The organism is Pantoea sp. ARC270 (assembly GCF_003236725.1).
In the GTDB taxonomy this organism is placed as follows: domain Bacteria; phylum Pseudomonadota; class Gammaproteobacteria; order Enterobacterales; family Enterobacteriaceae; genus Pantoea; species Pantoea anthophila.
Window position 1 is genome coordinate 56146 of record NZ_PUGA01000007.1, and the last position, 44725, is coordinate 100870.

Below are 44725 nucleotides of genomic sequence, written 5' to 3' on the forward strand. Positions count from 1 at the left end.
CGTTTCGTTGCGCTCGACCAGCGCCAGCGCCGCCCGCACGTTGTTAGCCGGGGCTAATACCGGCGCGACCTGCGGCCAGGCCCCCAGGTTCTGCAGCGCCTCTTTGGCGTAGAGTCCCGCCGGCACATGATCCGGGTCGCCGACCGCCAGACGTTCACCGTGCAGCAGGCTTTTCCAGTCCGTCTGCTTGTCCAGCGTAACCGCTTTTGCCGCGGCGCTGCGCGGGGCGATTAACACCAGATCGTTGCCCAGCAGCGTATAACGGCTGCTCTTCATCATGCTGTTTTTAGCGACCGCATCGTCCATCCACTGCTGATCGGCAGAGATAAAGAGATCGGCAGGGGCCCCCTGTTCAATCTGGCGCGCCAGCGTGGAAGAGGAGGCAAACGAAGCGACGACGTTCACGCCCTTCTCCTGCTGATAACGGCTGGCAATATCCTGCAGGGCATTGGTCAGTGAGGCCGCCGCAAACACGGTAATATTATCGGCGGCAACCGCCTGACCGGCCAGTGAAAAAGTGACCAGCGCCGCGACGCCCCAGCGAGTGTAATGGTGTGACATGATCTTCTCCGGCTATTCGTTGTGTAGCGGATAATATAACGCATTATCACGGCATCCCGATAAATTATCGGCAGCAGAGAGAGAAGGATGAAGGGGGGCGGGATAAAAATGACCGCGCCCGCGCAGAGAGGCGGGCGGGACAGAAATCAGTTGTGCGAACGGGCGGAGGATTTTTCGCGATGACCAAATTTTGAGATGACGTTAAACACTTCACCCAGGCCATAAATGATACCCAGCATCAGCGCCATCACCACAGGCACCATCAGGACGGCTACGGCGAGGCTTTTCAGTAATTCCAGCATCGGGAGTCTCACTCTGAGAATAAAAAAGTGATTGTAACGGGTCAGGAAAATTTTGCGCAGCCCTTTTCGTGCTTTTACTTTGGTCACGAAACGCCGCTATCATCGGCCTCCACACGCGTTAACCCTTTGCCGGAGCTGTCATGGAAGCCGAACTGTCCCTTCACATCCGTTTACAACAGAAACTGTTTGCCGATCCCCGTCGTATCGAGCTGCTGAAACGGGTCCGGGAAACCGGCTCAATCAGTCAGGGGGCAAAACTGGCGGGCATCAGTTATAAAAGCGCCTGGGATGCGATTAACGAGATGAACCAGCTGGCGGATGAGACGCTGGTGGCGCGGGCCACCGGTGGCAAAGGCGGCGGCGGCGCGACGCTGACCCGCTACGGTGAACGCCTGATCCAGCTGTTTCAGCTGATGGAGCAGATCCAGCAGAAGGCCTTTGATGCCCTGCAGCAGGATGCCCTGCCACTCGACAGCATGCTGGCGGCGATCGCCCGCTTCTCCCTGCAGACCAGCGCCCGAAACCAGCTGTTTGGCACCGTGATGAGCAATGACGCGCAGCAGGTGGTGCAGCATCTGCTGATTCAGCTGGCCGATGGAGTCACGCAGCTTAACGTGGCGCTGACGCAGCGCAGCGCCGACCGTCTTCAGCTGGCGGCGGGTAAAGAGGTGCTGGTGCTGATCAAAGCCCCCTGGATTCATATCAGCCGGGATGCCACCGGGGATGACAACCAGCTGGCGGCCACCGTCAGCGCCATTGAGCCGGGCGACGGGAAAAGTGAAGTTCTGCTGCAGATCGCCAGCGGCGAAACCCTGTGCGCCACTCTGACCCGCGAGCGGCTGCAGCAGCTGAAGCTGCAGCCGGGCGACGCAGTGACCGCCAGCTTTAATGCGGAGAACGCCATCGTCGCCACCCTGCTGTAGCGGGGAATTTGACATCACTACCGGCAGAGGTTACAACGCAGTAACACGATGCAAAAAACGGAACAGATTATGGCTTCATTGCATATTTCGCAAGGCACGTTTCGTCTTAGCGATACCCGGTTACTGCGCCTGAATCAGGTGGAACTGCAACGCGGCGAGAGCTGGGCGTTTGTCGGCGCCAACGGCAGCGGCAAATCCTCTCTGGCGCGCGCGCTCTCCGGGGAGCTGCCGCCGCTCTCCGGTTCGGTCAGCAGCACGTTCAGACGACCGGTCAGGCTGTCGCTGGAGCAGTTGCAGTCTCTGGTGGCACAGGAGTGGGAACGCAACAACACCGATATGCTCAGCGAAGGCGAAGAGGATACCGGGCTCACGGTGGCCGATGTCATCCAGATGGAGGGGCAGCACCCCGGACGGTGCGAACAGCTTGCCCGCCAGTTTGGCATTGAATCCCTACTCTCACGTCGCTTTAAATATCTTTCTACCGGTGAAACCCGCAAGACGCTGCTCTGCCAGGCGCTGATGAGCCAGCCTGACCTGCTGATTCTGGATGAGCCGTTTGACGGGCTGGATGTGGCGTCGCGCGCCAGCCTGACCGACACCCTGCGCAGCCTGCAGCAGCCCGACTTCACCCTGGTGCTGGTGCTCAATCGCTTTGATGATATTCCCGATTTTATCGGGCAGGTAGGCGTGCTGGCGGAGTGTAACCTGACCCACAGCGGCGCGCGCCAGACGATTCTGACGGAAGCGCTGGTGGCGCAGCTGGCGCACAGCGAACAGCTGCTGGGTATGGCGCTGCCGGAGGCGGATGTGCCGGATGCCCTGCCCGCCCTGGCCGATGATGCGCCGCGCGTCATCCTGCGCAACGGCACCGTCTCTTACCACGATCGGCCCATTATCAGCGGGCTGAACTGGCAGGTCAACCCAGGCGAACACTGGCAGATCACCGGCCCGAACGGTGCCGGTAAATCGACCCTGCTCAGTATGGTGACCGGCGATCATCCTCAGGGCTACAGCAATGACCTGACCCTGTTTGGCCGTCGCCGTGGCAGTGGTGAAACCCTCTGGGACATCCGGCAGCATATCGGCTATGTCAGCAGCAGCCTGCACCTGGATTATCGCGTCAGCACCAATGTGCGCACGGTGATCCTGTCGGGTTTCTTCGACTCTATTGGTCTCTATCAGGCGGCGTCTGACCGGCAGAAAGCGCTGGCCCAGCAGTGGCTGGCTCTGCTCGGCATGGACAACCGTCTGGCTGATGCCCCCTTCCACTCCCTGTCGTGGGGACAGCAGCGGCTGGTGCTGATCGCACGCGCACTGGTTAAACACCCGACGCTGCTGATTCTGGATGAGCCTCTGCAGGGACTCGATCCGATTAACCGTCAGCTGGTGCGGCGCTTTGTCGATGTCCTGATTGGCGAAGGACGTACCCAGCTGCTGTTTGTTTCGCATCACGCCGAAGATGCGCCGGCCTGCATCACGCATCGCCTGAGTTTTGTTCCTCAGGACGATGGCTACCGCTATCAGCAGGAGACGCTGCGCTAACGTTCTCTCCTCAGCCCTGACGCCGCGACAGCGGCGTTTTACAGCCCTACTGTGTAAGCGTTACCATTCCTTCTCACCTTTCACCCTCCTGCACCGCACGCAATGCCACCAAATAAGAATTTTCAGCTTGTGTAAACGATACCATTTATCCAGACTTGATCACGCTTTCGGGCGCGCTGATGTGCTAATTTTTACCGATGCCTCTTTGGCTTTTGACGCTTACCAGGACCTCACATGGACAAATTCAACCCGGTCGATCATCCGCATCGCCGTTACAATCCACTGATTGATCAATGGATTTTAGTCTCTCCTCATCGGGCCAAACGGCCGTGGCAGGGCGCGCAGGAGACCCCGGCGGTTAACACGCTGCCGTCCCATGATCCGGACTGCTTCCTCTGTGCCGGAAACACCCGCATCACCGGCGACAAAAACCCGGACTATACCGGCACTTACGTCTTTACCAATGACTTTGCCGCGCTGATGACCGACACCCCCGACGCGCCTGAGAGTGACGATCTGCTGATGCGCTGTGAGAGCGCACGCGGCACCAGCCGGGTTATCTGCTTTTCGCCCGATCACAGCAAAACCCTGCCGGAGATGTCGCTGAGCGCGCTGGAAGAGGTGGTGCGCACCTGGCAGGAGCAGACCGCTGAGCTGGGTCAGCACTATCCCTGGGTGCAGGTGTTTGAGAACAAGGGCGCGGCGATGGGCTGCTCCAACCCGCATCCGCATGGTCAGGTCTGGGCCAACAGCTTCCTGCCGAATGAAGCGCAGCGTGAAGATGACCACCAGCGCGACTACTTCGCGAAAAAAGGTTCACCGATGCTGGTCGATTACCTGGCGCGTGAACAGCAGGATGGCAGCCGCACCGTCGTGGAAACTGAACACTGGCTGGCCGTGGTGCCGTGGTGGGCCGCCTGGCCATTTGAGACCCTGCTGCTGCCGAAGGCGCACGTCAGACGTCTGACCGATCTCAGCGCAGCACAGCGCACCGATCTGGCGCTGGCGCTGAAACAGCTCACCAGCCGCTACGATAACCTGTTCCAGTGCTCCTTCCCCTACTCTATGGGCTGGCATGGCGCACCGTTTAACGGCGAAGCCAACGATCACTGGCAGCTGCATGCCCACTTCTATCCGCCGCTGCTGCGTTCAGCAACGGTACGCAAATTTATGGTCGGCTATGAAATGCTGGCCGAAACCCAACGCGATTTAACGGCGGAACAGGCGGCGGAACGTCTGCGTTCTGTCAGCGACGTTCACTTCCGTGAGGCAAAACAATGAGCTTAAAAACCATCACGCAGCAGCTTTTCTCAGACACCTTCGGTTACGCCGCCACCCATACCATTCAGGCACCGGGTCGCGTCAACCTGATTGGTGAGCACACCGACTATAACGACGGCTTTGTGCTGCCCTGCGCCATTGACTACCAGACGGTGATCGCCTGCGCCCGTCGTGACGATCGCCAGATTCGTGTGGTCGCGGCGGATTATGAGAATGCCCAGGACACCTTTTCGCTCGATGAAGAGATCGTCAGCGTGCAGGAGCCGATGTGGGCGAACTATGTGCGCGGCGTAGTGAAACATCTGCAACGGCGTCATGCCGATTTCGGTGGCATCGACATGGTGATCAGCGGCAACGTTCCGCAGGGCGCGGGCCTCAGCTCCTCTGCCTCGCTGGAAGTGGCGGTCGGCACCGTGGTGCAGCAGCTCTATAACCTGCCGCTGGATGGCGCGGCAATTGCGGTTAACGGTCAGGAAGCAGAAAACCAGTTCGTTGGCTGCAACTGCGGCATCATGGACCAGCTGATCTCCGCGCTGGGCCAGAAAGATCACGCCATGCTGCTCGACTGCCGCACGCTGGGCACCCGTCCGGTGTCGATGCCGGCAGATATCGCCGTGGTGATCATCAACTCCAACTTCCGCCGCACTCTGGTCGGCAGCGAATACAATACCCGTCGCGAGCAGTGTGAAGCGGGCGCGCGCTTCTTCAACAAAAAAGCGCTGCGTGATGTTGAGCTGGCGGAGTTTGAAGCGGCAGAGGCGAAGCTGGACCCGCAGGTGGCTAAGCGGGTGCGTCACGTTCTGACCGAGAATGCCCGCACGCTCGAAGCCGCCGATGCGCTGAGCCGGGGCGACCTCTCCCGTATGGGTCAGCTGATGGCCGAGTCGCACGCCTCCATGCGTGACGATTTTGAGATCACCGTGCCGCCGATCGACACGCTGGTGGAGATCGTAAAAGCGCAAATCGGTGAGCACGGGGGTGTTCGCATGACCGGCGGCGGCTTCGGCGGCTGTATCGTCGCGCTGATGCCGCTGGATCGGGTGGATCAGGTGAAAGCCGCCGTTGCGGAGCAGTATGAAGCGCAGACCGGCATCAAAGAGACCTTCTACGTCTGCAAAGCCTCTGAAGGAGCCGGTCAATGCTGAATGACGTCAACTCTCACGCGCCCGACGGTCAGCCGTGGCGCATCACGGTGCTACGCAATGCCAACGGCATGCTGGCGACCTTTATGGACTGGGGCGCAACCTGGCTCTCCGCCCGCGTGCCGATGCAGGATGGCACGGTGCGTGAAGCGCTGCTTGGCTGCGCCACCCCCTCTGACTATCTGCACCAGGAGGCTTATCTCGGTGCCACGGTGGGCCGTTACGCTAACCGCATCGCCGGTGCAAAACTGACCACACTCAACCGTCAGCTGGTGCCGAACCAGGGCGCGCATCAGCTGCATGGCGGCCCGGAAGGGTTTGATAAACGTCGCTGGCAGATTGTCAGCCAGTCAGACAGCGACGTGCACTACCGCCTGGATTCGCCGGATGGCGATCAGGGCTATCCCGGTAACCTGATTGCCGACCTGCACTATCATCTGGACGATCAGAACTGCCTGAGCATCCGCTATGAAGCACGCTGCGACCAGCCCTGTCCGGTCAACCTGACCAACCACGCTTACTTTAACCTTGATGCGCATCATGGCGACGCCCGCCAGCATCGCTTACAACTGCACGCAGATCACTATCTGCCGGTCGACAGCGAAGGGATTCCCAATGCGCCGCTGAAAGCCGTGGCCGGCACCAGCTTTGATTTCCGGCAGGCGAAAACGGTCGCGCAGGATTTCCTGACAGAGGACGACCAGCGGGCGGTGAAGGGGTATGACCACGCGTTTCTGCTCAACAGCGCAGGCGATGACAGCCAGACTGCCGCAGAACTCTGGTCAGAAGATGGCAGACTGCAGCTCAGCGTCACCACCTCCGCTCCGGCCCTGCAGTTCTACTCTGCCAACTATCTGGCCGGTACCCGTGCCCGCGAGCAGGAGAGCTATACTGCATTTCAGGGCATTGCGCTGGAGAGTGAATTTTTACCGGATTCGCCCAATCATGCTGAGTGGCCTCAGCCCGATTGCTGGCTGCAACCGGGAGATCGCTGGGAATCGGTGACGCGCTATCGCTTCACGCCACGCTGATCTTCTGGCTGAAAAACGCGCAGTGCGTCACACACAGGCTTACGCGCTGCCCGCTTTTCCGCTATGGTATGGCGCAATCCGCTCGCGTGTCAGGCGGGCAGCAGCAGGTTTCCAATCTCACAGAAACATCACAGTATTAAGGAGTTAAGCTATGGCTGTAACTAAGCTGGTTCTGGTGCGACACGGCGAAAGCCAGTGGAACAACGAAAACCGCTTTACCGGTTGGTATGATGTTGACCTTTCTGAGAAAGGTCGTGGCGAAGCCAAATCAGCGGGTCAGCTGCTGAAAAAAGAGGGCTTTGTTTTCGATTTCGCTTACACCTCTGTACTGAAGCGCGCGATTCACACGCTGTGGAATGTGCTGGATGAGCTGGATCAGGCCTGGCTGCCGGTCGAGAAAACCTGGCGTCTGAACGAGCGTCACTACGGTGCGCTGCAGGGCCTGGATAAAGCGGAAACTGCGGCCAAATATGGCGATGAGCAGGTTAAGCAGTGGCGTCGCGGTTTTGCCGTTACCCCACCTGAGCTGGATCGTGCTGATGAGCGCTTCCCGGGCCATGACCCGCGTTACGCGAAACTGACCCCGGAGCAGCTGCCAACTACTGAAAGCCTGGCACTAACCATCGACCGCGTGATCCCTTACTGGAACGACACCATTCTGCCGCGCATCAAAAGCGGTGAGAAAGTGATCATTGCCGCACACGGCAACTCACTGCGCGCACTGGTTAAATATCTGGATAACCTGAGCGAAGATGAGATCCTCGAACTGAACATCCCAACCGGCGTGCCGCTGGTGTATGAGTTTGATGAAAACTTCAAACCGCTGAAACGCTACTACCTGGGTGACCAGGACGAGATTGCCGCGAAAGCCGCAGCCGTTGCGAATCAGGGTAAAGCGAAGTAATTTTTCGCTGAGAGGCAAAAAGGCCAGACAGAAGTCTGGCCTTTTTTATTGGGCTGCGTCCGGCAATGCTGTGTGTCATCTTTAACTGTCAGAGTAAAAGCCTGAATGTCCGTTCGTCCCGGACGAATCACATCGTCAAAGCCGTCTGAGTATGGCAGCAATAAATCAGCTCAATGCGCAGGGAACATGGTCAGAAGAGGAAAGCGTCCCGCGCCAGGGATGGCGCGGGCAGAGCGTGCCATGGATGGCGGTTGTTGCGTCTTTCCGATCTGACTGTGTTCCCTCAGCAGGCTCACTCTCCACTGCGTATTCAGACAGATCCGGCCAGTTGTCACGCCAGATCGCCAGCACTCAACCGCGGCGCTGTTTAACCGCCGCCGCCAGCTGACGCAGCACCTTGTCGGTATCATCCCAGCCGATGCAGGCATCAGTGACACTCTTGCCATAGACCAGCGGCTCACCGCTCTCCAGGCTCTGATTGCCCTCTACCAGATGACTCTCGATCATCACGCCGACAATCGCCTGTTCACCGTTGATGATCTGCTGCGCGACATCGTCCGCCACGACCATCTGACGCTGGAACTGCTTGCTGCTGTTGGCATGGCTGAAATCGATCATAACCTGCTGTGGCAGACCCGCTTTTGCCAGGCCCTCTTTGACCTCAGCCACATGCTTCGCACTGTAGTTCGGCTCTTTGCCGCCGCGCAGAATAATGTGACAGTCGCCATTGCCGCTGGTTTCAACAATCGCGGAGTGGCCATATTTGGTCACTGACAGGAAGCAGTGCGGCGAACCAGCAGCGTTGATGGCATCGATGGCCACCTTGATGGTGCCATCGGTGCCGTTTTTGAAACCGACCGGACAGGAGAGACCGGAGGCCAGCTCACGGTGCACCTGGGATTCGGTGGTGCGTGCGCCAATCGCGCCCCAGCTCATCAAATCCGCCACATATTGCGGGGTGATCATATCCAGAAACTCGCCCGCCGCCGGTAAACCGCTGTCATTGATCTCCAGCAGCAGTTTACGCGCCAGACGCAGACCATCATTGAGCTGGAAGCTGTTATCCATGTAGGGGTCGTTGATCAGCCCTTTCCAGCCCACGGTAGTGCGCGGCTTTTCAAAATAGACCCGCATGACCACTTCCAGTTCGCCTTTCAGCTCATCCCGCAGCGCCAGCAGACGGCCGGCATACTCTTTTGCGGCCTCAGGATCGTGGATTGAGCAGGGACCAATCACCACCAGCAGGCGGTCGTCCTTGCCCTGCAGGATCTGATGAATCGCCTGACGCGCCTGTGAAACGGTCTGTGCAGCACGATCGGTCGCCGGGAATTTTTCGAGCAGCGCAACCGGGGGTAACAGCTCTTTAATCTCTTTGATGCGTAAGTCATCGTTCTGGTAATTCATACTGATTCCATATTATTTCTGGCCCGGCGCCCGCCGGACACAACCTGCCCAATGTAGCCCGAAGCGCCAGGGGTGTAAATTCCCGCTGCGGGTTAAATGTGCGGGTCATATTTGCATTAATCAGGTTAGCGACTAGACTTTTTAATGGTAAGCACTGAGGAACGTCCCGCTTACATGATTAAATCACCCTGTTTAAGCCAACTGGCGAATTTTATTTCGTCCGGGACTTTTTTATCCCCAATTTCACCTCTGGGCTTAAAACGTCTTCATTTATTAATGGGAGTATAATGATGAAAAAGTTTGCCTTACTCTTTTTGACAGCAGCAATGACATTAGGCAGTGGCGCGGCGCTGGCGGAAGGCAGCAACAACGGCACAGCTAACCAGGCAGCCAGTGCAGGTGCGGTCGCACCCGGCGCAAAAGAGAACCTGCCACCGAATAATGTCGATAACAGCAAAATTAATAACACCGGCACCAATACTAATCCGGCTACTTCTGGCAGCACCACCAGCAGCGGAAATATGTCTGCTAACGAAATTGACCAGAACAGCCAGTGTAAAGATGGCAAATGTCCGAACATCAACAAAAAAGTTGAAACGAAAGTGGGCGGCGGTGACGTTAATACTAAAACCGACGGCACGACCCAGTAATTCTGTCTGACCCGGAGAGCATCCGTTCTCCGGGTTTTTCTCCCCTCTGCCCCACTCTTCCGCTATGCTCATCCTGTAAAATTTACAGGGAAACCGTTCATGGCCGTTTTGCTCTTGATTGACGATCATCCGCTGGTGGAAGTGGCACTTGAAGCCGCGCTCAGCCAGTCGCCCATTCCGGTTCAGCTCCTCTCTGCCAGCAGTGAACACGCCGCCCGTCCTTTTCTTCAGCAGCCGCTGGACATTATCGTGCTTGATATCGGGCTGCCGGAGAGCGACGGGCTGGAGATCCTGCGCCGCCTGAAAATCCATCGTCCCGACTGTCCGGTGCTGATCTATTCGGCCCAGCAGACCCGTCACTATATCCGGCGCGCTCAGGCATTAGGGGCGTCCGGTTATGTAGTGAAAAGCCAGCGCATGACGCAGCTGCTCAGCGCCATTCTGGCCGTGCTCGGCGGACAGACCGCGTTTCCGGAAACCGAAGAGGAGCCTGAGCTGCCGCTGACGCACAAAGAGCGTCAGATTCTGGCGCTGCTCGCCAGCGGCCTCTCTAACCTGCAAATCGCCGCCCAGCTGCACATCAGCAACAAAACGGTCAGCACCCATAAAAAGAACATTCTGGAAAAAACCGGTGCCCGCTCTGTGGTTGAGCTGGCTGACCTCTGGAAGGCGCAGCAGTGAGATATGCGCTACTGATCCTGCTGTGGCTGTGCGGCAGCGCGCTGGCTGAGGTGCGCCCGGTCAGCAGCCTGAATCTGCCGATGATGCTGCCGGTCACGCATGCTGAAACCATGCAGGGAAAGAGCCTGCGCGTCGGACTGCTGGAAGAGAACCACGCGCCCTGGACGATGCGGATCGGCAACGACCTGTATGGCATCAATGCCGACTACCTTGCTGCGCTGCGACAGCTGACCGGGGCGCAGTTTACCCTGCGCCTCTACAGCGACGCGCCGCAACTGATGCAGGCCCTCAACCGCGGAGAGATCGATTTTGCGCTGGGCATGTGGAACACCCCGCTGCCTCAGGGCACGCTGAGCAGTGAAAGCTGGTTCAGCAGTCCGCTGCGGGTCTATCGCAATCAGCAGAACCAGCGTGCCGTGATGTTCAACAGCCAGAATGCGCAGCTTGCGATCAGCGACAGCACTCTGGCGCAGCTGCCACCCGCCTTGGCGGCCCGTCACCACTGGCGACGCTACAGCAGCGACCTGCAGGCGCTCTATACCCTGCTCAATCAGCAGAACGACTATGTGGTGGCGGACGAGACCAGCGCCGGTTTTCTGCTGAGCCAGCTGCAGCAGGGGCAGATTTATCAGATCGCCTCACACATTGAGGCGGGACAACTTAACCTGCGTGCGCTCTCCCGCGATCCCGCGCTGATTGAGTGGATAAATCAGAGCCTGCGTCAGTTACCGGCGGAACTGATGAACAGCCTGCAGGCGCGCTGGAGCAGCACGCTGCCGCGCTATCAGGATACGCAGACCCTGATGCTCAGCCCCGCTGAACGCGCGTGGATTGCCGACCACCCTCGCATTACGTACACCGCCGAGCCCGACAACTATCCCTGGAGCTATCGCGACGCCAGCGGCACCGCCAGAGGCTATGGCGTGGATTTACTGAAAGCGGTCGCCCAGAGCACGGGCCTGCAGTTTGAACCCGTGTGGGTCAGCAATCCCCATCAGGCCAGTGCGCTGATTCAGCAGCAGCAGGCGATGCTGCAACTGATGCAGCCCCTTAATGGCGATGCGATGCAGAGCACCTCACTGCCGGTATGGCGGGCGCTGTGGGGGATCTACAGCATTCACTCTGCCCCGCTGTCGCACTGGCAGGATCTGCGCGGCAGGCGGATCGGCGTATTGCAGGATGACCTGGCGCTGCGCCTGCTGCCGGAGGATCTGCATCCCGTGCCGTTTGCCGACCGGAACAGCCTCTATGATGCGCTGGCAAAGGGGCAGATTGATGCGCTGGTTGATAATGTGCTCTCCGCCCGCTGGCGCATCGCCAGCCGTGATGACGCGCGTATCCACCTCGCCTTTGCCGCCAGCGACATCGCCTGGCCGATCGCGCTGGGTGTCACGCCCGATCAGCCCCTGCTGCGCAGCCTGCTGGATCGGGCGCTGCAGCAGATCCCGGCGGATACCCAGGGCAAAATGCGCGACAGCTGGTCAACACCGCCGCAGCCCGGCAGCGTGATGGTGATGCGAACGCTGCCGATGATGGTGCTGGCGGTAGCCGGGGCCGCCATTGTGCTGCTGCTCCTGCTGCTGGCGCGCCGTTACTGGCAGCAGCGCCGCGAGCGTCAGCAGCGCGAACAGGCGGAGCGGGCCAACGCCATGAAAAGCCAGTTTCTGGCTACCGTCAGCCATGAGCTGCGTACGCCGATGCAGGCGATCCTCGGCCTGCTGGAGCTGGAGAAGCAGCAGCACAACAGCCAGAACCTGACCCTGCTGCACAGCAGCGCACACTCCCTGTTGACCCTGCTGAATGACCTGCAGGATCACGCACGTATCGAGAGCAACAGTTTTACCCTGGCGCCCCGCCCGCTGGCGCTGGCGCAGTGGCTCGAACAGCAGCAGCATTTTTATCATCCGTTAATGCGGGCGGACGGCCCGCGTCTGATCGTCGCGGCACAGACGCCGCTGCCTGACACGGTGATGATCGATGCCGATCGCCTGCAGCAGGTGGTCAATAACCTGATGACCAATGCGCTGAAATTTACCCGTCACGGCACCATCCGCCTCACCCTGGCGGCAGAGCAGCAGCTGGTGCTGACGGTCACTGACAGCGGCAGCGGTATTCCACCTGAGGAGCAGCCGAAGCTGTTTGATCCCTGGTATCAGGCGCCGTCGGGCAAAACCGTGTCGGTGCAGGGCAGCGGTCTGGGCCTGTTTATCTGCCGCGAGATGGTGCTGCGGATGGGGGGCGATATCCGGCTCACCTCGCAGCCCGGCCAGGGAACGCAGGTCACGGTGACCCTGCCTTTGCAGATTGCGGAGCCGGTCAGCAGCACCGATGAGTCTGGCCTGCCCGGCTTTCCCCATCTGCGGGTGGCGATTGTCGATGACCATCCGGCCAATCTGCTGGTGATGCAGCAGCAGCTGGCGCGCTTTGCCATTCAGGCTGAGATCTTCGAAGAGGGACGTGCGCTGCTCAGGGCCGATGCGCAGCAGCCTTTTGACCTGCTGTTTATCGACCAGATGATGCCGCATCCTGACGGCACGCTGCTGCTGCGACTGCTGCGACGCCGTGACCGGCAGCGGGGACGGCAGGCGATGCGGGTGCTCTGCTCCGCAGACGCCCAGCTGCTGTCACGACCGGCTGAGGCGCAGGAGCGGGTTCTGATTAAACCGGTGCAGCTGGCCGATCTCCGCGCACTGCTGGCGGAGTGGCAGCCCGACCCGCTGGCACCGCTGGATGAGAACCTGTGGCAGCTGGCACAGCAGAATGAAAAATTTCTCAGCCGGCTGAGTCAGACGCTGCACAGCACGGTGACCCAGGATCTGGCCGTGATGCGTGAGGCGCGCGCACGCGCGGACTGGAACCAGTTTGCCGACGCGGCACACCGGATGAAAGGCAGCTGGTTGCTGGTGGGGCTGGAGCAGGGTGCACAGCTGAGTCAGCAACTCGCAGAGCAGGCAAAACAGCATCAGGACACGTCTGAGACGTGGCAATTACTGATATTATTAGCAAACAGGTTACTGAAAAAACTGGAATCTTATGGCACATACCCACACTCATAGCGGGCAGGATAGTAATCGCACGCGTCTGGCGGCCGCCTTTGGCGTGACCGTCCTCTTCATGGTTGCCGAGGTGATTGGCGGCTGGCTTTCAGGTTCACTGGCGCTGCTGGCGGATGCCGGACATATGCTCACCGATGCCGCCGCCCTGCTGATGGCGCTGCTGGCGGTTCACTTCTCGCGCCGTAAACCCAATGCGCGTCATACCTTTGGCCTGCTGCGCCTGACCACCGTAGCGGCCTTTGTCAATGCCATCGCCCTGCTGGGTATTACCGCGCTGATCGTCTGGGAGGCGGTGCGTCGCTTCAGCGATCCGCAGCCGGTGACCGGCGGCCTGATGCTGGGCATCGCGATTGGCGGCCTGCTGGCCAACCTGCTCTCATTCTGGCTGCTGCACCACGGCAGCGAAGAGAAGAACCTCAACGTGCGGGCAGCGGCACTGCACGTCATGGGTGACCTGCTCGGTTCGGTGGGGGCGATTGTGGCAGCAGCCATCATTATGCTGACCGGCTGGACGCCGATCGACCCGATTCTGTCGCTGCTGGTGTCACTGCTGGTGCTGCGCAGTGCCTGGGCGCTGCTGCGTGAGAGCCTGCAGGAGTTACTTGAAGGGGCACCCCACTCCCTGGATGTGAACCGGCTGATGCGGGACCTCACCCTGAACATCGCTGAAGTGCGCAATGTTCACCATGTGCATCTGTGGCAGGTGGGTGAAAAGCCGCTGCTGACGCTGCATGTGCAGGTGATCCCACCCTATGACCACGATGCGCTGCTGCACCGCATTCATGACTATCTGCGCCAGCACTATCAGATTGACCATGCGACCGTGCAGATGGAGTATCAGCCCTGTGCCGGTGCTGAGTGTGAGCTGAGCTTCAGCGGCGCGGCTGAGGCCGGTCACGGTCACAGCCATTCCCATTCCCACGACCATACTCACGCCAGAGGCGACGAGCACGCTCACTAAACGACAGCGCGCGGTAACCTGGTTACCGCGCGCTGTGACCGCCCCTTACTGGCCTGTCTGCTGCGCCGACAGTGCGCGTGACCCCTGCTCCCGGGCACTGCGGATCCACATGCGTGAGCCATTAAGCGCAATCAGGGTCAGAATCATATACTCCAGCGACATCGCATAGACCCCCTGACGGGCAAAAATCATGACGCTGATGACGTTAATGATCACCCACAGCAGCCAGTTCTCAACATATTTGCGCGTCATCAGGATCATCGCCGCAATCGACAGCACCATCATGCAGGCGTCCCAGAACGGGAAGGCATCCGGCTGCAATACCGGCATCGCCACCGACAGGCCAATCGCGTTCATCAGCGTCACCGCCGCACGGGTCAGCATGGCAAACACCGGGTCAATGTAGAGCGTCATCAGCGCAATCGCGACGACGCAGCTCACCGCCCAGGCGATCGCTTTCGGCAGCGGCAGCCAGCGAATCTTCAGCGCCGCCTGATGATCGCTGGTCTGCCGGCTCCAGGCGTACCAGCCGTAAATATTGGCGGCAAAAAAGAAGAGCTGCAGCAGCAGGCTGGCGTAGAGCTGAATCTGAAAGAAAATCACCGCAAACAGCGTGACGTTAATCAGGCCAAAGGGGTAGTTGATGATTTTTTCCAGGCTGGCAAACCAGATGCAGAGTAAGCCCGCCAGGGTGCCGATAGCCTCAATCCATGAGAGATCGTAGCCGCCTGCACCCAGAGGAATGTGAACCAGAATATTATGCGTGCTGAAAAAGTCCATGCAGAGCACCTGTCAGGAAAACGGCTAGGCGTTTCCCTTCACGTTGAGTTTAAGTTCCGCTGCAAAGGATAGCATGCGATTCAGGGGCAGTAACGCCGCCTCTCGAAGCGTCTCGTCCACCTGAATCTCACGTTCCGCGCAGCCCGTCTCCAGCGCGTCTGCGATGGCTTTGAGACCGTTCATCGCCATCCACGGACAGTGCGCGCAGCTGCGGCAGGTGGCGCCCTCCCCGGCTGTCGGCGCTTCCAGCAGCTCTTTGCCCGGCACCGCCTGCTGCATTTTGTAGAAGATGCCACGATCGGTGGCCACAATCATCTGCGGATGCGGCAGGGATTTGGCGGCCTGAATCAGCTGGCTGGTCGAACCCACCGCGTCGGCCAGATCCACAATCGCCTGCGGCGACTCGGGATGAACCAGCACCGCCGCATCGGGATAGAGCGCTTTCATGCGCTGCAGCGCCTGAGTCTTGAACTCATCATGGACAATGCAGGCGCCCTGCCAGCACAGCACATCGGCACCCGATTTCTGCGTGACGTAGCGGCCGAGGTGACGATCCGGTGCCCAGATAATTTTCTCGCCCAGGCTGTCGAGGTGCTCAATCAGCTCAACCGCAATGCTGGAGGTGACGACCCAGTCAGCGCGCGCTTTTACCGCCGCCGAGGTGTTGGCGTAGACCACCACGGTGCGATCGGGATGGGCGTCGCAGAAGGCGTTGAACTCCTCAATCGGACAGCCCAGATCCAGCGAGCACTCCGCCTGCAGTGTCGGCATCAGGACAGTTTTCTCAGGACTGAGGATTTTGGCGGTCTCCCCCATAAAGCGTACGCCCGCCACCAGCAGCGTGGTCGCCGGATGGCTGCTGCCGAAACGGGCCATCTCCAGTGAGTCGGAGATACAGCCGCCGGTCTCTTCGGCCAGCGCCTGAATTTCCGGGTCGGTGTAGTAGTGCGCGACCATCACGGCATTTCGCGCCTTCAGCAGGGTTTTGATTTTCTCACGATAAAACGCCTTCTCGTCGTCACTCAGGCGGGCGGGTTTAGGGGGAAAGGGGTAAACGGTGCTTTCAGGATCGAACATCACACTCATGACACAGCTCTCGTTTTATCTAATTAACGAAAATCGCCAGAAGAGGCGAAATATGGCGTTGAATCCGCCGTCGTGTTTTATATGCTAAACACGATAGCGGAAAAGCCCGACTGTGTCGTGTGATTTTTTAATCGGCCTGCATGACCGCACCACCAGCCCAACCCTGTGCGCCTTGTTCGCCCGGCTGCGGCAGGGGTTGTGACGTTTCCAGCGCCAGCAGAAACGCTTTAACCGTCAGCCCACCGGCAAACCCGGTCAGCTTGCCGTTGGCCCCTATGACCCGGTGACACGGCGCGACAATCGAAAGCGGATTGCGACCGTTGGCCGCGCCAACCGCACGCACCGCCAGCGGATGCCCGATCTCGCGGGCAATCTGGCTGTAGTTGCGCGTTTCACCAAACGGGATCGCCACCAGTGCCTGCCAGACTTTTTTCTGAAAGTCAGTGCCGGCAAAATCGAGCGGCAGTTCAAAGCCGCGTCGCGCACCGGCAAAGTACTCGCCGAGCTGACGTGCCGTTTCGACCAGAATGGGATGGTCGTCATCGCGCGTCTGCGGTAAAAAGCGGGTGCGATGAGGATCGTCGTTCTCCCACAAAATACCCGCCAGGCCGCGCTCGCTGGCCACCAGTTTCAGTTCGCCCACCGGGGTAACAGTCAATTTGAAGTAATACATGGTGATTCTCCCGTCACGGTTTCGATACGTATTATCGCACTTTTCCTCAGCCTGACTGGCTGTTTTCGGTCATGGCGATAAACTGATGTGTTGTCCGAAAACAGCCAGTCTGCCGGGAATCACCGGTGTAGGCTCCGCATATTTACCGGAGAAATACCATGCTTAATCCCGACATTGCCTATCAGGCGCTGACCTCCCGTGATACCCGTTTTGACGGCGTATTTTTTGTTGGGGTGACCTCAACCGGTATCTATTGTCGTCCGATCTGCCCGGTCAAAGCGCCGATGCAGAAGAACTGCCTCTTTTTCAGCAGCGCCGAAGCCGCCGAAAAAGCGCGCTTTCGTCCCTGCCTGCGCTGCCGGCCTGAACTGGCGCCGGGCAATGCGCCGGTGGATCAGCCGCACCGCGTGGCGGAACGGCTGATTCAGCGCATCGAAGAGGGAATGCTGGAGGAGCGCGAAGGGCTGGAGGCGATTGCCACTGAGTTCGGTTTAAGCCTGCGTCAGCTGCGGCGTATCGTGCAGCAGGAGCTGGGGGTCTCACCGCTTGAGCTGAGGCAGACGCGACGGATGCTGCTGGCGAAGCAGCTGCTGACGGAGACGCAACTGCCGATTACGGAGATCGCCTATGCCAGCGGTTTTGGCAGCCTGCGCCGATTTAATGATGTGTTTCAGGTGCGCTATCGCATGACGCCAGGCGCCCTGCGCCGGAACGAGGCGGGTGACGGGCGCACGCAGCCCGGTGACCGCGTGACGCTGCGGCTCGCCTATCGCCCGCCCTACGACTGGGCAGCGATGCTCTGGTTTTTACAGACTCACCTGATGAAAGAGGTCGAAGCGGTGGAGGATGGCACCTGGCGACGCACGGTGGCGATGGGCCGCTATCGGGGCTGGGTCAGTGTCGCGCATCTGCCGCAGAAGAATGCGCTGCAGGTGACGCTCTCCACCTCGCTGACGCCGGTTCTGCCTCTGCTGCTGCGCCGCCTGCGCGACCTGTTCGATCTTGATGCTCAGCCGCAGCGTATCGCCGCCTGTCTGTCACAGGATCCGCTGCTGGCGCCCAGTCTGATCGCCCACCCGGGCCTGCGTGTTCCGGGGGCTTTTGACGCCTTCGAGCTGGGCGTGCGCGCGATCATCGGTCAGCAGGTGACGGTCAAAGCCGCCACCACCGTCAGCAGCCGCTTTGCCGCCGCCTTTGGCGAGCCCTGTGAAACGCCGTTTGCCGACCTGACCCGCTACGCCGCGCCGCCGGCACGTATCGCGGGCCTGACGGTCGACGAGGTTGCGCCGATGGGCATTGTCAGCGCCGCGCGCTCACGCGCCATTATCGCCTTCGCTGAAGCCTGCGCCAGCGGGGATCTGCGCCTCAGTGCCGCTCAACCGCCTGACGAAGTGATCAAAAAGCTGATCAGCCTGCCTGGCATCGGTCCCTGGACCGCCCACTACATCGCGATGCGCGCCCTGCGCTGGCCGGATGCCTTTCCCAAAGAGGATATCGCCATCCGGAATAACCTGGGCGGGATGTCATCCAGGGAAGCAGAAGCACGCTCGCAATCCTGGCGTCCCTGGCGCAGCTATGCGGTGATGCATATCTGGGAGAGCCTGGCAGTGGCGAAAGCGAAGAAAAAGGCGTAACGGCGGATTCAGGCCTGCTCTCCTCATCATGCAGAAGCAGCCCGCGCCAGTAGTGCGGTCAGAGAAGGAAAGCGTCCCGCACCGTAAAGTCCGTACCCTGGAAACGAAAAAAGCGCCCTGAGGGCGCTTCTTTCTTAATTGGTGGGTCGTGCAGGATTCGAACCTGCGACCAATTGATTAAAAGTCAACTGCTCTACCAACTGAGCTAACGACCCGCTGGGGGCTTACAACCGTTCAGCTCGCCAGGCGGCTGAAGTAAGATGGTGGGTCGTGCAGGATTCGAACCTGCGACCAATTGATTAAAAGTCAACTGCTCTACCAACTGAGCTAACGACCCATCTTAGGTTGTGAAGCAATCCTGAACTCTTCTTCGCGCGTCGCACTGATGCGCGACTGAGAGAAGATGGTGGGTCGTGCAGGATTCGAACCTGCGACCAATTGATTAAAAGTCAACTGCTCTACCAACTGAGCTAACGACCCATCTTCAGGCTTGCCAGACACTTTGCATTGTGTCCCGGCAACGGCGGCATATATTACTGATTTAGCGGGGTAGCGCAACTCTTATTTCTGCCAAATGCTTCAGTTGCTTACCTTTCATACGGCAAGACCAGAAATCACACGATATCTGGCCTGAACCGTACCGATTACAGACCTGACAGACGTTTTTGCGCCTGTTTTGCAGATTCGCTATCAGGATAAAGTTTGATCACCTGCTGGAAGACCGCTTTGGCTTTCGCCGTGTCTTTCTTCTCCTGCATGATCACACCCACCTTTAGCAACGCCTCTGCGGCTTTCGGCGACTTCGGATAGTTTTTCACCACCGTGGCGTAATAATAAGCCGCGTCGTCCTTTTTGCCTTTGTTGTAGTTCAGCTGCCCCAGCCAGTAGTTGGCGTTGGGCTGATAGGTCGAATCGGGGTAACGCTTTACCCACGCCTGAAGCGCACTGATCGCCTGATCATACTGTTTCTTTTCCAGAATCAGCGCCACAGCCGCATTGTAATCGCTGTTGGCGTCACCGGTCTGCGCAGGTGCGCTCTCCGTTGATGCCGCTCCGCCTGTGCTGGCTGCTGCACCGGTATCGGCTGCGGCATCACCGCCCGCCGCCTGCTGGCCGCCGCTGCTGCTGGCGCTGCTCAGGCTGTCGATCTGCTGGTAGAGCTGCTTCTGGCGCTCAACCACCTGATTCAACTGATACGTATTTTGCTGGATTTGCCCACGCAGCGCGTCGATATCACGCTGATTGTCGCTCATCTGCTGCTGCAATTGCTGCATCAGCTGCGCCTGGGCATTAGAGATTCGTTCGAGAGTGGTGACACGGTCTTCGACCGAGCCGGAGCCAACGCTACTGATTGACGCTTGGGCATTAGCGGCCCAGGGGGCCGCTACGCCAATCAGTAACGACAGACTCAACAGATGACGTCTGAAGTTACTAACCATGTGATTCTCTTAGTAGACCAGTACGGCACGACGGTTTTTAGCATACGCTGCTTCGTCATGACCCAGAACGGCTGGCTTCTCTTTACCGTAAGAAACGATAGACATCTGATCAGCTGACACGCCTTTGCCCTGCAGGTACATTTTAACTGCGTTAGCACGACGTTCGCCCAGGGCGATGTTGTATTCCGGCGTACCGCGCTCATCCGCGTGACCTTCGATGGTCACTTTGTAGGATGGGTTGCTGCGCAGGAAGGAAGCATGCTGATCCAGCATCTGTGCGTAATCAGACTGAACGTCATACTTGTCCAGACCGAAGTACACGATGTTGTTCTGCTGCAGCTGCTGCATCTGCAGACGCGCCTGCTCGTCAGAAGACATGTTGCCGCCGTTGCCGTTCATGCCAGAGTTTGCACCGTAAGCGCCATCAGCGCCCATGCCAGTCTGGTCATTGTTGTTGTTTTTGTGTGAGCTACAAGCCGCTACTGCCAGAACCGGCAGAGCCAGCATCAAACCCTTCAGCATTTTGTTCAGTTGCATTTCAAAAATCCCATTATTGTTTATTGTTTGCGATGTCTGATCGATCAGACATTACAGATACGGCGACCAGGCAGGAAATTTGACCTGTCCATCGGTTGCCGGAAGACGCGCTTTGAAACGGCCGTCGGTTGAAACCAACTGCAGCACGGAACCCATCCCCTGAGTAGAGCTATAGATTACCATTGTGCCGTTTGGTGCCAGGCTCGGCGTTTCATCCAGGAACGTGTCCGTTAACGTTTGAACGGCTCCCGTTTCCAGATCCTGTTTGGCGACGTGCTGTGATCCACCGCTGGTGCTGATCATCACCATGGATTTGCCATCGGTTGCGACATCCGCATCCTGGTTCTGACCGCCTTCCCAGGTAATACGTTGTGGCGCGCCGCCATTAATGCCTACTTTATAAATCTGAGGTGCACCCGCCTGATCCGAGGTATAAGCCAGCGTCTGGCTGTCCGGGAACCAGGTCGGTTCTGTACTGTTATAACGGCCATCGGTGACCTGACGCGTCTGACCTGAAGCCAGATCCATCACATAGAGGTTCAGGCTGCCGGTTTTAGAGAGCGCGAAAGCCAGCTTAGAGCCATCCGGTGAGAACGCCGGGGCACCGTTGTGACGCGGGTACGAGGCGACCTGACGGATAGCACCGTTCGACAGCGTCTGAACCACCAGTGCAGACTTGCCGCTTTCAAAGGTCACGTAAGCCACTTTGCTGCCATCCGGAGACCAGGCTGGCGACATCAGAGGCTGTGGTGAACGATGAACCACAAACTGGTTGTAACCATCATAATCCGCTACGCGCAGCTCATACGGGAACTGGCCGCCGTTGGTCTGCACGACATAGGCGATACGGGTACGGAAAGCGCCCTTGATGCCGGTCAGCTTCTCGAAGGTTTCATCACTGGCGGTGTGACCGGCATAACGCAGCCACTGTTTGGTGACTTTATAGGTGTTCTGCGCCAGCACGGTTCCCGGTGCACCACCGGTATCGACCAGCTGGTAAGAAACCTGATAGCTGCCATCCGGGTTAGCGGCGACCTGACCGACCACAACCGCGTCGATGCCCAGGGCGCTCCAGGCCGCAGGCTGAACTTCCTGTGCGCTGCCAGGCTGCTGAGGCAGACGTGAGCGATCCAGCGGATTAAATTTGCCGCTGTTGCGCAGGTCAGCGGCCACGATGCCGCCGATATCTTCCGGCGCGGCACCTGCACCCGTCCATTTAAATGGCACAACGCCAATCGGGCGTGCGGTGTTGACGCCCTGGGTAATCTCAATTCGAACTTCTGCATGCAGCATGGCTGCCCACAGCAGGATAAAAAAGCCTAACGTAACGCGAAGAGCTTGCTTCATTTTATCTCCCTTATCTGAACCTCAGTCCACGATAATTGGCACTGTTCCTGGAAACCACGAGTAGAACTTAAGTACGGCAAGCTAAACATAGATCAACTTGCCGCCCGTTACTGCATTATTGCGGTTTAAAACGCATAGGGGCGTTCTTAAACACTTCGTAGACCGCCTGGGAAGGCGGCTTCGGAATACGTGCCTGTCGGGCGGCGGTAATCGCGGCCTGACAGAGCGCGGGGTCCCCACCTTCTGACTTAACATCAATCAACAGGCCATCCGGCGCAAGTTTAATCCGCAAATCACAGGTTTTTCCGCGATACAGATCGGCATCATAGAAGCGGCTTTGAATCGCACTGACCACCTGCCCCATGTAGGAGTTGATTTCCGCGCCTGACGCACCCGCTTTCTTCTGGTTTCCCTGCCCTGCTGCGCCGCCGCCAGCGGCCCCGCTTTTCGGTGCATTTTTACCGGAAGCCAGTCCACCCAGCAGATCGTCGACATCGCTGTCGTTGGCCGCATCGGCGGCAGCTTTCGCTTTCGCGTCGGCTTTGGCCTTCGCGGCGGCATCGGCTTTCGCTTTGGCAGCCGCGTCCGCTTTGGCTTTCGCTGCCGCATCGGCTTTCGCTTTGGCCGCGGCTTCCGCTTTCTCTTTCGCCGCTTCTTTAGCCGCCTCTTTCGCGGCTTCCGCTTTGGCTTTTGCGGCTTCCGCCGCTTTCTCTTTCGCTGCTTCTGCGGCTTTTTCTTTGGCTTCTGCGGCTTTCTCTTTCGCCTCTTCAGCCGCTTTCGCTTTGGCCTCGGCAGCCGCTTTCACTTTAGCTTCCGCTGCCGCTTTGGCCTCCGCGTCAGACTTTGCCTTCGCTTCGGCGACGGCTTTCTCTTTTGCCGCCGCCGCCGCAGCGGCTTTCGCCTGCTGATCAGCCTGCTTCTTTGCTTCGGCAGCAGCCTGTTTCGCCTGCTCAGCCGCGGCTTTCGCCTGGGCATCCGCCTGCGCTTTAGCTTCAGCCTTCGCTTTTGCGGCTGCCGCTTCAGCGGTTTTCTGCTGCTCAGCCGCCTGTTTAGCGGCCTGTTCGGCCGCTTTCTGCTGCTCAGCCTGCTGTTTAGCCTCTTCTTTTGCCGCTTCCTGCGCAGCTAAGCGCTCTTTTTCCAGCGCTTTCAGACGCTGCTGTTCGGCGGCCTGCTTCTCCTGCAGCTCTTCAGCCTGCTGCTGCGCCTGCTTTTTACGCTGCTGCTCAGCACGCTGGCTGTCGCTCTGCTGGTTCTGCTGACGGTTATACTGGCTGACGACGGCGCCGGGATCGACCATCACCGCATCGATATCACTGCCGCCGCCACCCGCACTGCTGGGGTCAACATGCTCATTAAACGAGCTCCATACCAGCAGCGCGATCAGCACGATATGCAGAATCACCGAAATGATTATCGCGCGCTTTAACTTCTCGTTTTGCTCGGTTGCCTTCGACACACTCGGTTCCCAAAAAACGGTTCGATTTTAAATCGGCTGCGTCATCAAACCGACAGATTTAACACCCGCCTGGTGCAGCAGGTTGAGCGCTTTAATAATTTCATCGTAAGGCACCTCTTTCGCGCCCCCGATCAAAAAGACCGTCTTAGGATTCGCTTCCAGTCGACGCTGCGCTTCGCTGATCACCTGCTCGGGCGGAAGCTGATCCATGCGATCGTGATCCACCACCAGGCTGTACTGACCCACGCCCGCCACCTCGACAATCACCGGCGGATTGTCGTCGCTGGAGACGGTTTTAGAGTCGGTCGCATCCGGCAGATCCACTTCCACGCTCTGGGTAATAATGGGTGCGGTTGCCATGAAGATGAGCAACAGCACCAGCAGGACGTCCAGCAGCGGAACGATGTTGATTTCCGACTTCAGGTCGCGGTGTTTGCGACCACGTACTCTGGCCATCATTAACCTCTGTTTACTTAGCGTTATCGCTGGAGAAAGCCTGGCGATGCAGGATGGCCGTGAACTCTTCCATAAAGTTGTCGTAGCCCTGCTCCAGTTTGTTGACGCGCTGGTTCAGGCGGTTGTACGCCATCACCGCCGGAATCGCGGCAAACAGACCGATCGCGGTCGCAATCAGTGCTTCAGCAATACCTGGCGCCACCATCTGCAGCGTCGCCTGCTTCACCGCGCCCAGCGCGATAAAGGCGTGCATGATCCCCCAGACGGTGCCGAACAGCCCGATGTAGGGGCTGATTGAACCGACGGTGCCGAGGAAAGGAATGTGGTTTTCCAGCGTTTCCAGCTCGCGGTTCAGCGAGATGCGCATCGCACGGCTGGCGCCATCAATGACCGCTTCCGGCGCATGATTATTGGCGCGATGCAGACGGGCAAACTCTTTAAAGCCGGCGTAGAAAATCTGCTCAGAACCAGCCAGTTCGTCCCGACGCTCCTGACTCTCCTGGTAGAGACGCGAAAGTTCGATACCCGACCAGAACTTGTCTTCAAACGCCTCCGCTTCTCTTCCGGCCGCATTCAGAATACGTGTGCGCTGAATAATGATGGCCCAGGAGGCAATAGAAAAGCCGATCAAAATCAACATGATAAGTTTGACCAGAAGGCTCGCCTTCAGGAACAAATCAAGAATGTTCATGTCAGTCACTGCTTGAACTCCGCGACAATAGACTTGGGAAGCGCAATCGGCTTCATCAGATGTGGGTTAATGCAGGCAATCAGGACTTCTGCCTCATTGAGCACTTTGCCTTCAGTATTCACGATACGCTGCGTGAACGTCATCGTGGCCCGTGTCATTGATGTCACTTCACTCTGGATCTCCAGAAGGTCATCAAGACGCGCCGCCGACAGGTAGTCCACTGTCATACGTCGTACCACAAAAGCGACCTGCTGCTCTAACAGCGTCTGCTGATTGAAATGGTGCTGTCGCAACATCTCGGTACGTGCTCGTTCATAAAAAGCGATATAGCTGGCGTGATAAACCACACCACCGGCATCAGTGTCTTCGTAGTAGACCCGAACCGGCCAGCGAAACAGCGTTGTACTCACTCTACATCCCGGCCTCGTTTTAAACGATGCTACTATACGCAAGAGAATTGGGGTTGGGAATGGGTCGCCAGAGCCAGGCGAAAATAATTATCGCTCCGTAACAAACGGAACGATTTCAGGGAGATTTATTGACCGTACGCTGACAAATATTCACTGACAGCGCCGGTAAGGCGGGGGCTAAACGTAAAAACGGTAAAGGGCAATCATTAACACCACTACGGCGGGTAACGGCGTAAACAGCGCCTGCCATCGGGTTTTTCGTGGCCGGAAACCCACGCCGTGGATCACCCCGCAGCAGACCGCCCAGATCAGCACCAGCGCCTGCAGCGCAGGTAACTCCCCTGCCTGATTGGCAAAGCGTGCAGGATCCCACATCACCCCGCCCGCCGTCAGCAGTGCCAGCAGCAGAGAGAGGGCCCGTAACGGGCCCTTATCCATCAGATCATACAGCATCCGAATCAGCGTTCGCATCAGTGAGACTCATCCTGCGCTTCAATGTGCTCAATCGCCAGCGCGGTGATGATACCAAAGGCACAGGCCAGCAGAGTGCCGAGAATCCAGGCAAAATACCACATGCGACATCTCCTTAATCAGTAGAGTGAGTGACTGTTGCTTTCAATATGCTCTTTGGTGATACGACCAAACATCTTCCAGTAGCACCAGGTGGTGTAGGCGAGAATGATCGGCACAAAGATAACGGCGGCAATGGTCATGGTTTGCAGGGTCAGCAGGCTGGACGTGGCGTCCCACATCGTCAGGCTGGTGCCCGGCACGGTGCTGGACGGCATGATGAACGGGAACATCGCAATACCCGCCGTCATGATGACGCAGGCCAGCGTCAGCGAGGAGAACAGGAACGCCCAGGCCCCCTTCTCCACCCGTGAGCAGAAGATGGTCAGCAGCGGCAGAAGCACACCCAGCAGCGGGAATAGCCACAGCACAGGATGCTGCTGGAAATTCACAAGCCAGGCTCCCGCTTCGCGCACTACGGTTTTACCCAGCGGGTTGGAGGCGGCGAAGTGATCCAGAGGGCTGGTCACCACATAGCCATCAATGCCATATTTCACCCAGACACCTGCAAGGATGAAGCAGACCATCATCACCAGCGCGGCAAGCTGTGCGGCGGTGCGTGAACGCAGATGCAGTTCACCGGTGGTGCGCATCTGCAGATAGGTCGCACCCTGCGCCAGAATCATCGCCACACTGACCACACCCGCCAGCAGACCAAATGGATTCAGCAGCTGGAAGAAGTTACCGGTGTAGAACAGACGCAGATACTCGTCGGCATGGAACGGCACGCCCTGTAACAGGTTGCCAAACGCCACGCCAATCACCAGCGGCGGGACAAAACTGCCAATGAAAATGCCCCAGTCCCAGGCACCGCGCCAGCGGTTGTCTTCAATCTTTGAGCGGTAGTCGAAACCGACCGGACGGAAGAAGAGCGACGCAAGCACGAGGATCATCGCCACATAGAAGCCCGAAAAGGCGGCTGCGTAGACCATCGGCCAGGCGGCAAACAGCGCCCCTCCGGCGGTGATCAGCCAGACCTGGTTGCCGTCCCAGTGCGGGGCGATGGTGTTAATCATGATGCGACGTTCGGTATCGGAGCGTCCCAGAATGCGTGTCAGCATACCGACGCCCATATCGAAACCATCGGCGACGGCAAAGCCGATCAGCAGCACGCCAATCAACAGCCACCAGACAAAGCGCAGAACTTCGTAATCAAACATGGTCGCTCTCCTTATCCCTGTACCGGCTGAGGGGTTGCCGTGATCTGCTCGTGGTGATAACGCCCGGTTTTCAGACTGCTCGGCCCGAGGCGGGCGAATTTGAACATCAGGTACATTTCAGCCACCAGGAACAGGGTGTAGAGGCCACAGATCAGAATCATTGAGAACAGCAGATCGCCTGTGGTCAGGGAGGAGTTAGCCACCGCCGTCGGCAGAATTTCACCGATGGCCCAGGGCTGACGGCCATACTCCGCGACAAACCAGCCTGATTCCACCGCAATCCACGGCAGCGGAATCCCCAGCAGTGCCGCTTTCAGCAACCCGCGGTTCTTACCGATGCGATTGCGTATCACGCTCCAGAAGGAAAGCGTGATGATGGCCAGCAGCAGCACGCCGCAGAGCACCATGATGCGAAACGCGAAGTAAAGTGGTGCCACACGCGGGATGGAATCCTGCGTCGCCTGCCTGATCTGCGCGTCCGTCGCATCCGCCACGTTGTCGGTATAGCGTTTCAGCAGCAGACCGTAGCCGAGATCCTGTTTGTGACTGTTAAAGGCGTCACGTACTGCCGGATCCTGGCTGCCGCTGCGCAGCTCATTCAGCAGGGTGTAGGCCTTCATGCCGTTGCGGATGCGCACCTCATGCTGTGCCATCAGATCTTTCAGGCCGGTGACGGGCGTATCGGTGGATCGGGTGGCGATCAGGCCCAGCAGCCAGGGGATCTGAATCGCATAGCGGTTCTCCTGAGTCGCCTGATCCGGCAGGCCAAACAGCGTAAATGAAGCCGGTGCCGGCTGGGTCTCCCACTCGGCTTCAATCGCGGCGAGTTTGGTTTTCTGCACGTCACCCATTTCATAGCCGGACTCATCGCCCAGCAGGATCACTGACAGCACCGCCGCCATACCAAAACTGGCGGCAATGGCGAACGAGCGTTTTGCAAAGGCGAGATCACGCCCTTTCAGCATGTACCACGCGCTGATGCCGAGAATAAACATCGCACCGGTGGTATAACCCGCCGCCACGGTGTGCACGAATTTGACCTGCGCGACCGGGTTCAGCACCAGCTGCGAGAAGCTGACCATCTCCATACGCATGGTTTCGAAGTTAAATTCAGAGGCGATCGGGTTCTGCATCCAGCCGTTGGCGACCAGAATCCAGAGCGCCGACATGTTCGATCCCAGCGCCACCAGCCAGGTGACCGCCATGTGCTGCACTTTACCCAGCCGATCCCAGCCAAAGAAGAACAGGCCGACAAAGGTCGATTCCAGGAAGAACGCCATCAGACCTTCAATGGCGAGCGGCGCACCGAAGATATCGCCGACGTAGTGAGAGTAATAGGACCAGTTAGTGCCGAACTGAAATTCCATCGTCAGTCCGGTGGCCACACCCAGCGCAAAGTTAATACCAAATAACTTGCCCCAGAACTTCGTCATATCTTTATAAATCTGTTTGCCGCTCAGCACATAGACCGTTTCCATAATCGCCAGCAGAAACGCCATACCCAGCGTTAAAGGGACGAACAGAAAATGGTACATCGCCGTTAAGGCAAACTGTAATCGCGACAGCTCGACGATATCTAACATAAGGACTCCTCGCTTTCTCTCGATTACGCGCGCGAATCGCGAACGTAATCGGGGTCAGGAACGACTGTTTATTGATTCCAGTTTTTTTTATTACCCGCAGACCCGGCCTGTAAGCTGCCGGGACAGGTCAGTCACGCATGCAGCAGCTCTGAATTGTCAATCCGCGCTTTCATTAACGCGTGCTTTAACAGGAGAAAAGCGGGTGTCATCCCGGGTTGAGCAGACGTTTGAAAATGTGTGTAAAAGGCTGGATTGATGCAGCGCAATTTACGCCCTTAGCGTTGCGCTTTGCCAGAGAAATAGTTGGATATAAATCGTGATTAATTGATCTGGAATAACGCAATAAGTTTCCAGATATGGTCAGGTAGGATTCTTGTTAATAAGATGTCATTACTTAAATCAGGAGTGAGAAAATAGATCACGTTTGCCATTATTTATTAACCTGGCAGGCGCCCGGACGCCATTATCATGCAGCCTGTTTCCCTTCCCGCTGACGGCCCTCTCCCCCGGATTAATCGCAAAAAAAAAGCCACCCGAAGGTGGCTGAGTCTCAGATGACGCTGGCTTATTTAGCCGGTAATACTGCTTTCACGGCGTCACCGATGTCCGCCAGACTGCGAACGGTCTTCACGCCTGCCGCTTCCAGCGCCGCAAACTTCTCATCAGCGGTGCCTTTACCACCGGCAATGATGGCGCCCGCATGGCCCATACGTTTGCCTTTAGGCGCCGTCACACCCGCGATGTAACCCACGACAGGCTTGGTCACGTGCTCTTTGATGAAGGCTGCCGCTTCTTCTTCTGCGCTGCCGCCGATCTCGCCGATCATCACGATCGCTTCCGTCTGCGGGTCATCCTGGAACAGTTTCAGGATGTCGATGAAGTTAGATCCCGGGATCGGGTCACCGCCGATACCCACACAGGTCGACTGGCCGTAACCGATATCGGTGGTCTGCTTAACCGCTTCATAGGTCAGCGTACCGGAACGTGAGACGATACCCACGCGGCCCGGCTGGTGAATGTGGCCCGGCATGATGCCGATTTTGCATTCGCCTGGGGTGATGACACCCGGGCAGTTTGGACCGATCATCCGCACGCCCGCTTCATCCAGCTTCACCTTCACGGTCAGCATATCCAGCGTCGGGATACCTTCGGTGATGGTGATGATCAGTTTGATGCCCGCTTCAATCGCTTCCAGGATGCCATCTTTGCAGAACGGTGCCGGAACGTAGATCACGGTTGCCGTTGCGCCGGTCGCTTCTACCGCTTCACGCACGGTGTTGAACACCGGCAGGCCGAGGTGAGTCGTGCCGCCTTTGCCTGGCGTGACGCCGCCAACCAGTTGGGTACCGTAGGCCAGCGCCTGTTCAGAATGGAAAGTCCCCTGGCCACCGGTGAAACCCTGGCAAATGACTTTGGTGTTTTTGTCGATCAGAATGGACATTATTTACCCTCCGCGGCAGCAACAACACGCTGTGCGGCGTCTGTCAGGCTGGTTGCTGCAATGATGTTCAGACCGCTGTCCGCCAGTTTCTGGGCGCCCAGCTCGGCGTTGTTACCTTCCAGACGTACCACCACTGGCACGTTCACACCCACTTCAGCGACTGCGCCGATGATGCCGTCGGCAATCAGGTCACAGCGTACGATACCGCCGAAGATGTTAACGAAGACGGCTTTCACCGCATCGTCAGAGAGGATGATTTTGAAGGCTTCGGTTACGCGCTCTTTGGTTGCGCCGCCGCCGACATCAAGGAAGTTTGCTGGCTGGCCGCCGTGGTGCTTAACGATGTCCATGGTGCCCATCGCCAGACCTGCGCCGTTAACCATACAGCCGATGTTGCCTTCCAGCGCAACATAGTTCAGTTCCCACTGTGTCGCGTGCGCTTCACGGGGATCTTCCTGGCTTGGATCGCGCATTTCGCGCAGCTCTGGCTGGCGGAACAGGGCATTGCCATCGGCACCCAGTTTGCCATCCAGGCAGATCAGGTCGCCCTGCTTAGTGATCACCAGCGGGTTGATCTCCACCATCGCCAGATCGCGCTCCAGGAACAGTGTCGCCAGACCCATAAAGATCTTGGTGAACTGGCCGACCAGCTTACCGGTCAGGCCGAGTTTGAATGCCAGCTCGCGGCCCTGGTACGGCTGCGGACCGGTCAGCGGATCCAGCGCCATTTTGTGGATCAGATGCGGAGTCTCTTCCGCTACTTTTTCGATTTCCACGCCGCCTTCGGTTGAGGCCATGAAAATCACACGACGGGTAGCACGATCCACCACCGCGCCCAGGTAGAGTTCCTGGTCGATGTCGGTCGCGGCTTCAACCAGAATCTGGTTAACCGGCTGGCCGTTCGCATCTGTCTGATAGGTCACCAGGCGTTTGCCCAGCCAGTTCTCAGCAAAAGCACGGATATCTTCTTTGCTGTTAACCACTTTCACACCGCCCGCTTTACCGCGGCCACCGGCATGAACCTGACATTTAACTACCCACGGGCCTGCGCCAATTTTAGAGGCTGCTTCTTCCGCTTCACGTGGTGTAGTACAGGCGTAACCCGTTGGTGCCGGCATGCCATACCGTGCAAACAGCTGTTTCGCCTGGTATTCGTGTAAGTTCATGATGTTCTATCCATTCAGGTCTGAAAAGAGTAATGAGGTTGGGCGCACGCGAAGGTGCGCCCGGTGAAAATCAGACATCCAGCAGCAGACGTGCTGGATCTTCCAGCATCTCTTTCACTGCAACCAGATAACCCACAGATTCACGGCCATCGATCAGGCGGTGGTCGTAGGAGAGCGCCAGATACATCATTGGCAGCACCACAACCTGACCATTGACCGCCATCGGGCGATCTTTGATAGCGTGCATGCCCAGAATGGCGCTCTGCGGTGGGTTGATGATCGGCGTAGACATGAGTGAACCAAAGACGCCGCCGTTGGTGATGGTAAAGTTACCGCCGGTCAGATCCTCAACCGTCAGCTTACCGTCACGGCCTTTCACGGCCAGCTCTTTAATTTTCTTCTCGATGTCCGCCATGCTCAGCGCATCGACGTCACGCAGCACTGGTGTCACCAGACCGCGCGGCGTGGAGACCGCAATGCTGACGTCGAAGTAGTTGTGGTAAACCACATCTTCGCCATCGATAGAGGCGTTCACTTCCGGATAGCGTTTCAGCGCTTCAACGACCGCTTTCAGGTAGAAGGACATGAAGCCCAGACGCACACCGTGACGCTTCTCAAAAGCCTCACCATACTGCTTGCGCAGATCCATGATGGGCTTCATGTTGATTTCGTTGAAGGTGGTCAGCATCGCGGTGCTGTTTTTCGCTTCCAGCAGACGCTCAGCAACACGCTTACGCAGACGGGTCATCGGCACGCGTTTTTCGCTGCGATTCGCGATCGGCTGCGGCGCGGCAGCGGCTTCAGCGGCCGGTGCGGCAGCTTTGGTATCCTGCGGCTTGCTGGCAAGATGTTTTTCAACATCTTCACGGGTCAGACGTCCGCCCACACCGCTGCCTTTGATCTGCGAGGCATCCAGGTTGTGCTCAGCAATCAGACGGCGAATAGCCGGGCTGAGCGCATCGTTGCTCTCTTCTTCCAGCGACGCGGTCTGACGCTGAGCCGGAGTCGACTCTTTGCTTTCAGACTTCGCGCTGGTCTCTTTACCGGCGCTGTTGCCCTCTTTCAGGCGGCCCAGGATCTGGCGTGAAGTGACGGTGGCGCCCTCTTCTTCCAGCACGGCTTCCAGGATACCGTCAGCCGCCGCAGGCACTTCCAGCACCACTTTGTCGGTTTCGATTTCAACCAGCACTTCATCGCGAGTGACGGCATCGCCTGGTTTTTTGTGCCAGGTTGCCACTGAGGCATCGGCAACCGATTCAGGCAGGTCGGGAACGAGAATATCTACGCTACTCATTATCTTTCCTTTTAATTAATTAACGTTCAGCGCGTCATTAACCAGGTCTTGCTGCTGTTGTTGGTGTACGGACATGTAACCCACGGCCGGTGAGGCGGATGCCGGGCGGCCTGCATAACGTAAGGTCGCGCCAAACGGCACAACTTCACGGAAGTGATGCTGGCTGCAATACCAGGCGCCCTGATTCAGCGGCTCTTCCTGACACCAGACAAAATCCTGCACGTGAGAATACGCTTTTAATGCTTCCTGTACCGCCTGATGCGGGAAAGGATAGAGCTGCTCGATGCGCACGATGGCCACATCGGTCTGCTCGTTTTTACGACGCTGCTCCAGCAGGTCGTAATAGACTTTACCGGAACAGAGCACGACGCGTTTCACGCCCTGCGGATCGAGATCGTCAATTTCACCGATCGCCGGCTGGAAACTGCCGTTTGCCAGTTCATCCAGCGTCGAGATCGCCAGCGGATGACGCAGCAGTGATTTCGGTGACATCACAATCAGCGGACGACGCATACCGCGCAGCGCCTGACGACGCAGCATGTGGTAAACCTGCGCCGGGGTTGAAGGCACGCAGACCTGCATGTTCTGCTCAGCGCAGAGTTGCAGATAACGCTCCAGACGCGCAGAGGAGTGCTCTGGCCCCTGACCTTCATAGCCGTGCGGCAGCAGCATCACCAGACCACACATGCGGCCCCATTTCTGCTCACCGGAGCTGATGAACTGATCGATAACCACCTGTGCGCCGTTGGCGAAGTCACCAAACTGCGCTTCCCAGATAGTCAGGATGCGCGGTTCAGCCGTTGCGTAGCCATATTCAAAGGCCAGCACCGCCTCTTCGGACAGCACGGAGTCCCAGACTTTAAACTGGCCCTGACCACTGTGCACATGGTGCAGCGGGGTGTAGGTGGAGCCGTTCGCCTGGTTATGAATGACAGCGTGACGGTGGAAGAAGGTGCCGCGACCGGTATCTTCGCCCGACAGGCGCACCGGAATGCCTTCATCGACCAGTGTGGCGTAGGCCAGGTTCTCTGCTCCGCCCCAGTCGAAGGCTTTTTCACCTTCGGCCATCAGGCGACGGTCGTTGTAGATCTTGGCGACACGCGACTGAACTTCCACCTCTTCAGGCACCTGGCTGATACGCAGCGCCAGCTCCTTCAGACGTTTCAGCTCAACCTGCGCCGGATAAGGCTCATCCCACTCATGGTTCAGGTAAGGTGACCAGGTAAAAGAGTGCAGGCTCATCGGACGCCATTCCGGCACCACACACTCGCCCGCATCCAGCGCGTCACGGTAAAGATTGACCATCTCGGTCGCATCTTCCTGCGTGGCAACGGCTTCACCTTCCAGACGATCGGCGTAGATTTTGCGTGGCGTCGGGTGTTTTTTGATTTTCTGGTACATCAGCGGCTGGGTCGCGCTTGGCTCATCCGCCTCGTTGTGACCATGACGGCGATAGCAGACCAGGTCGATAAACACATCACGCTTAAAGGTGTTGCGGTAGTCGAGTGCCAGACGGGTAACAAAGGCCACCGCTTCCGGGTCGTCAGCGTTGACGTGGAAAATCGGCGCCAGCACCATTTTGCCGATGTCGGTGCAGTATGGCGTAGAGCGCGCATCTTTCGGGTTAGAGGTGGTAAAGCCCACCTGGTTGTTGATCACGATGCGAACCGTGCCACCCACTTCATAACCGCGCGCCTGAGACATGTTCAGGGTTTCCTGAACCACGCCCTGACCAATGACGGCCGCATCACCGTGAATGGTGATCGGTAAAACTTTATTGCTGGCTGGCTCATCGAGACGATCGAGACGGGCGCGAACCGAGCCCATCACCACCGGGCTGACGATCTCCAGATGCGACGGGTTAAACGCCAGCGCCAGATGCACCAGGCCGCCTTCCGTTTCCACGTCAGAGGAGAAGCCCATGTGGTACTTCACGTCACCGGTGCCCAGATGCTCTTTGTGCTTACCGGCGAACTCGTCGAACAGATCCTGCGGCTTTTTACCCAGCACGTTGATCAGCACGTTGAGACGGCCGCGGTGCGCCATACCCAGCACCACTTCACGGGTTCCGCTCTTACCGGCATGACGGATCATTTCGCGCAGCATCGGAATCAGCGCGTCGCCACCTTCCAGCGAGAAGCGTTTCGCACCCGGGAATTTCGCTCCCAGATATTTCTCCAGCCCTTCTGCGGCGGTCAGCTCTTTCAGGAAACCTTTTTTCTCTTCGCTGCTGAACGCTGCACGGCCCGCCACGGACTCAAGACGCTGCTGGATCCAGCGTTTCTCATCGGTGTTGTTGATGTGCATATATTCCGCACCAATCGAGCCGCAGTAAGTCTGAGTCAGCGCCTCGAAGAGATCGGCCAGCTTCATGGTCTCTTTGCCGATGGCAAAAGAGCCGACGTTAAAGCTTTCCTGAAAATCGGCCTCGGTCAGATCGTGAAAAGCGGGATCAAGATCGGCCACCCGGTCCTGTTTCCACAGGCCAAGCGGATCGAGGTTGGCGTGCTGATGACCGCGAAAACGGAACGCGTTAATCAGCTGCAACACTTTCACTTGCTTGGAGTTGGTTTCCGGATCGGAGAGAGATGAGGTGTAACGAGATGCGTCTTTCGCCAGGCGACGGAAGTACTCACGTGTGGTGGAGTGAAACTGCTCAGGTTTCATTCCGGTGCCCGGTAACTGCTGGAACATCGAGCGCCACACTGCATCGACAGAGTCAGGATCGGTCAGGAAATCCTCATAGAGCTGCTCTATGTAAGACTGATTCGCGCCGGCCAGCCAGGAAGAGTCCAGCCAGGGTTTCATCGCGCTGTTCTGCATTGTGATCCCTTAAGCATTGCTATGCTTTTTTGAGGTTTCATTTGTTGCCGCTTTCGCGGTTTGCCGTAGTGAGTTCAGCGATACGAGCACTCTGCGCAGCGCGCGTGGCCCGTAAGGGAACCTTTGTAAACGTGGTCATCACCGCGCTTACAGAGGCTTCCGTAAAACACCGGGAACCTGAGGTTCCCGGCAAGTACACATCATGCACCGCGCTGCAGCAGCATCGACTTGATATGGCCGATGGCGCGCGTCGGGTTCAGCCCTTTCGGGCATACGCTCACACAGTTCATAATGCTGTGACAGCGGAATACGCTGAAAGCATCATTCAGATTGTCGAGGCGCGACTCGGTTTCAGTGTCGCGGCTGTCAATCAGGAAGCGGTATGCGGCCAGCAGACCGGCTGGACCAATGAACTTCTCCGGATTCCACCAGAACGACGGGCAGGAGGTTGAGCAGCAGGCACAGAGAATACATTCGTACAGGCCATCCAGATGTTCACGCTCATCCGGTGACTGCAGATGTTCACGTGCTGGCGGATTTTCCCCATTATTCAACAGGAAAGGCTTAATTTTCTCATATTGTGCATAAAACTGGCTCATGTCTACTACCAGGTCACGCACGACCGGTAAGCCCGGCAGCGGACGGATAACAATTTTCTGTTTTCCGTTGCCCAGTGCCGATACCGGCGTGATGCAGGCCAGACCGTTTTTACCGTTCATGTTGAGGCCGTCAGAGCCGCAGACACCTTCACGGCAGGAGCGACGGAACGCCAGGGTCGGATCTTTCTCTTTCAGGCGGATCAGCGCATCCAGCAGCATCATGTCACGACCATCTTCCGATTCCAGCGTGTAATCCTGCATACGCGGTTTGTCGTCGACGTCTGGATTGTAGCGATAAATTGAAAACTCGAGTCTCATCGTCGTCTCCGGAATTAGTAGGTGCGCACTTTCGGCGGGAAGGCCGCGCGCAGTTTCGGCTGCATGTTCACCTCACGGCGCGTCATGCTTTCGGTTTCCGGGACATAAAGACTGTGGCACAGCCAGTTTTCATCATCACGATCCGGGAAGTCGAAGCGACTGTGCGCACCGCGGCTCTCGGTGCGGTAGTTAGCCGCGACCGCCGTGGCAAAGGCCGTCTCCATCAGGTTATCCAGCTCCAGGCACTCAATACGCTGAGTGTTGAAATCGGGTGAGCGGTCATCCAGACGCGCTGACTTCAGGCGCTGACGAATCTCTTTCAGCTCTTCCAGACCCTGTGCCATCGCATCACCTTCACGGAAGACCGAGAAGTTGTTCTGCATGCAGCGTTGCAGCGCTTTGCGAATCTCAACCGGGTCTTCTCCGGTGGTGTTGTTTTCCCAGCGGTTGAAACGCTCCATCGCCACGGCGATTTCATCTTCGGTCGCATCACGCAGGTCGCCCTGCTCCTGGATGCTCTCCAGCAGATGCAGACCCGCCGCGCGGCCAAAGACCACCAGGTCCAGCAGGGAGTTACCACCCAGACGGTTGGCTCCGTGCACCGAAACACAGGCGATTTCGCCGACGGCGAACAGGCCAGGAATCACCACATCTTCGCCCTGCTCATTCACACGCAGCGCCTGACCGGTTACTTTGGTTGGAATGCCGCCCATCATGTAGTGGCAGGTCGGGATAACCGGGATAGGCTCTTTAATCGGATCGGCGTGAGCAAAGGTGCGCGACAGCTCCAGGATACCCGGCAGACGCGATTCCAGCACCTCTTTACCCAGATGATCGAGTTTAAGTTTGATGTGCGGGCCCCACGGACCGTCACAGCCGCGACCTTCACGGATTTCAATCATCATCGAACGCGCAACCACGTCGCGGCCCGCCAGGTCTTTGGCGTTCGGCGCATAACGCTCCATGAAGCGTTCGCCATGTTTGTTCAGCAGATAGCCACCTTCACCACGGCAGCCTTCCGTGACCAGCACACCCGCACCCGCGATGCCGGTTGGGTGGAACTGCCACATCTCCATATCCTGCACCGGTACGCCTGCGCGCAGCGCCATACCGACACCGTCACCGGTGTTGATGTGGGCGTTGGTGGTGGACTGGTAGATACGGCCTGCACCGCCGGTCGCCAGAATGGTCGCCTTCGCTTTGAAGTAGACGGTTTCACCAGTTTCGATGCAGATAGCGGTACAACCCACTACCGCGCCATCGGCGTTTTTCACCAGGTCCAGCGCGTACCACTCCGAGAAGATGGTGGTTTTGTTTTTCAGGTTCTGCTGATAGAGCGTATGCAGCAGGGCGTGACCGGTACGGTCAGCGGCCGCCGCCGTACGTGCTGCCTGCTCGCCGCCGAAGTTTTTCGACTGACCACCAAACGGACGCTGATAAACGCGGCCATCTTCCAGACGGGAGAATGGCAGGCCCATATGCTCCAGCTCCAGAATCGCTTCCGGGCCGGTTTTGCACATATATTCAATCGCGTCCTGGTCACCGATGTAGTCGGAACCTTTGACGGTGTCATACATATGCCATTCCCAGTTATCTTCGTGGGTATTACCCAGCGCAACGGTGATACCGCCCTGCGCAGATACCGTGTGGGAACGGGTCGGGAAAACTTTGGATAACAGGGCACAGCTCTGGCCGCCCTGGGAGATTTGCAGTGCGGCGCGCATTCCTGCGCCACCTGCGCCGATCACCACGGCATCAAATTCTCTGATTGGCAAACTCATTTACACACCCCACACCACAACAAAGCCATAAATCGCATACCACAACAGCGCCACGACAATCACAAACTGCAGCAACAAACGGGTTGGCAGCGATTTAACGTAGTCTGTTAACACCTGCCACATCCCGATCCAGCCGTGAATCAGAATGGAGAAGAGCGTCAGCAGCGTGAACACTTTGGTGAAGGCGGAGGCGAAGAAGCCACGCCACAGGTCATACGTCAGCGTGTCTGTCATCACCACGAAACCGAGGATGTAGACGATGTAGAGCGTAATGAGAATTGCAGTTGCGCGCAGCAGCAGCCAGTCCTGAATGCCGTTGCGACCCAATGCGGATGCATTGCTTACCATACGAGGACTCCCGCCAGAATTGCCAGCACGACAGTGATCACAAAAGTTATATGTGCTGAGCGCTTACCGACCTGCAGCGTTTCAGCCAGATAACCAAAATCCATCAACATATGACGAATCCCGCTCACCGCGTGATAGGCCAGCGCCGTTAAGATGCCCCACATGATGAACTTCGCGAAGAAGCCATCCATAATGGACGCAGCGTGCTGGAAACCTTCAGGAGAGGAGAGAGAGAGACCGAGTAGCCACAGCAGGATGCCAATGGCAACCAGGGTGATTACGCCGGAGACGCGGTGAAGAATGGATGATATTGCAGTAACGGGAAACCGGATCGTCGAGAGATCCAAGTTGACAGGTCTTTGTTTTTTCACGGTTTTGCCCACACAGCTCTTTTTTATTTTGCTTCCTCCGGACCTGAGGCGGAGTCTAATCACAACGCGTGGCAGACTTTAACCGTCACCAAACAAGCAACATCCAGTGTTAATTGACGCGGTAGTAAACGCTGGGTGGCTCCTGGTGTCAGGGTGTTCCGGAGACCTGCCTGGAGTATAGGAGGATCACATTCTGATTACAATTCCCCTACAAACTCTTTGGTATATTTTAGGTAGAACAGTGATCATACTCACGATTTTCACAATTGATACAATTTTAATTATCTGATTTGACAATAGTTCAACAATTCAGTTACAAACTAAGCCTGTAAATTCCTATGATGCACAAAAGTTATGGGGATACACTTTCCCCTAAGCGCAAGTTATGTAACATTGCGATAATGAGCATTAAAAAGCATCAGGTTATTGGTTACCAAGAAGTTATGTCCTGACCGGATCTTTAACAACCGCGATATGCAGCATGTCCATGGCTCACAGGTTCCCGCTGGGAACGCGCCGCTCACTCTGTACCCTGCACCGGCCTGATCGCCGCAGAGTGATACTGTGTTGTTTTGCCAACCGCAACATGAACGCGTTTCAGGTGTCTAAAGATCCTTACCTACATAAGGCGCTATGGAGACGAAAATGACAGATAAAAAAGTAACGCTAACCCTGCAAGATGGAACATCTATTGAACTGGACGTGCTGAAAGGCTCGCTGGGCCAGGATGTGGTTGATGTCCGCTCTCTGGGTGCAAGTGGCCTGTTCACCTTCGATCCCGGTTTCACTTCTACAGCGTCCTGCGAATCCCAAATCACCTTTATTGATGGTGACGAAGGTATCCTGCTGCACCGTGGTTTCCCTATTTCTGAGCTGGCGACCCACTCTAACTATCTGGAAGTGTGCTACATCCTGCTGAATGGCGAAGCGCCGGATCAGAAGCAGTTTGATGAGTTCCGCACCACCGTTACCCGTCATACGATGATTCATGAGCAGATTACCCGTCTGTTCCACGGCTTCCGTCGTGACTCGCATCCGATGGCGGTGATGTGCGGTGTGACCGGCGCACTGGCGGCGTTTTACCACGATTCGCTGGATGTAAACATTGAGCGCCACCGCGAAATCGCGGCATTCCGTCTGCTCTCCAAGATGCCGACCATGGCAGCGATGTGTTACAAATATTCCATCGGCCAGCCATTTGTTTATCCGCGCAACGACCTCTCTTATGCCGGTAACTTCCTGCATATGATGTTCGCTACGCCATGCGAAGAGTACAAAGTTAACCCGGTGCTGGAACGCGCCATGGACCGTATTCTGATTCTGCATGCTGACCATGAGCAGAACGCCTCTACCTCAACAGTGCGTACCGCCGGTTCAAGTGGTGCGAACCCGTTTGCCTGTATCGCCGCCGGGATCGCCTCCCTGTGGGGACCGGCGCACGGCGGTGCAAACGAAGCGACACTGCGTATGCTGGAAGAGATCAGCAGCGTTGAGCACATTCCTGAGTTCGTTAAACGTGCCAAGGATAAGAATGATTCCTTCCGTCTGATGGGCTTTGGTCATCGCGTTTACAAAAACTACGATCCACGCGCGACCGTGATGCGTGATACCTGCCATGAAGTCCTGAATGAGCTGGGTATGAAAGATGACCTGCTGGAAGTGGCGATGGAGCTGGAACACATCGCGCTGAACGACCCGTACTTCATCGAGCGTAAGCTCTATCCTAACGTCGACTTCTACTCCGGTATTATTCTGAAAGCGATGGGGATTCCTTCCTCCATGTTTACGGTGATCTTCGCGATGGCCCGTACCGTTGGCTGGATTGCACACTGGAAAGAGATGCACGACGAAGGCATGAAGATTGCCCGTCCGCGTCAGCTGTACACCGGTTACACTGAGCGTGAATTCAGCTCTAAGCTGGAGAAGTAAGTTCGTGATGGCGGGGAGCGATCCCCGCCTGGCGACGTGATTCTGATCTGGCGCGGCGAGCGGTTATGCCGCGCCTGCATAGCAAACCTTTCCTCTGCGAAGCTCTTCTTTCCCTCTGTAATTCCCTTCACATGCCTGATGAAATGAGGTCTGCACAGTCACTGCTGCTGCGGGACCGAGCCTGCTCAGGGAACAGGGTCAGATCGGGAAGTCGCTCAGGCCATCCATGGCCGCTCGGCCCGCGCCTTCCCTGGCGCGGGACGCTTTCCTCCTCTGACCCTGTTCCCTGCGCTTTTGACCTGTTTGCCGCGGCCGGACTCAACCTGCTTTTGCTTATGATGGCGCCGCAGGAATCCCTCTCTCTACCTCTGACAGCCCGGACACCAGTAAAAAGGCCGCGATGAGAGCGTGCCCTTCTCAATGGTTGTGCCACAGCGCCGGCACGTCTTGCCCTGCCGGTGAAACACCTCAAACTGAAAGGCCGCTTCCTCATGATATTTCTTCATGGTTCCGCGCATCCGGTAGGCGTGACGCGGTACCGACAGCAGTGCTTCGCTGAAAGCAGTCAGCTGATCGTCGCTCAGCTCCTGAGCCTTATGGTGAGGCAGCAGCTGTGCCAGCCAGAGGATTTCAGCGCGCAGGTAGTTGCCCAGCCCGGCCAGAAACGCCTGATCCAGCAGCAGACCGCTGAACTGGCGTCGCCGGAAGCGGGGTGAGAGCAGCCTTTCCCTGACCTCATCCACCGTCACACCACTGCTCAGCACATCCGGCCCGATACGATTCAGGAACGGGTGGGCCGCCAGCGTATCCGCGTTGAGCAGTTCAATGTCGGAGGCGCTGTAGAGCAGAATCGCTTTGCCCGCCGTCGCCAGCCGCACCCGCAGCTGACGTGTGGTGTTAAGTTCGGTGTCAGGTTTGACGATGCGCCAGACGCCGTAGAGCTGGTTATGGCTGTAGAGCGTCAGGCCATTGCTGAAGTGCGTCAGCAACGCCTTTCCGCGCGTCTCAATCGCCTGCACCTGCTCGCCAATCAGGGCCGGTTCGTAGGTTTTCAGCTGAGGAAATGCAAACCACGCCTCTGTCAGCGGCTGCCCCACAATCGCGACTTCAAGTTTATCCGCCACACGGCGAATTTCCGGTCCTTCAGGCATCCTTCATCCTCTTAATGGGTGGCTCCGCCCACCTGTTTTATGTCGTCGCCGGTTTCCAGCGTCACCTGCACTGCAATTTCCAGCGCCCTGATAATCGTTGCGACCGCCATGCTCGGCACACCGGGATGCTGCGCCGCCTGCTCGGGCAGATAAGGGATATGGATAAAACCACCCCGCGCCGGGCGCTCCTGCTGCGCCAGCCAGTGCAGCAGGCCATACATCACCCGGTTGCAGGTAAAGGTGCCGGCGGTTTGTGAAACCGACGCGGGAATGCCCGCTTCGCGCACGGCCGCAACGATCGCTTTGATCGGCAGACGGGAAAAATAGGCTGCCGGGCCGCCCGCGACCACGGGCTCATCCACCGGCTGATGACCGGCGTTGTCCGGGATACGGGCGTCATCCACATTAATGCCGATGCGTTCAACACTAATATCGCTGCGGCCCCCCGCCTGCCCCACGGACAGAATGAGATCCGGTTTAACCTCATCCAGTGCCTGATAGAGCACCGTCAGCACATCGCGGAAGACGACAGGTAACTGGCGGATAACGATGGTGGCGTCACCGATCTGTTTGCCCTCCAGTGCGCGGACCGCTTCCCATGACGGGTTAATCGTTTCACCGCCAAAGGGTTCAAAGGCGGTCATCAGAACAGTTTTCATGCGGCCTCACAGAAACATCAGGAAATAGAGCAGGAAAATGTTAACAATTAACAGTAGCACACCGGTTGGAATCTGAGCCCTGATCACCGCGTTACGGTCCGGCAGTTCCAGCAGCGCGGCCGGGACGATATTGAAATTCGCCGCCATCGGCGTCATCAGAGTGCCGCAGTAGCCGGAGAACATGCCAATCGCGGCCATCACCGCCGGATTACCGCCGTGCTGCAGCACTAAGATCGGGATGCCGACGCCTGCGGTAATAATCGGAAACGCGGCAAAAGCGTTACCCATGATCATGGTCAACAGCGCCATTCCGACGGCATAAACGGTGACCGCGACAAAGCGGTTATCTACCGCCAGCCAGGTCTCAGTCAGATGCGAAATCGCACCGCCCACGCCCGCGCTGGTAAAGAGCAGTCCCAGGGTGGCGAGAATTTGCGGCAGAATAAAGGCCCAGCCAACCGAATCCAGCAGGCGGCGGGTCTCCTGCATCGACTGCACCGGTTTTTCATGAGTCAGTTTTAACGCCACCAGCCAGCCGATCAGACAGCCCACCATCATGGAGAAGAGCGTCACCAGCGTGGCGTGGTTGCCGGGTCCGAAAACCGCATCCTGCAGACCGGGAATATGGTTAAACGCCAGCACACCGATCACGGTCACGACCGGGATCGCCAGCGCGGGCAGAAACAGTTTATTGCCCAGACGCCCTGCGCTGGCCTGCTTCTCTTCATCACTGCGCTGATGATAACGACCCAGCCGGACACCTCCGAAACCGGCGATCAACGCCATCACCACCACAATGACACCGATGGTGATGTGCAGCATTCGGGTGCCCGCGGCATCCGAGCCCATCAGGCTGCTCATCATCTGCGTCGTCCAGTCCCCCACCAGAAATACCAGGCCATACAACGCCCAGAAGAGTCCGGTGGTAAAACGGCGCGGATTTGCGCTGTCGCGCCAGGAGAGAATCGCGACCACCAGCAGGATAATGCCCGCCAGCCACATCAGATATTGTTGCTGGAACATTATTCACCTCCCCGGGCTTTCAGCGCCTGGTTGTTCAGCTGCTGCAGTTCCCGCGCCAGCTGACGATCCAGACGCATCAGACGCGCCGAGTGGATCAGAAAGGCGGCAAGCGCGGTCGGAATGCCCCATAACGCAATGTGCAGTGGTTCGGTCTGAATCCCGGCTGACTCCTGCATAAAGTTATGCATAAAGATAATCGCGCCAAATGCCACGAAGATATCCTCACCAAAGAAGAGGCCGACATTATCGGTGGCCGCAGACATGGCGCGCAGCCGGTAGCGCAGTTCAGGTGTGATCTCACCATAGCGGTTTTCCGTTGCCCCCTCTGCCATCGGGGCCAGCAACGGACGCACCATCTGCGGATGGCCCCCCAGGCTGGTTAATCCCAGCGCGGCGGTGATTTCACGGACAAACAGATAGACGATCAGCAGACGTCCGGCGGTGGCCGTTTTTATCTGTGCGATCCATGCCTGTGCCCGCTCCTTCAGCCCGTGACGCTCCAGCAGGCCGATGACCGCCAGCGGCAGCAGTAGAATCAGCGGCAGGTTACGGGTGTTCAGAAAACCGGCGCCGAGCTTTTCCAGAATGTCCGCCAGCGGCATCATCGCCGCCAGACCGGTGACGAATCCGGCGACGATCACGACCAGCACCGGATTGAAACGTAACACGAAGCCGATAACGATGGCGGCAATGCCCAGTAAAGGCCAGAGATTGACTGCACTTTCCATGGTTTTCCCTCAGAGTTGAAAAACCCGGCATAAGCCGGGCTAAATGTTATTCAGGCGCTGGTAACCGCAATCTGCTGAGCGGCGAAGGCATCACGCAACCGCCGGGCAAACTGCAGCGCGTGTGCGCCGTCGCCATGTAAGCAGACGGTCTGCGCATTCACCGCGACCCATTCACCACTGATACTTCTGACTTTGCCCTGCCGGACCATCGTCAGCGTCTGATCAATGGCCTGCTGTTCATCCTCAATCAGTGCGCCCGGTTCGCTGCGCGGCACCAGTGCCCCGCTGCTCAGGTAACCCCGGTCAGCAAAAACCTCTTCCCGGGTGCGTAAGCCGTAGTGCGCCGCGGCGCGGATCGATTCGCTGCCAGCCAGCCCTGTCACGATCAGCTGGCTGTCAACCGCCCTGATGGCGCGGGCGATGGTGTCAGCCAGCACCGGATCGGCTGCGGCCTGGTTGTAGAGCATGCCGTGCGGTTTGACATGGACTAGCCGCGCCCCTTCACTTTCCGCCAGGCTTTTCAGCGCGCCAATTTGGTAGATCATCTGGGCGTAAAGCGTCTCCGGCGGCAGCTGCATGGCGCGGCGGCCAAAGTTTTCCCGGTCAGGAAACGAGGGATGCGCGCCGATGGCCACGCCCGATGCCTGCGCCCAGCGCACCGACTGCAGCATGGTCTGCGCGTCACCGGCATGAAAGCCACAGGCGATGTTGGCAGAACTGACCAGTTGCAGCAGTGCCTCATCGCTGGCGCAGCCCTCGCCGAGATCGGCATTTAAATCAATCTTCATTAAGCCCCCATATCATCTGATCCAGTGCGCGTTGCTGATGCTGGCG

42 protein-coding genes and 3 tRNA genes (1 of these 45 cut by a window edge) are annotated in these 44725 nt (G+C 57.9%); 12 read left to right on the forward strand and 33 right to left on the reverse strand.

Annotated features, from left to right (window positions below; all coding sequences use genetic code 11):
* Together modA and CKF42_RS05390 are read right to left on the reverse strand one after the other, a co-directional pair.
* On the reverse strand, positions 1-561 hold the 5' portion of the coding sequence (gene modA / locus CKF42_RS05385; RefSeq protein WP_111207720.1) for a molybdate ABC transporter substrate-binding protein. Its footprint begins 213 nt before the window's first position; 561 of the gene's 774 nt are visible here — the first part of the coding sequence; the start codon lies at positions 559-561; the stop codon falls past the left edge of the window.
* Between the two features lie 146 nt (positions 562-707).
* The gene (locus tag CKF42_RS05390; protein WP_009091356.1) at positions 708-863 is read right to left on the reverse strand and encodes an AcrZ family multidrug efflux pump-associated protein; all 156 of its coding nucleotides are present in this window, start codon (positions 861-863) and stop codon (positions 708-710) included.
* Between the two features lie 140 nt (positions 864-1003).
* Here CKF42_RS05390 and modE point away from each other — a divergent pair, with 140 nt between their 5' ends.
* The 6 genes from modE (at position 1004) to gpmA (ending at position 7686) form a co-directional block, all read left to right on the forward strand.
* A complete protein-coding gene (gene modE, locus CKF42_RS05395) occupies positions 1004-1786 on the forward strand; it encodes a molybdenum-dependent transcriptional regulator (RefSeq protein WP_009091358.1) in 783 nt (260 codons plus the stop codon).
* Between the two features lie 69 nt (positions 1787-1855).
* Positions 1856-3328 carry a molybdate ABC transporter ATP-binding protein ModF gene (modF, locus tag CKF42_RS05400; protein ID WP_009091360.1) on the forward strand — a complete coding sequence of 491 codons (1473 nt, stop codon included), beginning with the start codon at positions 1856-1858 and terminating at the stop codon, positions 3326-3328.
* Positions 3329-3562: 234 nt separating this feature from the next.
* Entirely contained in the window at positions 3563-4609 is a 1047-nt protein-coding gene (gene galT, locus CKF42_RS05405; protein ID WP_111207721.1) for a galactose-1-phosphate uridylyltransferase, read from the forward strand.
* A complete protein-coding gene (gene galK / locus CKF42_RS05410; RefSeq protein WP_058958449.1) occupies positions 4606-5754 on the forward strand; it encodes a galactokinase in 1149 nt (382 codons plus the stop codon). The genes galT and galK overlap by 4 nt, the downstream gene beginning before the upstream one ends.
* A complete protein-coding gene (gene galM / locus CKF42_RS05415; protein WP_111207722.1) occupies positions 5748-6782 on the forward strand; it encodes a galactose-1-epimerase in 1035 nt (344 codons plus the stop codon). The genes galK and galM overlap by 7 nt, the downstream gene beginning before the upstream one ends.
* Positions 6783-6933: 151 nt before the next feature.
* The gene (gpmA, locus tag CKF42_RS05420; RefSeq protein ID WP_009091367.1) at positions 6934-7686 is read left to right on the forward strand and encodes a 2,3-diphosphoglycerate-dependent phosphoglycerate mutase; all 753 of its coding nucleotides are present in this window, start codon (positions 6934-6936) and stop codon (positions 7684-7686) included.
* A 351-nt stretch (positions 7687-8037) separates the two neighbouring features.
* Here the strand turns inward: gpmA and aroG are convergent, their stop codons facing one another.
* Complete coding sequence (gene aroG, locus CKF42_RS05425; protein ID WP_009091369.1) at positions 8038-9090, reverse strand: 3-deoxy-7-phosphoheptulonate synthase AroG; 1053 nt, start codon at positions 9088-9090, stop codon at positions 8038-8040.
* A 287-nt stretch (positions 9091-9377) separates the two neighbouring features.
* Between aroG and CKF42_RS05430 the strand changes: the two genes are divergently transcribed.
* From CKF42_RS05430 to zitB, 4 genes are all read left to right on the forward strand, one after another.
* Positions 9378-9740, forward strand: coding sequence for a YbgS-like family protein (locus tag CKF42_RS05430; protein WP_033736370.1), 363 nt, complete (start codon positions 9378-9380; stop codon positions 9738-9740).
* A 99-nt stretch (positions 9741-9839) separates the two neighbouring features.
* Positions 9840-10421 carry a response regulator transcription factor gene (locus CKF42_RS05435; protein ID WP_009091372.1) on the forward strand — a complete coding sequence of 194 codons (582 nt, stop codon included), beginning with the start codon at positions 9840-9842 and terminating at the stop codon, positions 10419-10421.
* On the forward strand, positions 10403-13477 hold the full coding sequence (locus tag CKF42_RS05440; RefSeq protein ID WP_111207723.1) for an ATP-binding protein: 3075 nt from the start codon (positions 10403-10405) through the stop codon (positions 13475-13477). The genes CKF42_RS05435 and CKF42_RS05440 overlap by 19 nt, the downstream gene beginning before the upstream one ends.
* Entirely contained in the window at positions 13455-14438 is a 984-nt protein-coding gene (gene zitB, locus CKF42_RS05445; RefSeq protein ID WP_111207724.1) for a CDF family zinc transporter ZitB, read from the forward strand. The genes CKF42_RS05440 and zitB overlap by 23 nt, the downstream gene beginning before the upstream one ends.
* Positions 14439-14483: 45 nt before the next feature.
* Here the strand turns inward: zitB and pnuC are convergent, their stop codons facing one another.
* From pnuC to CKF42_RS05460, 3 genes are all read right to left on the reverse strand, one after another.
* Positions 14484-15218, reverse strand: a complete 735-nt coding sequence (pnuC, locus tag CKF42_RS05450; RefSeq protein ID WP_111207725.1) for a nicotinamide riboside transporter PnuC — start codon at positions 15216-15218, stop codon at positions 14484-14486.
* A gap of 24 nt (positions 15219-15242) precedes the next feature.
* Positions 15243-16304, reverse strand: a complete 1062-nt coding sequence (nadA, locus tag CKF42_RS05455; RefSeq protein WP_111207726.1) for a quinolinate synthase NadA — start codon at positions 16302-16304, stop codon at positions 15243-15245.
* 127 nt (positions 16305-16431) lie between these two features.
* Positions 16432-16977, reverse strand: coding sequence for a methylated-DNA--[protein]-cysteine S-methyltransferase (locus CKF42_RS05460; RefSeq protein WP_111207727.1), 546 nt, complete (start codon positions 16975-16977; stop codon positions 16432-16434).
* Positions 16978-17135: 158 nt separating this feature from the next.
* Between CKF42_RS05460 and CKF42_RS05465 the strand changes: the two genes are divergently transcribed.
* Entirely contained in the window at positions 17136-18611 is a 1476-nt protein-coding gene (locus CKF42_RS05465) for an AlkA N-terminal domain-containing protein (protein WP_111207728.1), read from the forward strand.
* Positions 18612-18750: 139 nt separating this feature from the next.
* On the opposite strand, the gene CKF42_RS05470 is transcribed toward CKF42_RS05465, so the two are convergent.
* From CKF42_RS05470 to sdhC, 22 genes are all read right to left on the reverse strand, one after another.
* Positions 18751-18826: transfer RNA gene (locus tag CKF42_RS05470), tRNA-Lys, on the reverse strand.
* A gap of 46 nt (positions 18827-18872) precedes the next feature.
* Positions 18873-18948, reverse strand: a tRNA-Lys gene (locus CKF42_RS05475).
* A gap of 67 nt (positions 18949-19015) precedes the next feature.
* A tRNA-Lys gene (locus tag CKF42_RS05480) sits at positions 19016-19091 on the reverse strand.
* Between the two features lie 164 nt (positions 19092-19255).
* Positions 19256-20050: a cell division protein CpoB gene (cpoB, locus tag CKF42_RS05485; protein WP_111207729.1), complete on the reverse strand. Its 795-nt coding sequence runs from the start codon at positions 20048-20050 to the stop codon at positions 19256-19258.
* A gap of 9 nt (positions 20051-20059) precedes the next feature.
* Positions 20060-20587: a peptidoglycan-associated lipoprotein Pal gene (pal, locus tag CKF42_RS05490; protein ID WP_009091388.1), complete on the reverse strand. Its 528-nt coding sequence runs from the start codon at positions 20585-20587 to the stop codon at positions 20060-20062.
* Between the two features lie 51 nt (positions 20588-20638).
* Positions 20639-21934 (reverse strand): Tol-Pal system beta propeller repeat protein TolB, encoded by a 1296-nt coding sequence (gene tolB, locus CKF42_RS05495; protein ID WP_046101431.1) that lies wholly within the window; start codon positions 21932-21934, stop codon positions 20639-20641.
* 115 nt (positions 21935-22049) lie between these two features.
* Positions 22050-23390, reverse strand: a complete 1341-nt coding sequence (gene tolA, locus CKF42_RS05500; protein ID WP_009091391.1) for a cell envelope integrity protein TolA — start codon at positions 23388-23390, stop codon at positions 22050-22052.
* Between the two features lie 27 nt (positions 23391-23417).
* Positions 23418-23846 (reverse strand): colicin uptake protein TolR, encoded by a 429-nt coding sequence (gene tolR / locus CKF42_RS05505; protein ID WP_009091394.1) that lies wholly within the window; start codon positions 23844-23846, stop codon positions 23418-23420.
* A gap of 13 nt (positions 23847-23859) precedes the next feature.
* Positions 23860-24546, reverse strand: a complete 687-nt coding sequence (tolQ, locus tag CKF42_RS05510; protein WP_009091396.1) for a Tol-Pal system protein TolQ — start codon at positions 24544-24546, stop codon at positions 23860-23862.
* Complete coding sequence (gene ybgC, locus CKF42_RS05515) at positions 24543-24947, reverse strand: tol-pal system-associated acyl-CoA thioesterase (RefSeq protein ID WP_009091398.1); 405 nt, start codon at positions 24945-24947, stop codon at positions 24543-24545. Before ybgC ends, tolQ begins: the two co-directional genes overlap by 4 nt.
* Positions 24948-25124: 177 nt before the next feature.
* Positions 25125-25418, reverse strand: coding sequence for a cyd operon protein YbgE (ybgE, locus tag CKF42_RS05520; protein ID WP_111207730.1), 294 nt, complete (start codon positions 25416-25418; stop codon positions 25125-25127).
* The gene (gene cydX, locus CKF42_RS05525) at positions 25418-25522 is read right to left on the reverse strand and encodes a cytochrome bd-I oxidase subunit CydX (RefSeq protein WP_009091402.1); all 105 of its coding nucleotides are present in this window, start codon (positions 25520-25522) and stop codon (positions 25418-25420) included. Before cydX ends, ybgE begins: the two co-directional genes overlap by 1 nt.
* Before the next feature lie 15 nt (positions 25523-25537).
* Positions 25538-26677, reverse strand: coding sequence for a cytochrome d ubiquinol oxidase subunit II (gene cydB, locus CKF42_RS05530; protein ID WP_046101429.1), 1140 nt, complete (start codon positions 26675-26677; stop codon positions 25538-25540).
* Between the two features lie 11 nt (positions 26678-26688).
* Complete coding sequence (gene cydA / locus CKF42_RS05535) at positions 26689-28260, reverse strand: cytochrome ubiquinol oxidase subunit I (protein WP_058956301.1); 1572 nt, start codon at positions 28258-28260, stop codon at positions 26689-26691.
* 565 nt (positions 28261-28825) lie between these two features.
* Positions 28826-29701 (reverse strand): succinate--CoA ligase subunit alpha, encoded by an 876-nt coding sequence (gene sucD, locus CKF42_RS05540; protein WP_009091407.1) that lies wholly within the window; start codon positions 29699-29701, stop codon positions 28826-28828.
* On the reverse strand, positions 29701-30867 hold the full coding sequence (gene sucC, locus CKF42_RS05545; protein ID WP_009091408.1) for an ADP-forming succinate--CoA ligase subunit beta: 1167 nt from the start codon (positions 30865-30867) through the stop codon (positions 29701-29703). Before sucC ends, sucD begins: the two co-directional genes overlap by 1 nt.
* Positions 30868-30937: 70 nt before the next feature.
* The gene (odhB, locus tag CKF42_RS05550) at positions 30938-32161 is read right to left on the reverse strand and encodes a 2-oxoglutarate dehydrogenase complex dihydrolipoyllysine-residue succinyltransferase (RefSeq protein WP_009091410.1); all 1224 of its coding nucleotides are present in this window, start codon (positions 32159-32161) and stop codon (positions 30938-30940) included.
* A gap of 15 nt (positions 32162-32176) precedes the next feature.
* Positions 32177-34984 carry a 2-oxoglutarate dehydrogenase E1 component gene (sucA, locus tag CKF42_RS05555; RefSeq protein WP_046101427.1) on the reverse strand — a complete coding sequence of 936 codons (2808 nt, stop codon included), beginning with the start codon at positions 34982-34984 and terminating at the stop codon, positions 32177-32179.
* 200 nt (positions 34985-35184) lie between these two features.
* Positions 35185-35901, reverse strand: a complete 717-nt coding sequence (locus CKF42_RS05560) for a succinate dehydrogenase iron-sulfur subunit (protein WP_009091413.1) — start codon at positions 35899-35901, stop codon at positions 35185-35187.
* A 14-nt stretch (positions 35902-35915) separates the two neighbouring features.
* On the reverse strand, positions 35916-37682 hold the full coding sequence (gene sdhA / locus CKF42_RS05565; protein ID WP_009091415.1) for a succinate dehydrogenase flavoprotein subunit: 1767 nt from the start codon (positions 37680-37682) through the stop codon (positions 35916-35918).
* Entirely contained in the window at positions 37683-38030 is a 348-nt protein-coding gene (gene sdhD / locus CKF42_RS05570; RefSeq protein ID WP_009091417.1) for a succinate dehydrogenase membrane anchor subunit, read from the reverse strand.
* A complete protein-coding gene (gene sdhC / locus CKF42_RS05575; RefSeq protein WP_009091418.1) occupies positions 38024-38413 on the reverse strand; it encodes a succinate dehydrogenase cytochrome b556 subunit in 390 nt (129 codons plus the stop codon). The genes sdhD and sdhC overlap by 7 nt, the downstream gene beginning before the upstream one ends.
* Positions 38414-39046: 633 nt before the next feature.
* On the opposite strand from sdhC, the gene CKF42_RS05580 reads away from it, so the two are divergent.
* Positions 39047-40330 carry a citrate synthase gene (locus CKF42_RS05580; protein ID WP_009091420.1) on the forward strand — a complete coding sequence of 428 codons (1284 nt, stop codon included), beginning with the start codon at positions 39047-39049 and terminating at the stop codon, positions 40328-40330.
* A 362-nt stretch (positions 40331-40692) separates the two neighbouring features.
* Here the strand turns inward: CKF42_RS05580 and nei are convergent, their stop codons facing one another.
* Genes nei through pxpA form a run of 5 tightly spaced genes read right to left on the reverse strand, consistent with a single transcriptional unit; the run spans position 40693 to position 44679 of the window.
* A complete protein-coding gene (gene nei / locus CKF42_RS05585) occupies positions 40693-41481 on the reverse strand; it encodes an endonuclease VIII (RefSeq protein WP_009091422.1) in 789 nt (262 codons plus the stop codon).
* 11 nt (positions 41482-41492) lie between these two features.
* Positions 41493-42140, reverse strand: a complete 648-nt coding sequence (gene pcp, locus CKF42_RS05590; RefSeq protein ID WP_009091423.1) for a pyroglutamyl-peptidase I — start codon at positions 42138-42140, stop codon at positions 41493-41495.
* Positions 42141-42146: 6 nt separating this feature from the next.
* Positions 42147-43166 carry a DUF979 domain-containing protein gene (locus CKF42_RS05595; protein ID WP_111207731.1) on the reverse strand — a complete coding sequence of 340 codons (1020 nt, stop codon included), beginning with the start codon at positions 43164-43166 and terminating at the stop codon, positions 42147-42149.
* Positions 43163-43891 (reverse strand): DUF969 domain-containing protein, encoded by a 729-nt coding sequence (locus CKF42_RS05600; protein WP_009091426.1) that lies wholly within the window; start codon positions 43889-43891, stop codon positions 43163-43165. The genes CKF42_RS05595 and CKF42_RS05600 overlap by 4 nt, the downstream gene beginning before the upstream one ends.
* 50 nt (positions 43892-43941) lie before the next feature.
* Positions 43942-44679, reverse strand: coding sequence for a 5-oxoprolinase subunit PxpA (gene pxpA, locus CKF42_RS05605; protein ID WP_058956306.1), 738 nt, complete (start codon positions 44677-44679; stop codon positions 43942-43944).
* Positions 44680-44725: the final 46 nt, after the last annotated feature.

Bases quoted from the DNA above. Each gene is read 5' to 3' on its own strand.
- modF (WP_009091360.1), top strand. From the start codon at position 1,856: ATGGCTTCATTGCATATTTCGCAAGGCACGTTTCGTCTTAGCGATACC.
- sdhA (WP_009091415.1), bottom strand. From the start codon at position 37,682: ATGAGTTTGCCAATCAGAGAATTTGATGCCGTGGTGATCGGCGCAGGT.
- cydX (WP_009091402.1), bottom strand. From the start codon at position 25,522: ATGTGGTATTTTGCCTGGATTCTCGGCACTCTGCTGGCCTGTGCCTTT.
- CKF42_RS05600 (WP_009091426.1), bottom strand. From the start codon at position 43,891: ATGGAAAGTGCAGTCAATCTCTGGCCTTTACTGGGCATTGCCGCCATC.
- galT (WP_111207721.1), top strand. From the start codon at position 3,563: ATGGACAAATTCAACCCGGTCGATCATCCGCATCGCCGTTACAATCCA.
- ybgE (WP_111207730.1), bottom strand. From the start codon at position 25,418: ATGCGAACGCTGATTCGGATGCTGTATGATCTGATGGATAAGGGCCCG.
- sucA (WP_046101427.1), bottom strand. From the start codon at position 34,984: ATGCAGAACAGCGCGATGAAACCCTGGCTGGACTCTTCCTGGCTGGCC.
- zitB (WP_111207724.1), top strand. From the start codon at position 13,455: ATGGCACATACCCACACTCATAGCGGGCAGGATAGTAATCGCACGCGT.
- nei (WP_009091422.1), bottom strand. From the start codon at position 41,481: ATGCCTGAAGGACCGGAAATTCGCCGTGTGGCGGATAAACTTGAAGTC.
- tolB (WP_046101431.1), bottom strand. From the start codon at position 21,934: ATGAAGCAAGCTCTTCGCGTTACGTTAGGCTTTTTTATCCTGCTGTGG.
- galK (WP_058958449.1), top strand. From the start codon at position 4,606: ATGAGCTTAAAAACCATCACGCAGCAGCTTTTCTCAGACACCTTCGGT.
- cydA (WP_058956301.1), bottom strand. From the start codon at position 28,260: ATGTTAGATATCGTCGAGCTGTCGCGATTACAGTTTGCCTTAACGGCG.
- pcp (WP_009091423.1), bottom strand. From the start codon at position 42,140: ATGAAAACTGTTCTGATGACCGCCTTTGAACCCTTTGGCGGTGAAACG.
- pal (WP_009091388.1), bottom strand. From the start codon at position 20,587: ATGCAACTGAACAAAATGCTGAAGGGTTTGATGCTGGCTCTGCCGGTT.
- CKF42_RS05430 (WP_033736370.1), top strand. From the start codon at position 9,378: ATGATGAAAAAGTTTGCCTTACTCTTTTTGACAGCAGCAATGACATTA.
- aroG (WP_009091369.1), bottom strand. From the start codon at position 9,090: ATGAATTACCAGAACGATGACTTACGCATCAAAGAGATTAAAGAGCTG.
- cpoB (WP_111207729.1), bottom strand. From the start codon at position 20,050: ATGGTTAGTAACTTCAGACGTCATCTGTTGAGTCTGTCGTTACTGATT.
- pnuC (WP_111207725.1), bottom strand. From the start codon at position 15,218: ATGGACTTTTTCAGCACGCATAATATTCTGGTTCACATTCCTCTGGGT.
- CKF42_RS05560 (WP_009091413.1), bottom strand. From the start codon at position 35,901: ATGAGACTCGAGTTTTCAATTTATCGCTACAATCCAGACGTCGACGAC.
- sucC (WP_009091408.1), bottom strand. From the start codon at position 30,867: ATGAACTTACACGAATACCAGGCGAAACAGCTGTTTGCACGGTATGGC.
- odhB (WP_009091410.1), bottom strand. From the start codon at position 32,161: ATGAGTAGCGTAGATATTCTCGTTCCCGACCTGCCTGAATCGGTTGCC.
- CKF42_RS05465 (WP_111207728.1), top strand. From the start codon at position 17,136: ATGCTTAATCCCGACATTGCCTATCAGGCGCTGACCTCCCGTGATACC.
- pxpA (WP_058956306.1), bottom strand. From the start codon at position 44,679: ATGAAGATTGATTTAAATGCCGATCTCGGCGAGGGCTGCGCCAGCGAT.
- tolR (WP_009091394.1), bottom strand. From the start codon at position 23,846: ATGGCCAGAGTACGTGGTCGCAAACACCGCGACCTGAAGTCGGAAATC.
- CKF42_RS05460 (WP_111207727.1), bottom strand. From the start codon at position 16,977: ATGTATTACTTCAAATTGACTGTTACCCCGGTGGGCGAACTGAAACTG.
- sdhD (WP_009091417.1), bottom strand. From the start codon at position 38,030: ATGGTAAGCAATGCATCCGCATTGGGTCGCAACGGCATTCAGGACTGG.
- modE (WP_009091358.1), top strand. From the start codon at position 1,004: ATGGAAGCCGAACTGTCCCTTCACATCCGTTTACAACAGAAACTGTTT.
- galM (WP_111207722.1), top strand. From the start codon at position 5,748: ATGCTGAATGACGTCAACTCTCACGCGCCCGACGGTCAGCCGTGGCGC.
- gpmA (WP_009091367.1), top strand. From the start codon at position 6,934: ATGGCTGTAACTAAGCTGGTTCTGGTGCGACACGGCGAAAGCCAGTGG.
- CKF42_RS05435 (WP_009091372.1), top strand. From the start codon at position 9,840: ATGGCCGTTTTGCTCTTGATTGACGATCATCCGCTGGTGGAAGTGGCA.
- sucD (WP_009091407.1), bottom strand. From the start codon at position 29,701: ATGTCCATTCTGATCGACAAAAACACCAAAGTCATTTGCCAGGGTTTC.
- CKF42_RS05580 (WP_009091420.1), top strand. From the start codon at position 39,047: ATGACAGATAAAAAAGTAACGCTAACCCTGCAAGATGGAACATCTATT.
- cydB (WP_046101429.1), bottom strand. From the start codon at position 26,677: ATGTTTGATTACGAAGTTCTGCGCTTTGTCTGGTGGCTGTTGATTGGC.
- CKF42_RS05390 (WP_009091356.1), bottom strand. From the start codon at position 863: ATGCTGGAATTACTGAAAAGCCTCGCCGTAGCCGTCCTGATGGTGCCT.
- nadA (WP_111207726.1), bottom strand. From the start codon at position 16,304: ATGAGTGTGATGTTCGATCCTGAAAGCACCGTTTACCCCTTTCCCCCT.